The sequence below is a fragment of the Schaalia sp. JY-X159 genome, from assembly GCF_014525425.1.
Classification (GTDB): Bacteria; Actinomycetota; Actinomycetes; order Actinomycetales; family Actinomycetaceae; genus Scrofimicrobium.
In genome coordinates this window covers 346030-403700 of record NZ_JACEXI010000002.1, presented here as the reverse complement: position 1 = coordinate 403700, position 57671 = coordinate 346030, and the positions used below count along the sequence as shown (strand labels likewise).

At 59.5% G+C, this 57671-nt stretch carries 44 protein-coding genes and 1 riboswitch (2 of these 45 only partly in view); of the genes, 24 read left to right on the top strand and 20 right to left on the bottom strand.

Features of this window, described 5'->3' with window-relative positions; translation table 11 throughout:
- Positions 1-505 carry the 3' portion of an aldo/keto reductase gene (locus tag IDL90_RS04755; RefSeq protein WP_187994546.1) on the top strand. Its footprint begins 374 nt before the window's first position, so only the last 505 of its 879 coding nucleotides appear in the window; its start codon lies beyond the left edge, outside the window; the stop codon is at positions 503-505.
- 96 nt (positions 506-601) lie between these two features.
- Here the strand turns inward: IDL90_RS04755 and IDL90_RS04750 are convergent, their stop codons facing one another.
- From IDL90_RS04750 to IDL90_RS04730, 5 genes are all read right to left on the bottom strand, one after another.
- Entirely contained in the window at positions 602-976 is a 375-nt protein-coding gene (locus IDL90_RS04750) for a type II toxin-antitoxin system death-on-curing family toxin (RefSeq protein ID WP_187994545.1), read from the bottom strand.
- Entirely contained in the window at positions 973-1176 is a 204-nt protein-coding gene (locus IDL90_RS04745; protein WP_187994544.1) for a hypothetical protein, read from the bottom strand. Before IDL90_RS04745 ends, IDL90_RS04750 begins: the two co-directional genes overlap by 4 nt.
- Positions 1177-1241: 65 nt before the next feature.
- A complete protein-coding gene (locus IDL90_RS04740; RefSeq protein WP_187994543.1) occupies positions 1242-1445 on the bottom strand; it encodes a helix-turn-helix transcriptional regulator in 204 nt (67 codons plus the stop codon).
- Positions 1445-1939, bottom strand: a complete 495-nt coding sequence (locus IDL90_RS04735) for a DUF2975 domain-containing protein (RefSeq protein WP_187994542.1) — start codon at positions 1937-1939, stop codon at positions 1445-1447. Before IDL90_RS04735 ends, IDL90_RS04740 begins: the two co-directional genes overlap by 1 nt.
- A 278-nt stretch (positions 1940-2217) precedes the next feature.
- The gene (locus tag IDL90_RS04730) at positions 2218-3543 is read right to left on the bottom strand and encodes a Fic family protein (RefSeq protein ID WP_187994541.1); all 1326 of its coding nucleotides are present in this window, start codon (positions 3541-3543) and stop codon (positions 2218-2220) included.
- A gap of 321 nt (positions 3544-3864) precedes the next feature.
- Here IDL90_RS04730 and IDL90_RS04725 point away from each other — a divergent pair, with 321 nt between their 5' ends.
- Positions 3865-6240, top strand: a complete 2376-nt coding sequence (locus IDL90_RS04725) for a cell wall-binding repeat-containing protein (RefSeq protein ID WP_187994540.1) — start codon at positions 3865-3867, stop codon at positions 6238-6240.
- 49 nt (positions 6241-6289) lie between these two features.
- Here the strand turns inward: IDL90_RS04725 and IDL90_RS04720 are convergent, their stop codons facing one another.
- Complete coding sequence (locus IDL90_RS04720; RefSeq protein ID WP_223175180.1) at positions 6290-6664, bottom strand: DUF4357 domain-containing protein; 375 nt, start codon at positions 6662-6664, stop codon at positions 6290-6292.
- Between the two features lie 185 nt (positions 6665-6849).
- Between IDL90_RS04720 and IDL90_RS11685 the strand changes: the two genes are divergently transcribed.
- The 4 genes from IDL90_RS11685 to IDL90_RS04700 all read left to right on the top strand — a co-directional run bounded on the left by IDL90_RS11685 (position 6850) and on the right by IDL90_RS04700 (position 18209).
- Complete coding sequence (locus IDL90_RS11685; RefSeq protein WP_187994539.1) at positions 6850-9516, top strand: DNA methyltransferase; 2667 nt, start codon at positions 6850-6852, stop codon at positions 9514-9516.
- The gene (locus IDL90_RS04710) at positions 9513-11453 is read left to right on the top strand and encodes a DEAD/DEAH box helicase (RefSeq protein WP_187994538.1); all 1941 of its coding nucleotides are present in this window, start codon (positions 9513-9515) and stop codon (positions 11451-11453) included. Before IDL90_RS11685 ends, IDL90_RS04710 begins: the two co-directional genes overlap by 4 nt.
- Complete coding sequence (locus IDL90_RS04705; RefSeq protein WP_187994537.1) at positions 11450-12610, top strand: GIY-YIG nuclease family protein; 1161 nt, start codon at positions 11450-11452, stop codon at positions 12608-12610. The genes IDL90_RS04710 and IDL90_RS04705 overlap by 4 nt, the downstream gene beginning before the upstream one ends.
- 199 nt (positions 12611-12809) lie before the next feature.
- On the top strand, positions 12810-18209 hold the full coding sequence (locus tag IDL90_RS04700) for a DUF4011 domain-containing protein (RefSeq protein ID WP_187994536.1): 5400 nt from the start codon (positions 12810-12812) through the stop codon (positions 18207-18209).
- Positions 18210-18433: 224 nt separating this feature from the next.
- On the opposite strand, the gene mcrC is transcribed toward IDL90_RS04700, so the two are convergent.
- On the bottom strand, positions 18434-19504 hold the full coding sequence (mcrC, locus tag IDL90_RS04695) for a 5-methylcytosine-specific restriction endonuclease system specificity protein McrC (RefSeq protein ID WP_187994535.1): 1071 nt from the start codon (positions 19502-19504) through the stop codon (positions 18434-18436).
- Positions 19501-21498: an AAA family ATPase gene (locus IDL90_RS11460; RefSeq protein ID WP_187994534.1), complete on the bottom strand. Its 1998-nt coding sequence runs from the start codon at positions 21496-21498 to the stop codon at positions 19501-19503. Before IDL90_RS11460 ends, mcrC begins: the two co-directional genes overlap by 4 nt.
- Before the next feature lie 595 nt (positions 21499-22093).
- On the opposite strand from IDL90_RS11460, the gene IDL90_RS04685 reads away from it, so the two are divergent.
- Both IDL90_RS04685 and IDL90_RS04680 read left to right on the top strand, forming a co-directional pair.
- On the top strand, positions 22094-22702 hold the full coding sequence (locus IDL90_RS04685) for a type IV toxin-antitoxin system AbiEi family antitoxin domain-containing protein (RefSeq protein ID WP_223175179.1): 609 nt from the start codon (positions 22094-22096) through the stop codon (positions 22700-22702).
- Entirely contained in the window at positions 22699-23439 is a 741-nt protein-coding gene (locus IDL90_RS04680; RefSeq protein ID WP_187994533.1) for a nucleotidyl transferase AbiEii/AbiGii toxin family protein, read from the top strand. Before IDL90_RS04685 ends, IDL90_RS04680 begins: the two co-directional genes overlap by 4 nt.
- 103 nt (positions 23440-23542) lie before the next feature.
- Here the strand turns inward: IDL90_RS04680 and IDL90_RS04675 are convergent, their stop codons facing one another.
- Complete coding sequence (locus IDL90_RS04675) at positions 23543-25351, bottom strand: hypothetical protein (protein ID WP_187994532.1); 1809 nt, start codon at positions 25349-25351, stop codon at positions 23543-23545.
- A gap of 255 nt (positions 25352-25606) precedes the next feature.
- On the opposite strand from IDL90_RS04675, the gene IDL90_RS04670 reads away from it, so the two are divergent.
- Positions 25607-26872: an MFS transporter gene (locus IDL90_RS04670; protein WP_187994531.1), complete on the top strand. Its 1266-nt coding sequence runs from the start codon at positions 25607-25609 to the stop codon at positions 26870-26872.
- Here IDL90_RS04670 and IDL90_RS04665 read toward each other — a convergent pair.
- Positions 26869-27639 carry a MerR family transcriptional regulator gene (locus tag IDL90_RS04665; RefSeq protein ID WP_187994530.1) on the bottom strand — a complete coding sequence of 257 codons (771 nt, stop codon included), beginning with the start codon at positions 27637-27639 and terminating at the stop codon, positions 26869-26871. The genes IDL90_RS04670 and IDL90_RS04665 overlap by 4 nt on opposite strands.
- Positions 27640-27712: 73 nt before the next feature.
- Positions 27713-28141, bottom strand: coding sequence for a hypothetical protein (locus IDL90_RS04660; RefSeq protein ID WP_187994529.1), 429 nt, complete (start codon positions 28139-28141; stop codon positions 27713-27715).
- A 352-nt stretch (positions 28142-28493) separates the two neighbouring features.
- Here IDL90_RS04660 and IDL90_RS04655 point away from each other — a divergent pair, with 352 nt between their 5' ends.
- The 5 genes from IDL90_RS04655 to IDL90_RS04635 all read left to right on the top strand — a co-directional run bounded on the left by IDL90_RS04655 (position 28494) and on the right by IDL90_RS04635 (position 33182).
- Complete coding sequence (locus IDL90_RS04655) at positions 28494-29531, top strand: metal ABC transporter substrate-binding protein (RefSeq protein WP_187994528.1); 1038 nt, start codon at positions 28494-28496, stop codon at positions 29529-29531.
- A gap of 61 nt (positions 29532-29592) precedes the next feature.
- A complete protein-coding gene (locus tag IDL90_RS04650; protein WP_187994527.1) occupies positions 29593-30387 on the top strand; it encodes a DUF1684 domain-containing protein in 795 nt (264 codons plus the stop codon).
- The gene (locus tag IDL90_RS04645; RefSeq protein ID WP_262509029.1) at positions 30384-30875 is read left to right on the top strand and encodes a low molecular weight protein-tyrosine-phosphatase; all 492 of its coding nucleotides are present in this window, start codon (positions 30384-30386) and stop codon (positions 30873-30875) included. Before IDL90_RS04650 ends, IDL90_RS04645 begins: the two co-directional genes overlap by 4 nt.
- Entirely contained in the window at positions 30844-31800 is a 957-nt protein-coding gene (locus tag IDL90_RS04640) for a hemagglutinin (protein ID WP_187994525.1), read from the top strand. The genes IDL90_RS04645 and IDL90_RS04640 overlap by 32 nt, the downstream gene beginning before the upstream one ends.
- Before the next feature lie 26 nt (positions 31801-31826).
- A complete protein-coding gene (locus IDL90_RS04635) occupies positions 31827-33182 on the top strand; it encodes an amidohydrolase family protein (protein WP_187994524.1) in 1356 nt (451 codons plus the stop codon).
- A 557-nt stretch (positions 33183-33739) separates the two neighbouring features.
- Here the strand turns inward: IDL90_RS04635 and IDL90_RS04630 are convergent.
- From IDL90_RS04630 to IDL90_RS04605, 6 genes are all read right to left on the bottom strand, one after another.
- The gene (locus tag IDL90_RS04630; protein WP_187994523.1) at positions 33740-34864 is read right to left on the bottom strand and encodes an inositol-3-phosphate synthase; all 1125 of its coding nucleotides are present in this window, start codon (positions 34862-34864) and stop codon (positions 33740-33742) included.
- Positions 34865-34906: 42 nt separating this feature from the next.
- Positions 34907-35494: a PadR family transcriptional regulator gene (locus IDL90_RS04625; protein ID WP_187994522.1), complete on the bottom strand. Its 588-nt coding sequence runs from the start codon at positions 35492-35494 to the stop codon at positions 34907-34909.
- A 162-nt stretch (positions 35495-35656) separates the two neighbouring features.
- Positions 35657-38308: a phosphoenolpyruvate carboxylase gene (locus IDL90_RS04620; protein ID WP_187994521.1), complete on the bottom strand. Its 2652-nt coding sequence runs from the start codon at positions 38306-38308 to the stop codon at positions 35657-35659.
- A gap of 9 nt (positions 38309-38317) precedes the next feature.
- Positions 38318-38818, bottom strand: a complete 501-nt coding sequence (locus IDL90_RS04615) for a SprT-like domain-containing protein (protein ID WP_182141688.1) — start codon at positions 38816-38818, stop codon at positions 38318-38320.
- Positions 38819-38841: 23 nt separating this feature from the next.
- Positions 38842-43494: a DUF3418 domain-containing protein gene (locus IDL90_RS04610; RefSeq protein ID WP_187994520.1), complete on the bottom strand. Its 4653-nt coding sequence runs from the start codon at positions 43492-43494 to the stop codon at positions 38842-38844.
- Positions 43452-44231, bottom strand: a complete 780-nt coding sequence (locus IDL90_RS04605) for an alpha/beta hydrolase (protein ID WP_187994519.1) — start codon at positions 44229-44231, stop codon at positions 43452-43454. Before IDL90_RS04605 ends, IDL90_RS04610 begins: the two co-directional genes overlap by 43 nt.
- 100 nt (positions 44232-44331) lie before the next feature.
- On the opposite strand from IDL90_RS04605, the gene IDL90_RS04600 reads away from it, so the two are divergent.
- From IDL90_RS04600 to IDL90_RS04570, 7 genes are all read left to right on the top strand, one after another.
- Positions 44332-44763, top strand: a complete 432-nt coding sequence (locus IDL90_RS04600; RefSeq protein WP_187994518.1) for a hypothetical protein — start codon at positions 44332-44334, stop codon at positions 44761-44763.
- Between the two features lie 52 nt (positions 44764-44815).
- Entirely contained in the window at positions 44816-45118 is a 303-nt protein-coding gene (locus IDL90_RS04595; protein ID WP_187994517.1) for a YtxH domain-containing protein, read from the top strand.
- A 13-nt stretch (positions 45119-45131) separates the two neighbouring features.
- Positions 45132-46274 carry a VIT1/CCC1 family protein gene (locus tag IDL90_RS04590; protein WP_187994516.1) on the top strand — a complete coding sequence of 381 codons (1143 nt, stop codon included), beginning with the start codon at positions 45132-45134 and terminating at the stop codon, positions 46272-46274.
- 9 nt (positions 46275-46283) lie between these two features.
- A complete protein-coding gene (locus IDL90_RS04585; protein WP_187994515.1) occupies positions 46284-47012 on the top strand; it encodes a trimeric intracellular cation channel family protein in 729 nt (242 codons plus the stop codon).
- A 172-nt stretch (positions 47013-47184) separates the two neighbouring features.
- Positions 47185-47934 (top strand): SOS response-associated peptidase, encoded by a 750-nt coding sequence (locus IDL90_RS04580; RefSeq protein WP_187994514.1) that lies wholly within the window; start codon positions 47185-47187, stop codon positions 47932-47934.
- Positions 47935-48024: 90 nt separating this feature from the next.
- Positions 48025-48750, top strand: a complete 726-nt coding sequence (locus tag IDL90_RS04575; protein WP_316930282.1) for an HNH endonuclease family protein — start codon at positions 48025-48027, stop codon at positions 48748-48750.
- 68 nt (positions 48751-48818) lie between these two features.
- Complete coding sequence (locus IDL90_RS04570) at positions 48819-49649, top strand: sulfite exporter TauE/SafE family protein (RefSeq protein WP_262509028.1); 831 nt, start codon at positions 48819-48821, stop codon at positions 49647-49649.
- Positions 49650-50489: 840 nt separating this feature from the next.
- Here IDL90_RS04570 and IDL90_RS04565 read toward each other — a convergent pair.
- Positions 50490-50705, bottom strand: a complete 216-nt coding sequence (locus IDL90_RS04565) for a cold-shock protein (RefSeq protein ID WP_182141696.1) — start codon at positions 50703-50705, stop codon at positions 50490-50492.
- Positions 50706-51108: 403 nt separating this feature from the next.
- Between IDL90_RS04565 and IDL90_RS04560 the strand changes: the two genes are divergently transcribed.
- On the top strand, positions 51109-51570 hold the full coding sequence (locus tag IDL90_RS04560; protein WP_182141697.1) for a RidA family protein: 462 nt from the start codon (positions 51109-51111) through the stop codon (positions 51568-51570).
- 18 nt (positions 51571-51588) lie between these two features.
- On the opposite strand, the gene pntB is transcribed toward IDL90_RS04560, so the two are convergent.
- Positions 51589-53076: a Re/Si-specific NAD(P)(+) transhydrogenase subunit beta gene (gene pntB, locus IDL90_RS04555; protein WP_187994513.1), complete on the bottom strand. Its 1488-nt coding sequence runs from the start codon at positions 53074-53076 to the stop codon at positions 51589-51591.
- Between the two features lie 8 nt (positions 53077-53084).
- Entirely contained in the window at positions 53085-54629 is a 1545-nt protein-coding gene (locus IDL90_RS04550) for a Re/Si-specific NAD(P)(+) transhydrogenase subunit alpha (protein ID WP_187994512.1), read from the bottom strand.
- 155 nt (positions 54630-54784) lie between these two features.
- Positions 54785-54890, top strand: a riboswitch (TPP riboswitch).
- 34 nt (positions 54891-54924) lie between these two features.
- On the opposite strand from IDL90_RS04550, the gene IDL90_RS04545 reads away from it, so the two are divergent.
- Together IDL90_RS04545 and IDL90_RS04540 are read left to right on the top strand one after the other, a co-directional pair.
- On the top strand, positions 54925-55536 hold the full coding sequence (locus IDL90_RS04545; protein WP_316930281.1) for an ECF transporter S component: 612 nt from the start codon (positions 54925-54927) through the stop codon (positions 55534-55536).
- 2 nt (positions 55537-55538) lie between these two features.
- Positions 55539-57671, top strand: the 5' portion of a protein-coding gene (locus IDL90_RS04540; RefSeq protein WP_187994511.1) for an ATP-binding cassette domain-containing protein. Its footprint extends 177 nt past the window's final position; only the first 2133 of its 2310 coding nucleotides appear in the window; the start codon lies at positions 55539-55541; the stop codon falls past the right edge of the window.

Below are 57671 nucleotides of genomic sequence, written 5' to 3'. Positions count from 1 at the left end.
AGCACTGGAAACCCTGCTTGCCGACGGAAAGCTGCGCGCTATCGGCGTCAGCAACTTCCTGCCGGTCCGTCTGGAGAGACTGCTCAATGAGACCGAGGTCGTCCCCACGGTGAACCAGATCGAAGTGCACCCCTACACCCAGCAGCGGGAACTACAGGACTTCAACCGTGCTCACGGGATCCTCACCCAGGCATGGTCGCCAATCGGTGGGCTTCGCACCTACAGTAACGGCGACACTCCGCTGACAAACCCGACCATCGTGGCGATTGGTGAGGCTCACGGGAAGTCGCCAGCCCAGGTGATGCTGCGCTGGCATATCCAAGAGGGCCGTCAGGTTATCCCCAAGTCGGTGAAGCCGGCGCGTATCGCGGAGAACTTTGATGTCTTCGACTTTGAGCTTTCGGGCGACGAGCTGGCCGCCATTGACGCCCTCGAACAGGGTATGACGATGGTGCCCGACGACATGGACTTCAGCAGTTTCGTCTTCGACATTCCGGAGGCGTGAGGAAGTCTGGGCGTAATACGCGCCCGGGTGGCCGAAGGCGTGGGCGGTGTTCCGCATGGCACGCGAGGTGTACGGCGACTGAGCCACGCAGTTTGGCTAGTGGTCTTTCAGGAGGCTCTCTAGGCGGGAGGCGACCTCAGTGACCTCTAAGTGGTCCGATGCGCACGCGACAATCACCTCATACCACTGGTCGTCACTGACTGCTCGATCGCTAATGCCGTTGCCGTTTAAGACCAGGCTTGCGAGCAGAAAGCCCAAGCGCTTGTTGCCGTCGATGAGAGGGTGGTTGCGCTGTACGGAATCGAGCAGAGCCGCAACCTTGGCCCATATCGTTGGGTACATCTCTTGGCCGCCCAACGTGGTCAGCGGTCTGTCAATGCATGCAGCCAACAGACCCCAGTCGCGCGATTCATACCCGCGCTGGACGAGCCATGCTTGGATGTCAGAGAACTCGGGCCACCAAACGGTCATTGGGCGAGGCGGTCAAGGAGGTTGCTTCGCTCCTCGCTGATCTGGTCTAGAAGGGCGAAGGTGAAGTTTCGGGCACGCTTGCGTTCCCATGCCTCTTTGACCAGCGATGCGATGAGCTGGTTCTTGGAGGTCGCCCCCTCTTCAGCCAGTTCATTCAGCATTCTGTCTTCTTCTGGTGAGAGCCGTAGTTGCATAGCCATGTCGTGATGGTACCACTTCAGTACCAAGGGTGATAGTGGTCGATTGCCCGAAGGTTGCAGGCCCCTCAGTCCTCGTATCGCAGTATGTCCCCGGGCTGGCATTCCAAGACGCGGCAGATCGCGTCGAGGGTCGTGAACCGCACCGCCTTCGCGCGTCCATTCTTCAGCACCGCGACGTTCGCCGGGGTGATTCCAACTGCTTCCGCGAAGTCGCCGACGCTCATCCCGCGTTCGGCCAGCATGCGGTCGATCGTGATGCGGATGGCCATCAGACGACCTCCTCCAACTCTGTGGCCATGGCGATGGCGCTCTTCAGGAGCGACCGCAGAACCAGGGTGATGCAGGCGAGGGCGACCAGGCCGAGGCAAGCCATCACCTGGATGAGCGCCAAGAACGGACTACCCGCCTGGCCATTGCTGATCACCACAAATCCTGCGACGATGAGGGCGGCCGCGCAAACCAGAGTGCCCACAAGCACATCGACCCACATAACGGAACGTTGTTCGAGGACGGTCTCTCCATAGATGCGCTGCACCAGCAGGGCGACCATCGCCAGGGCTACGAGGCCGAGAAACGTGAAGGCAATCGCGAGCGCCAGCAGCGGACCGCGCAAGTTCGCATACTCGGGAAGGCTGTCAGCGACGCTTGCGGAGACGCCGGGAAGTAGAGCGATTGCGCCGAGGCCGACTAGGGATAGTACGCCAAGAAGCACCTCGGTGGTGACGACAAGTGCCAACGGTGGGCGAGAGGCATCGAGATTCATACATCGATTATCGATAGAAATCTATCGAAAGTCAATAGGTTGGCTAGTCCCGGATCGATGGGCGGCTTGATGCTGCGGCCCCACATGCCCAAGGTCGCCGATGTCAGCATAGGTCGCCGACAATTCGCCCAAACACCGGCGACCTACGTTGTCTTCGGCGACCTTGGCGTGGTTTGGTGTCGACTTCGGCGACGTTGGCCACCCGCGCCCTAGTCCAGCAGTGCCAGCGCGGACCGCAACTGCGAGTCGACTGGTTCAAGGTTCATTGCTGACAACATTCACTCTGTCTGCGCGGCGGCCTTCAGAGCCAGCGCGGTCTGGCTGACGATCTCTGGCCACAGTGGGTCCAGGCTTGTCCGGCTCTCAATTCGCCCTCCAAGATCTTCGAGTTCATCCACTATTGATGGCACACACCAAACCTGCTTGCGCTTGCGGTTGGTCAACGGTTGCAACACCCCAACCTCCGCCAACTTCTCAATAGCGCTGTAGACGGACGAGGACGCCTTGCCAATGAGCTCTGACATCTCTTCAGCGGTGAAGAACGGGGTGTGTGGGAGCTCCGTGAGAATGCTGGCTGCGGCGCTGTTGCCGCGCGGTTTCCTTCCGGTGCTCTCTGCGTACTGTTCTTCCCAGTCCGCCGGCATCAGCGTCAGGTTCTGGGCCGTCACTCTGGATTCGTTTGCCGCACTGCGAGCTGCGAGTGCAAACATACGGATCAGTGGGCCCGCATCGCCCTCCCTGTATGCGGCAAGTACCTCAAAGTAGGTGTCCCGTTTTGCGACCAGCGCCGAAGCAAGAGGGACGACGACCTGCGAGGTCGCCCCTCGACGTCTGAAAACCGTGTTGATCAACGCCCTCCCGATCCGTCCGTTCCCGTCGGTGAAGGGATGGATCGACTCAAACTGGGCGTGGACGATGGCTGCTTGAACGAGGACGGGAACATCGCTTCTGTTCGCAAAAGCCAGCAGGTCCCCCAGGTAGTCTTCGACGGTCTCGGGCGGAGGGGGAACGTACTGCGCCCCGCGTGGCGAGTAGTCAGATCCACCGATCCAGTTCTGCACGGTACGGATGCGCCCAGCATCCCGCGCCTCGTAGGGGTCATCGGCCATGAGGATCCGGTGAGCTGAGAGGACCTTCTCAAGTGTTATTGGCTGGCCGCCTTCAACGGAGAGGATCAGGTCATTTAGCGCGTCCGCCGAGGCCACCATTGAGGTAGCGGAGGGGTTGGACCTGATTCCGTGAGCTGCTCTCGCAAAGTCCTCCACAGAAGCCTCGATGCGTTCGATTTTGGATGAGGCAACAGACTCTGCGCGGAGCAAGAGTGTTGATATCGCCGCCAGGTCCGGGCCGTGTTCGGCATCAAGCTGCGCAATAGCCGCGAGCGCGCCCTCGGACTCCGCTGCAACCAGCGAGCCGAGTCGCGGTTGGTAGTCGGCAATCGTCGGAGGTAGGCGCACGGTTGTCTGCCGCATCATGCGGTCTTCGCGACTCCCACCCCTTTGGCTTTGCTGCCAATTGACGGCGCGGCGGCCGTGGACAATTAATGGCACGCTTGCATCTGCGCTGTCCCCAAGTCGACCGGGCCCTGCTTTGGAGTCGGCCATGCTACCTCCTAAGTCGGAATAAACGCCCTTATATTCCGACTTAGACAGTATAACCCGGAATAAAAACCCCGCTATTCCGACTTAGGTTGTGCCTCCCCGAATGGCTCGAGGCCGCCAAGCCGTCTGTCGCCTAGGTTGTCGTGGGGCTCACCTTCCAGGTGGACCTCGCGCTCCAGCGAACCGTGCTAGCTTGAAACGTGTTTGCGGGTTTGCGTTCTCAGCAGTGCCTCCCGACATTTGGCAGTTCTGTTTCACGGGGTGATTTCAATTTTCAAGCGATCTTCAAGACTGACCGTTCCTCTATTAATTACAGCAGCATTAATGTTTGGCGCTACTGTTCCTGCGAATGCTGCGACAGAGGTTGTGGACGGTTGGTCGGCTGAGCAGAGGATTGGCGGATCCACCCGCTATGAGACAGCTAGTTTGGTTTCGCAAGCGTCATTTCCCAAGGCTGGGGTGGATACTGTTGTTCTGGCTTCAGGCCAGAGCTTTGCCGATGCGACGACTGCAGCTCCGCTGGCGGTGAAGCTTGACGCCTCGCTTTTGTTCACCGCACCCAACGCTCTCTCCAAAGCAACTGCTGACGAGCTTCAGAGGCTGAAGCCAAGCGGCATTGTTGTCATTGGCGGTGACGGGGCCGTGTCACAGAAGGTTGCCGAGGAGGCCGCTGCGGCCGCGAACGCCAGCAAAGTCGTGAGGCTCGGCGGTGCCAACCGTTACGAAACATCACTGCGAACCGTGGAGTATGGCTGGGGCGCCGATGGTGCCGACACCCTCTACATCGCAACCGGTAATAACTACCCTGATGCACTTGCGTTGGGGGCGGCTGCTGGACAACACCAAGCCCCGCTCCTGCTGATTGGTGACGGGAAGCAGCACGCGGATTCTGCCAGCAAAGTCGCAAAGAAACTTGGCGCGTCAAGCAGTTTCATCGCAGGTGGCCCTGCAATTGTAAGCAACCAGATCTCTAGCGCCTTGGCGGCCTCGACCCACGTTGTGCGGTATGCGGGATCTAACCGCTACGAAACCTCTGCGGATATCGCGAGCGGCCAGTTCCTCCCAACCAGGGGTGCATTCATGGCGACTGGAGAGAACTACCCGGATGCGCTGGCAGCCGCAGCTGCGGCAGGCCGTGAAGGTCAACCCTTACTTCTGTCCCGCAAGACATGCCTTCCGTCCTCGGGTCACACTGCTTTGAAGGATTTGCTGGTCGAGGATGTGACCCTGGTCGGTGGGAAGAGCGTTCTGTCTCCGTCCACCACGCCGTGCGACCTCAACGCACTTCCGCCCCGCGTCCAAGCAGAGAGCTGCAGCGGCGGCAACCTCCAGCCAAGCTCCGGCACCGTGCATATTCAAGACGCCTCATCGATGATCAACATTGGAGTCGAGACGTTGGGTCAGGCGCTGCCGACCGCCAAGTCTCAGGGACCTCTGCCCGTGTGTCTTTCCATTGGGACGGGGGATGCCACCTTCAAGAGTTTTGGAACCATCCAGGTTCAGGGCACATCCACTGCGCGCTGGCCGAAGAAGAACTGGACCCTGAAGTGGTATTCGGACAAGCAGCGCACCCGCCCGATATTGGTTCAGGTTGGCTCTTCTGTGCCGACTGACTCCTGGATTGCGAAGGCAGAGTGGATTGATCCAACACAGTCCCGCAACCCATTGGCGTTTGGCCTGTGGGAAGAGATGATCGCTAGCCGGAACAGTGGTTCTGAAGTCAGCCACTCCACCACAGCCAACAACCCCGGTGCGTTGGGATTCCCCCAAACCAACATCTCACGGGTCACCATGGATGGGAAGCACTATGGGATCTCCACACTCACCCTTGGCCATGATCCTGACAACTTCAACATCGACCCCTACAACACGTCGAACATATATATGGAGTTTGACGCCCGTGGCGGATACACGCTTGAGAAGACATGGACGAAGCTTGGCTCCGATGGCATAGGCACTTGGATTGACAACTATCTGTCGTCAACAGACCTGTTCACCGACGATCAAAAGTCGGCTATTGATGAGCTGTCGAGTGTCATCAACGGCAGCCAGGAGAACTTCGAGGCCCAGTTCGATAAGCATTTCGACAAGGGCAACATGATCGACATGCTTCTGATGATTGAGCTTCTCTACGACTGGGATGGGCGCGCCCAAGACCTGCAGGTAGTCTCTTACGACCTCGACAAATGGTTCTTCCTACCCTGGGATAAAGACACCACGTTTGGAATGAACTCGACCGGCAGACTGCTGGACCCGGCGGTAGAGACCAAGCTGCTGATGGACTATGAGAACGAGGACACGGAAGAGAAGCCTTGGTTCAAGACCTACCAGGCCTTCAGGCCCGAGGTCGAAGCCCGCTACGCACAACTGCGTGACAGTGGGATCTTCTCTGTTGAGAACCTCCAGCAGAAGTCAGCGAACCTACACGCCACCGTGCCAAGCGATGTGTGGACGGCGGAGGCGAACCGGTGGAACTCCCTTGGCCGCCCGTCCTCGGACGTGGTGTCGACCGAGCAGATCCTCACCTGGTTCGAAGCAAGGCTTGGAATGCTGGACTTGCACTTCGGCTATGCGGATGCCCCTGTGGAGGAGCAATCGACCGATGAACCGCAGCCCGACCAACCGCAGTCAGGCGAGCAACCCCAATCCGCCGACAACCACGACGCACAGTCGCGGGCTGAGGGGGCGCAGAGCAGGTAGGGGCCGAGGGCGGATTCCGGGTCATGGGCAGTCAGAACCCTTCGCGTCCTTAGCCGACGCTCTGCTCCCATGCTGAGAGCGTTTGTCCGTCCTGAGTTTTCCACTCGATGCGACCATTTGAAGAGGCTCGGCCGAGGGCGGTGGCGCTTGCAGCAGACGGTGACGAGAAGACGATGTCACGTGTCGCGACAGCAACGGCACCTTCAGAGCGGAGCGCCCCGTCGGCAAAGAGCTTGCTGCGAAGCTCCTGCCGCGTCGCGTGTTGGACTTTGGTGGCTTCGGCCCAGCTGTTCAGTAGGACATCCATGTTGGAAGCGTCGGCCTCTGGCAGTGGCGCCCCTCCCGTGGGTGAGGCAACATTCTCTAGAGAGACACGACCAACCTTCTTGGCGAGGTTGATGAGTGCTGATTCTAGGTAGCGCACGTGTGCCGAAGTGGATGTAGACCCTGGTGCGTCTCGCCACGTCCCACCTCAAATTTCTTGTCTTCCCCAAGGTTAGACAGGCGAAGGTGAGAATGTGCGGCAAAGCCGCAGATTGCGTCCCTCGGGTGCTCCACTCGGTTAACCTGAGTGATACAAACTGAGATTTTTGTAGTCAAGGAGGACGTGTGGCACGGCTTAGTGTTGCGGACATTCAAGATCGAGTCGCTGATTTAGCGCGCCGTCCCACCTACTCACGGGAGTTCATCTTCGACCTGCTGGTAGCTCTCGGAAGGTCGCGGGCTTCTGTCACCCGGTTGCGCTCCGGAAACCTGAACATTGCCGATAATCCCGAGGTCGAGGTCGCCCAAAAGGGTGTCGTCTACTTCAAACCGACCGATGCGGACCTCCACTTGACTATCGCGGAGCTGGACTCGTCCCCAACGGTTGCCAAATACGACACGCGTTTCCTGATCGCCACCGACTACAAGAACCTTGTCGCCTTGGACCGTGCCAGCGGTGAGACCTTGGATATTGCGATTGACGAGGTCGATGAGCACTTCGAGTTCTTCCTGCCTTGGGCCGGAATGGAGAAAGCCCAGTATGTGGCTGAGGCGCACGCTGACATCAAAGCTGCAGAACGCCTGGGCAAACTGTTCGATGAACTAGCCAAAGAGAACTCACCTGAGGATATTTCCCGTCACAGCCTCAACCTCTTCTTCACCAGACTGTTGTTCTGCTTCTTTGCTGAGGACACAGGAATCTTCACGAAAGGTCTTTTCACTGAGAAGGTTGAGTCCCTGACGCAAGAGGACGGTTCTGACCTGCAGTCCTTCCTCACCCAGGTGTTCGACGCATTGGACACGGAGGACCCGGCAGCCAAGCCTGCGCTGGTTCGCGCTTTCCCTTATGTAAATGGCCAGCTGTTCGCTCGGGGTGCCGAGGTCGTTCCGCACTTCAGTCGCCAGGCACGCAACCTTCTTCTGCGCAGTGGTCACTTGCGGTGGGATGAGATCAACCCAGACATCTTCGGCTCCATGTTCCAAGCCGTTGTTGACCCAAAGCTGCGCGGTGACCTGGGCCAGCATTACACGTCTGTGCCCAACATCCTCAAGACGATTGACCCGCTCTTCATGGAGGGACTGTGGGAAGAGTTCGAGGCCGCTCAAGGCAAACCAGCCCGACTGAACCGCCTGCTCGACAGAATTGGGAGCATCAAGGTTTTTGATCCAGCCTGTGGGTCGGGGAATTTCCTTGTCATTGCTTACAAAGAGCTACGCAGGCTTGAAAATGAAATCCTCAAGAGTCTTGGTGGGCAGAACCTCCAGTCTGAGCTGTTTGGTTCCCGCATCAAGATCACCAACTTCTACGGCATTGAGATCGACCCGTTGGCCCGCGAGGTAGCGGTGCTTTCGTTGTGGATCGCCAAACACCAGATGAACCAAGAGTTCAACGAGATCTTCGGTATCGACATCCCGCTAATCCCCCTCAAAGACGCCGGCCAGATCGTTACGGGCAACGCTGCCCGTATTGACTGGAACCAGGTGTGTCCCAACGACGGGGAAACTGAGATCTACCTGGTGGGAAACCCACCGTATTCTGGAAGCGGCAAACAAACTGCGGAACAGAAGGCTGACTACACATTTGCATTCGAGGGCGTTGCCTATTCAAGAAACCTCGACTACATCGCTATCTGGTTCTACAAGGGCGCGAGGTATATTGCCGACACGTCCGCAGAGCTGGCTTTTGTTACCACGAACTCCGTCACGCAGGGCCAGCACGTTGCATTGATGTTCCCAATGATCTTTGCACTTGGGGTTGAGATCGGCTTTGCCTATACCTCTTTCAAATGGACGAATAATGCACGCGGTAACGCCGGAGTCACGGTGGCTGTCATTGGTTTGAGGTCGGAGAGCACCCGCCCAAAGCACCTGAACACGGACGGGGTGCGTCGGATCGTTCCGAACATCAACCCCTACTTGGCGAGCGGGCCGAACATTGTGGTTGGCCCGAAGCGGGGCGAGCCCCTGTCTCCGACGATTCCGCGAATGACCTACGGAAACAAGCCTGTGGACGGAGGGAACCTCTTGCTCAGTCTCAGGGACAAGGAGCAGCTGTTGCTTCAGTATCCCGAAGCGGTCGAGTTTGTCCGTAAGATCACCGGCAGCCAAGAATACATAAACGGCCAAGAGCGGTGGTGCCTGTGGATCACGCCAAACCAAGTTGAGAGTGCGCTGTTGATTCCCGGAATTGCAGAGCGGGTTGAGAAGACCCGATTGAAGCGGCTCGCCAGCCGAGATGCTGGGGCACGAAAACTTGCAGAGAGACCTTGGATGTTCAGGGAACAGCGTGAAGGGACGGCCATCATTGTTCCCAGCGTCTCATCCGAGCGTCGCGAGTATGTTCCGATTGGATACCTGGGTCCGGACACAGTCATATCAAACCTGGCGTTCGCCATCTACGACGCCGAGCCATGGGTGTTTGCGCTGGTGACCTCACGCATGCACATGGCTTGGCTGCGTGCGGTGGGTGGGAAGCTGAAGACGGATTTCCGCTACTCGAACACCCTGGTTTACAACACCTTCCCAGTGCCCAATCTGACGGCGGCGCAGAAGGAAACGTTGACCCAGAGGGCCCTGCGGGTGCTGGATGTGCGCGAGTACCACAGTGAGAAGACGTTGGCGGAGCTCTATGACCCGGACTTGATGCCCGGCAACCTGCGGCTGGCCCATAAAGAGCTCGATGATGCAGTGGACACCCTGTACCGCAAGAGCGGGTTCGCTTCGGATGAGGACCGTCTTGCGTTGCTGTTTGACTTGTATGTGCAAAAGACCAGTGCGAAGGAATCAGCATGAGGCAGCCAGAGAATCTAATAGAGATCAACTATGCGGCCAACCAGAGCTCCGTCGATGTCGACGAACTTGGGATGCGAGACATGCAACGCCGCGTATTTGCTGAGAAGGATGCGCAATACCTGCTGGTAAAAGCACCTCCGGCATCGGGGAAGTCCCGGGCACTCATGTTCGTCGCCCTCGACAAACTCTTCCATCAGGGAATCAACAAGATCATCATCGCTGTTCCCGAACGTTCCATTGGCGCCTCGTTTGCCAGCACCGCCCTCGTACAACACGGGTTCTTTGCGGACTGGGAGATAGAAGATCGCAACAACCTGTGCACTCCCGGAGGGGACAGCGGCAAGGTTGACGCGTTCCTGCGTTTCCTTGAAGGTGACGACACAGTGCTGGTTTGCACCCACGCGACGTTGCGTTTTGCGATGGCGAAGCTTCCGGCCTCGGCTTTTGATGACACTCTTGTGGCAATCGACGAGTTTCACCACGTATCGGCCGACAAGGATTCCAGTCGGCTTGGACAAGTGGTGCACGAAATCATGTCGGGTTCCAGCGCGCATGTTGTGGCGATGACGGGCTCCTACTTCCGGGGGGATTCGGTACCCGTCCTCATGCCGGAAGATGAAGAGAAGTTCACTCCCGTCACGTTCAACTACTACGACCAACTCAACGGCTACAAGCACCTCAAGAGCCTGGGGATCGGTCACCACTTCTACCAGGGGCGTTACACGGATGCGATCCACGAGGTGTTCGACCCGGATCTGAAGACACTGATTCACATTCCTTCTGTGAACTCTTCCGAATCAACCAAGGACAAAATCGAGGAAGTCAACAGGATCCTCGACCTCATTGGGACTTTTGAGGGGAAGGATGAATCCGGGATCATGCGGCTGCGCACACCGGATGGAAGGGTACTGCGGGTTGCCGACCTAGTGGACGATTCAGACTTGATGGCACGGTCAAACCTTCTCGGATACCTAGGGCAAGTTGCAGCCAAAGACAAGGATGCGGTGGACGTCATCATCGCCCTCGGAATGGCGAAGGAGGGCTTCGACTGGCCGTTTGCCGAACATGCTCTGACAGTTGGGCACAGGTCCTCCTTGACGGAGGTCATCCAGATCATCGGTCGAGTGACGCGGGACGCACAGGGGAAGCCGCGGGCTCAGTTCACCAACCTCATCGCGGAGCCAGCGGCCGATGCCGACGAAGTGACGACCGCGGTGAACACAATGCTCAAAGCAATCACGGCTTCGCTGCTGATGGAGCAGGTCTTGGCGCCAAACTTCAACTTCAAGCCCAAGGAACCGGGGGAGGCGCCAGAGCCAGGGACGCTGGCGGTCAAGGGTTTGAAGGCTCCGCCAACCGATCGGGTGCGGCAGATTATTGAGACAGACCTAAATGATTTGAAGGCCACTATCCTGCAAGACCCGGGCTTCCGGCGCGCTGCGGCGGGCCAACTCGATGCCGAGGTTGCCAACAAGGTCTTGATCCCCAAGATCCTGCGGGAACGCTACCCTGATCTGAACAGTGCGGAAGCCGAGTCTTTGCGCCAGCATGTCGTGGTCGACTCGGTTGTAAAAGCCGGGGAGGTCAAGGAAGTCGGGGACAAGAAATTCGTGATGCTGGCCAAGAAGTATGTCGACCTCGACAAGCTGGACATCAACCTGATCGACAAGGTGAACCCGTTCCAGCGCGCGTTCGAAGTTCTCTCAAAGTCTGTCGATCCTAAAACTCTGCGGGTTGTTATGGATGCCATCGCGGAGACGCGGATCGAAGTTACCGCGGAAGAAGCGGTGCTCATGTATCCGAAGCTCCGGGAGTTCCAGCGGATGGAGGGCCGGGTGCCGTCCATTCGCTCTAAAGACCCGCATGAGAAGCGCTTGGCTGAGATCCTCTTGTTCCTGCGTCGCGCCAAAGCAAGTCAAGCGAAGGTGAACGCATGAGCGCGGAAATGCCGACCAGTCTGGAAGAGATCTTCGCGTCAGATGATGATGGGCTGCTTGATGAGCCAGAGAAGGCGCCGGTACTGACCGGTCATGATCGTCTGAGAAGGTCATTTGTAGAGATCAACGACTTTGTGGTGGAGCATGGTCGCGAACCCGATCCGACGGTGCGAACGATCCAGGAGCGGCGGCTGGGGGCGCGCCTTGATGGCATCCGCGCCAACCCAGAGAAAGTCGAGGCCCTCGCAAATCTGGATGAGCACAGGCTCCTTGCCGAGGGAGCGGAAGAAGAGCTGTCCCTAGAAGACATCTTGGCCCTTGATGACGACCTGCTTGAGGACGAAACGGGCATCCTGGACACTTCGATGCTGCCGAAGAAGATCACCAGAGGTGAGCCTGAGTGGGTGGCGAAACGTGAACGTGCGAAGGGTTTCGAGGCGTTTGAACCCCTGTTCAAGCAGAAGCACGCGGAGCTGCGTTCCGGCGTTGCGGGTCTGGCCGCAGATCCAGTGGAAGCACACATTCAGAAGGGGACGTTCTTCGTCCTCGGCGGAGTCATGCTGTTTGTGGCGGAAGTTGGGGAGACCGAAGTGGTCGCGGGAAGGCGCAAAGAGCGCTTGCGGGTCATTTTTGAGAACGGGACCGAGTCGAGCATGTATCGACAGTCCCTCACCTCGCGTTTGCATGAAGAGGACAGCTTCCTCGTCACCCAGAGGGAGGTGACCATCACGGAGCTGGAAGCAGGGGATGAACTGACCGGCCACATATATGTGTTGAGATCTCTGAGCGACCACCCGGAGGTAGTGGGGAGACCGAATCTGCACAAGATCGGGTTCACCCGCGGAAGTGTGAAGCGGCGTCTTGTTGGGGCGGAAAAGCAGGTCACGTATCTGATGGCACCCGTGGAGGTGGTTGCGGACTACAAGACGTACAACCTGCGAGCGGCCTCTCTAGAGCACCTGTTGCACACGGTGTTTGCAACGTCGCGCGTGCCGTTCGAGCAGGTTGGTCTGGACGGGAGAGCTGCCGAGGCGTCCGAGTGGTTTGATGTGCCTCTGGAGGCGATCGACCGAGCCCTCACATTCGTCCAAGATGGCAGCATCGTGAACTGGGTGTACGACAGGGAGGCAGGCACGTTGAAGCCGAGGGTCCGCTGATGCGAGAGTGGTACTGCGCTGGAGACCCTACCTTCTCGTGGTGTGCGGTGTCCAGGCTCAGAACGCTAGAGACACTGGAAGGTTTGCGAGCTCAATAGGCTGAGGAGCCACTGGACTAAATGTAAAGTGGAGTGTTTGTAGACGCGTCATTTCGCTCTTGGGAACAGAAGTGTTCGGACGCGGGAATTGAGGTAAGTAGGTGTCTGACAAAGGAGCAACTCTTGATGCGCTCAAAATCTGGCGTGAGAGCCTCGTTGGGCTGAATCGACGCAGTCGACTTATCCGTTTCAAGCCGCCGAAGACTTCTTCACTAACATTCGACCTACCAGCCCCTGATGAGATCCTAGCTCTTCTGAGGTCCGGGCAAATGCTGGACTTCTACGGTGATCTATCTGACGAAGGTGACGGACTAACATCCGTACCCGCACCGCGCCGCAATGCTTTCCACGTGCCTAGGCCCCACAAGGAGATCGGACCCGTGGTACGTACCCTTATGAGGAGGGCGAATGAAGAGTTCCTCGACCGTGGGCTTTCGGTACTGTACGTCTCGTTTGGAATGTTGCGGTGGAAGGATACGGATGGCTCCGATATGGCAAGCCCGCTTTACCTTGTTCCCGTAGAACTAGTTCCGGAAGGACCGAGAGCGACACCAAGATTGAAGGCTACCGAGGTTGACCATGTACTCAATCCTGCACTGCCACTACGCCTCTCTGAATTCGGCGTTCAGTGGCCGACACTAGACGACATGGAGGATCTCGGTGTCACCGGAATTCTTGATGTGTTTCGGGACGCCATTGCAAAGGCCGATGATTTCTCAGGCTGGGAAATCCTGTCTGAGACACACCTTGCAACCTTCTCATTTTCGAAGGAGGCAATGTACAAAGACCTGATTGACAATGAAGAGATGATTGCCGAGCACGCAGTAGTGCAGGCACTCGCGAACACCGACCCGACCAGCCAGACCGATGTGTTCCAGTTTGATCCAATCAACCCTGGTGATATTGACGAAGTTGCTCCGCCTGAGAAGACGCCGTTGATCCTAGATGCAGACTCATCTCAGCGTGCTGCAGTGGCCGCAGCTTTGGCAGGACGCAGCTTCGTAATGGACGGACCTCCTGGGACGGGCAAATCCCAAACGATCGCCAACATGATCGGTGCATTTATGCATGCTGGTAAGTCTGTGCTCTTCGTGTCGGAGAAGATCGCCGCTCTCGACGTGGTGCGTAATCGCCTCCAAGACGCTGGCCTCGGAAGCTACTTGCTTGAGCTTCACTCACATAAGACAAACCGCCGCGAAGTTGCCACTGAGCTTATGAAGACACTCGACAACGTGGCACAGCCACCCGTTGGGATGAGCGCACCTTCGCGTGCAATGCTTGAAGATCGACGCAGAAAGCTCACCGCGTACGCCATGGCGATGAACGAGACCCGATCTCCTCTTCAACTCTCGTTGCACGATGTTCTCGGAATCCTCGCCGGTCTCGTCAACGTAGCGGCCGCTCCCGTTCCGGATCGCCCACCCCTTGCTCTCGACCAAGCGGGGTTGGCAAGTCTCCATGATACTTTGAGTCGACTCGAACGAACATGGCGCCCAGCAGCTCAGGGCGCGTCGTTTCTTTGGCGCGACGTTGTGGACGAGAGCTCCTTGGAGACACGGATCTGGACCGCGAACAGTGCGCTGCAAGAACTCAAGGGGACGCTTGACCTGAATGCCGGCCTTGCTTCAGCTTTCGAGCTTGATAGTCTCGATCGAGCGCAGGATCTGGCTCTAGTTCTCAACCTACAACATTCCGACAGGCCACGATTTGTCAACGAAGAATGGCTGTCATCGCATGATTGGGTGACCATTGAGAGCGACCGACTCCAGCTAGTTGCACTTGTCGAAAACTTGCAGGATCGAGCAGCCGAGGTGGTGCGGCTCAGTGGTATGTCATATGCAGAATTCTCGAAGGATGCGCCTGAGATTCCGGTGACCCCGCGGGTCCTCAGCCCAATCGACATGAGAGCCCTCACCTCACCACACCTGCATGAAACCATTGAATTCCTGCAACACCACGCCGACGGCGTCTCTAGAGCGTTGCACTCGCTTACCGGTTTGGCGCGAGAATCGGGTCTACCTGCTCCCGCAACATGGGCAGAGGCAGACCGCGTCATTCGCCTGGTTGAGCTCCGAAACTTAGGATCAATAGTCGAACCGTCGTGGCTTACTGCGGGCGGATTGCAGTCCGCCAAAGACGCAGCTGCCACAATGAGGTTAAAAGCTATCGCGCTGGACTCGGCCGAAGAGCGCGTGCAAAGCATATTCCGACCGGAGGCCTTGACGGCTCCGCTGCGCGATCTCCGAGACAGATTCGACAACCTCCACAAAGGGATTCGGAAGCTCTCAGGGGACTATCGGCGGGACAAACAGTCGGTCGCACTATTGTTGTCAGACGCCAACCAGGTGAAGTTGGGAATCTCCCGCCTTTCTGATGCCGTTTCATGGTCCGAAGCTAGCCAAGAATTCGAGGCCGCAAGTCTGGTCCAGTCACGTGCGCTTGGTAGGCAATGGAAGGGCCGCAAAACCGACTGGGACGCGTTTGAACGCTCCTTCGCGACTGCGGAGGAGGTCATAGCGTTAGCTCCAAGCGATGTGACGGATAGGACTGTCGCATTCTTCACTACCGAGATCCCAGAACCTGCGCATTACGAGGTAGCTGTCGGGGCGAGAGAAGCGCTTCATGCATGGAGGCAGTATCTAGCGCAGCCGCCGAATGGTGGTGGACATCCTGAGCTAGTGGTGGAGCCAATTGAGACCTCATTGATGTGGATTTCGGCTCACCTCGCACCGATGGAGCAGGCGCTAAGTCTTGTAACTGAGGTCAACGCAGTCAACGGACGGAATCATCTACTCAGTGAGGCTGAGGCGATCCTACTTGCGAGCGAAGCTGCTCACAGGGCGGCGGGAGAGCTCGAGGCCGCGGGGCTGCGACTCACGAGACAGTTCCAAGGTCTGTTCCGAGGCGTAGACACGGATCTCGCCGAGGTGGACACTGCGCTTTCATGGGTGCTCAAGGTTCGAGAACTCGCCCCAGGCGGTACCCTCTCAGAGCGGCAGGTAGATGAACTCAAGAAGTCCACACCTATCGAGGCTCTCCCACGTGCAATCTCGCGGTGGGAAGAAGCTCGAGACTCTATCCTCGGAGCCTTTGCTGAAAGCCGGCGAAGCGAACTCCTAGCCGACTGTGCCACCTTCGAGGGTGCGTCCGAGCTCCTAGCGGAACTGGGTGACGATACTGTCGGCCAACAGGAGTGGTTTGATTACAAGCTTCTGCGCGATGAACTTCGAAAGCTAGACCTAGACTCAACTGTCGAATTCTGCATACGGCACCGACTTCAGGCATCTGAGGTTCCGAAGGTGGTGGAGCGCGCATTGTTGAGGGCATGGTCCGATGCCCAGATCCAAGAAGACCAGAGGCTCCATCCTCTGAAGTTTGCGGATAGGGAAGCGTTGGTCAAAGAGTTCAAGACACTCGATCTTGAGCTGACCGCCGCTGCAACTGGTGACATCATTCGGGCTGCAAACACTCGTCGCCCACTGAATACCTCTTTTGGTGGGCCTGCGCTGATTCGCCGCGAAGGCATGAAGCAACGTCGGCACATGCCTGTGCGCAGCCTGATCTCAAGCTCCCGTTCAGCCATCCAGGCGATCAAGCCGGTGTTCATGATGTCCCCCCTAGCTGTGTCCCAGTATCTCCCTCCGGACATCAAATTTGACGTAGTGATCTTCGATGAGGCGTCGCAGGTAACCCCTGGTGATTCGATCAATTGCATTTACCGCGGACACTCATTTATCCTCGCTGGCGATGATAAGCAGCTTCCTCCCACGCAGTTCTTCGAACGGGCCATAGAGTCTGATGACGAGACTGAGACTGATGCCGACGTACAAGACTTCCAGTCGATTCTGGAGCTTGCAAAATCCGCAGGCGCTTTCCAGAATCTTGGTCTCCGCTGGCACTATCGTTCACGCCATGAAGCGTTAATTGCATTCTCAAACTACCGCTTCTATGAAGGGAAACTTGTTACGTACCCTTCCGCGCAGGAGGACGGGGCCGATGTTGGCATTGAGCTGTTCTCAACCGAGGGTCTGTATCGCCGCGGGGGCGGGGCCGACAACCCAAGAGAAGCGCGCGTTGTAGCTGAGAGGGTGATCCACCACTATCGCACACGGCCGAACTCATCACTGGGAGTCGTTACATTCTCAGTGGCGCAGGCCTCTGCAGTCATCGCGGCCGTGGATGAGCTCCGTGGACTCCACCGAGACCTGGACGGATACTTCGACAGAAGCGATCGACTCGACGGTTTCTTCGTCAGATCACTGGAGTCAGTGCAGGGCGACGAGCGTGACGTCATAATTTTCTCAATTGGCTACGGTCCTGACGAGGCAGGCAAGATTTCAACAAACTTCGGAGTTCTGAACAAGGAGAAGGGGTGGAGGCGGCTGAATGTCGGAGTCACCCGCGCCCGACAGCGTGTTGAGGTCGTCTCGTCGATGGATGCCCACGATATTCCTCCTTCGCGAAATGAAAACGTGGAAGCGTTACGCGCCTACCTCGACTTCGCAAAGCGTGGCATCTCAGTTCTTGGTACGCAGTCGTCAGTCACGGGGTTGATGCCAGAGTCACCATTCGAAGAGGCCGTAATCCACACAATTAGGTCGTGGGGCTATAGTGTGGAACCTCAAGTTGGGGCAGCGGGATTCCGCATCGACCTAGCAGTTCGTCATCCCGCGAAGCCGGGCATGTTCGCGCTCGGAGTGGAGTGTGATGGTTACCAGTATCATTCATCTCCGGCAGCCCGTGATCGGGACCGACTACGCGACCAGGTGCTTGAGGGTCTTGGGTGGACCCTACACAGGATTTGGGGCACTGCCTGGTATCGAGATAGAGCCAATGAGGAACAACGTCTTCGTGTCGCGATCGAGAGAGCTGTTTCAGGGAGGCACAATACGAGCAGGCCGACTCCCACTGCTCTGACACGACCTGAGATCGAGACTACTCCAGCACAGACTCTAGAAGCATACGCATGGACGGCCGAGTATGAACAGGCGTCGCCAGTACGCCTTGCGTCCTACGTCGAGCCTGGAGAGAGAGGAAGTCATCTCTATATGGTTGATGCGATGGTAACGCTGGCGCAGGTCGAAGGACCAGTTCACATGGATGTGATTAGCGAGCGCATCCGCGAGTGGTGGCAAGTAGGGCGAGTCTCACAAAGGGTGAAGAAGAACCTCAAGCTGGCTATAGAGATTGCGGGACTTCAGAGGAATGGAGATTTCGTTGACGTGCCAAATCGTCCTGTGTCGAAGGTCAGGTGTCACGGTGACTCTCGGAAGCCCGAGCAGGTTGATCTCCGAGAGTTCGCACTTGCGGCGGAATACCTAGTTGATGACGTTGGAAGTGCCCCTCGTCAGGAGGTTGTAACACAAATTGCGAGGCTCTTTGGCTGGGCCCGAAATGGCGCGATTCTCGATGAGCGGCTCAATCGAGCAATCGACATGGCAGTCGCGACAGGAAAGATTGCGGAAGAGGGCGCAGTCTTAAGAACCCGTTCATTCGCCTGAGTTTGATGTGACGCACCTAGACAAGAGGCGGAGATCGGATAGCTAGGCTATTAAGGGGACGATGCTCACATTCTCGTTCGCCTGAGCGGAGAGAACTATAGTTCAACGCTGGGTATTGAGTGCGGAGGCTTGAATTTTGAAGCCCTTGAGGATCATGCGAGCGAGTCAGCACTACTTGAAGACCTTTAGGATTGCCACTCCTATCCCCGGCGGAGTGCTCACACCTACGCCACTCGCTTGCCCTCGTTCAAGTTGAAGTGGCTGCAGACGATCTTGTCGAATTGGTTTGAGATGGCTGGGAAGTCCTGTTCGAGGTCGAGGGTCTGAACCAAGATCTGGTTGCCGTGAATACGCCAGTTGGCGTCCGGTTGGACGGCGTGGTCAGTCTGTGCATAGAGCAGCATTCCGGCGATCTGCCGATGCGGGTCGGACACCTCTCTGTTCTTCACGTAGGTGAAGATTTGGTAGAGATTCGCTGAATGCACCGTGTGATGGTCGTAGTTTCGTTGCGTGTTTTTCGAATAGTATTTCGCGTCGATGATGAGCGTCCTCGAAATATCTGACAGCGTGATGTCACTCTGCATCACGGGTAGCATGGTTCGCTCGCCCTCATCCAACGCCCAGCTAATCTGGGCTGCCTCGGGGTGAAGGCGGGACCAGTGTCGTTTGTAGTATTCGAGGATGAACTTCTCGTAGAGGCGACTCATCGCCTGGTCATCGATATAGGACATGAGCTTGTGGTCGCCGCTTTGCGTAGTTTGGAGCATCCCCTCGGTTACCAGTTGACAGACGCTGATCAGCATCCGATAGCTGCGGGTCGCGCGAGAAAAGCGAATCGCCGACCATCGGACGGCTGCCAGGTCAATAGCGCCCACTTCAGTAAAGAAGAGAAGGAGCTTCTTCAGCGCGGCCTTGTTGTGAGGCTTGACCTTACCGTGGCGGACCAGCATTAGTGAGACGGTCTTGAGGACTTGGTTCAGGAGGTTGTTCTCTGACATTTCGTCATACTCGCATCCAAGTTCACGCCTCTCACCTGTGTGGAGCTGCATGGTTCGCGGTAGGTCGATCTTGCCGCGGAGCACAGCCAGATCATCAAAATGAGGAATGTACTCGCGGTACAGTCCTTGCTTCAGCTGGCGCGCAATCCCTTTGGTTAGGATCGCAGCAAACAAGTCGTGGAGGTGGTCAAACTCTTCCGTTTCCACTTGCTCGTACTGCTCCGGGTTCAGGTTTTGGAAAGCGTAAGCGAGCATGTAGTAGACGTTCTTGATGAACACCTTGTCTTTGGTCGTCACGCCTCGACAACCCCGCGGAGGAGGTCCCGCCAACGTTCTACCTTGACGTCGTCGTCGAACCAGTACTCTTCCAGCATCGGCATAAGGTCGTAGTCAACAACCGCCCTCATCCACTCCGGTGTTGCCGCGTCTTGACCACAGAAGTAGCTGTGACCGATGCAGAAGCCACTGCCAAGTGAGGGGTCCTTGCTGATCTCCGCGTTTAACGTCTGCACGCTTACGACTAGCTGGTCGAGCATTTGGTCATCTAGGCCTGTCTGGTACCTCCGAAACCCTTCTGTATCAAAGCCGGGCGTCATAGGGACGAAACTGAACCTGCGCCTCAGTGCATAGTCGATCATGGCCAAGGACCTGTCGGCCGTGTTCATCATGCCGATGATGTGAACGTTTGCGGGGACCGAGAATGCTTCTCCGCTGTATGCCAGCGTTGCCGACTTGCCGCGATAGTCGCTCTCAATAAGCATGAGTAACTCACCAAAGATCTTCGACAAGTTACCTCGGTTGATTTCGTCAATGATGAAGAAGAAGTCCAGGCTCGGGTTGTTCTCAGCCTTCTTGCAGAACTCGTAGAAGATCCCTCGCCTCAGTTCAAACCCTTGATCAGTGGGTTTGTACCCCATCATGAAATCTTCGTAGGAGTAGTTTTGGTGGAACTGAATGAACGCGACACGGTCGGCGTCCCGTTGACCCATGATGGACCATGCTAGGCGTTGTGCTGCGAAAGTCTTACCTACCCCCGGCGCCCCTTGGAGTATCAGATTCTTCTTGCGGCGCAGTACGTTCACAAGGCGGTCATAGTCGGGTTCGGACATGTAGACCTCAGACAAGAACTCCTCTTTGGTGTACGGGTCATTCTGTTTTGGTGAGACTAGGGGGTTAGATTCACGAACGAGGTCGAGGATGGTTTCATACTCAGCTTTGGTGAGTTTGAAGAGACTTCCGCGCATGTTGGTAGCCAAGGATTGCATTCCTGCAAGTTCCGGCGTGCCACTGATAGTTGAGTAGTCGATGGGGGTGACAAGGCCCTCTGTCTTCTCAAACCACAGGTGCTCCCCGTCTTGCTTGGCGCCTATGCGGCCAAGAGCCACAACCTGCTTGACGGGGTGGGACTCGTATCCGACCACCAGGTCGCCCTCGTTCGCATCCAAGAAGTTCTGGTAAATGTTGCGTTTTCGTCCGTTCTCGTTGACTAACGACCATCCTTCGAGTCCCCCAACGTCAAGGTTCGAGAATCTGAACTTCTGATGTGGTGAGGCAACTAGCCACCAGTAGTTCGGTTCCTCTACTTCTGTGTCAGCCTCAGTGTTGGTGTCAGTGGTCTCGCCAGAGCTACGGCTGATGTAGAAGGCAATGTCTATCGTTAACGTCTTCAGGGCTGGGTCCGGGTAGCAGTCGCCGGCTAGTTGAGAATCCAGCAGATTCCGCAGTTCTGGGTCTGCTTGGGCAGCGGCGCAGATGACTTCATACATTGTGAAGTGGTCGCGCACGTTGTTGGCGTAGTCGCCCTTCTTGAAGCGATAGCCAAGCGCCAGTTTGTTCGAGACTGCGCGGCATTCGCTCCACTTGTAGATGTAGTACTTGTCCGGATACCTCAACCAGAGGTACGTGCTGATGGTGTTCTCATCTTGGAAGTGCGTGCGGGAGTCATCAGGCTCCAAGAACGAAGTCGACTCATCCTTGAACGCTTCCATACGTTCATGCAGATCTACTGATTCGTCGAACAGGGCGGCAAACATTGCTCGAACGCGTTCAGGATCGGAGCGTGAGAATCGTTCAATCATTGATCGGGGGAAACTACCCGCAGAGGCAAGCAAATTGCCGGTTTTCTCCAGTGATCTCTTGAGCATCGCAGGGAAGTCTTCAGCGTTTAGCTGCCAATTGTCCTGGAAATGTTTGACGGCCTGCCATTTGTACTTCTCTTCAGGCCAAGTCTTGTCGACGAAGTCCCGTTTGTAGTCATCCAGTGCTGTTTGAAGCGCTAAACGGTCGGCCACGCCATTTCCCTTTCGATCTGCTTGGGGCCGTGCGCTCCCATCTTTGAAGGCTAGCGATCCCACGGTATCGATTGTCCCGCATTCGCGTGAGCTGTGCCGAAGGAATGTGGGTTGCTGCCTACCCAAATATCAGACCGTCCCTGTCGGCTCGCACCGCACACGATGCAGTGTGCCCACATGCACCTGCGGCGGATTGAACTGGCCAAGCCCAAGGACATCAAGGACATATTCTCGATGCAGAACCGCCCCTCTTCCGGCAATTGCGTACCAATATCGGTACTCTTTTGACGAAGTTCTTGGGCGATCGGCAACGTCACCGCATCACGGAGCACACCATCCGTCCTCGAAAGCGACCTGCGACTGTTCTCTGATGCCCAACTAGCACCGATTCGTGAGGTCCATGGCGATCTGAGAAATGCTGATTCGTTGGCGGAACAGATCAAAGGCCTAAACCTAGTTGCCATTGCAATAGCAACGCAGGGGACGATGCGGGCGTAACCCATATAAGTCGTACGTCCAACATGGTTGAGCTCACGACGGCAGGACACGCCGGTGCCTATTCGGCGAAAAGCAGTACAGGTACACTGTATGTGTAATGGAATACGTTGAGAGGGGGTTAAAGATGGGCGTCTTGCCACTACCAGACATCTTAGGTTACGAGGATTTGTCGGCCCAGGGACTCACCCGGCATGGGCTTGACCGTCTGATCGAGTCAGGCGAGTTCGAACGCGTTGCTCCCGGAGTATTTCTGCGGCATGGACTCGCGGACGACACGACGGCGGCGTGGATAGCAATCGCCACTAGAAGGCCCGAGGCTACACTGTGTTTGCTGACGGCGCTTTCGCTACACGATCTGACAGATGAGATCCCTGCTCGCAGCGATGTTGCTATCCCTCGAGGCGCACAGCCCGTGACCGTGTATCATGCGCCGATTGCTTGGCATCGCTTTGACGTGGACACGTTCAGTATCGGCCGCGGTCAGTACGCTCTGCCGGGCGGAATGTCGATCGGCCTCTATTCGGCGGAGCGGACACTCATTGACTTGTTCAGGTTACGTCACACGTGGGGTAGTGACCTCGCCCTCGACGCGCTTAAGCAGTGGCTGCGCGGCAGTGGAAACAGCCCCGGCTCCCTCCTCACGATGGCCGAGTCGTTTCCGAAGGCCCGCCCAGCGATCCATCATGCGTTGGAGGTTCTCCTATGACGCCAAGCCCACAACATGGCACGCCGGCGGGCGACGCGACTATAGCAATACGAAAACTAGCCCGGCAGGGCGGCGGCGACGTGCAGGAGCTAATGGTCCTCTACGCGCTCGAAGGGTTACTAGCACGCGTTGCGCTATCTGAGTATCGCGATGATTTCGTTCTTAAAGGGGGTGTGTTGCTCGCTGCCTTTGCCGCTCGGCGACCAACGAGGGACATCGATTTTCAGGCTATGCGGTTAGATGGTGACCCGATTTGGCCAGAGCCTCAACTAATCGAGCTTCCACGCGTGCTGGATCTCGGGTTCATGCCCGTGGTGCTGCTCGGATATCCACTAACGATGGTGCTTGCTGAGAAAATAGTTACTGCAGTCGATCGTGGTGTGGCCAACACGCGCTGGCGAGATTTTGCAGATGTCTATACGATCACCCGTCTTCACGCAGTTGGGGCCGATGAGCTCCGCGCATCTTTGGTGACCGTTGCTGAGTACCGCCGAGTGACGCTCAGACCGATGCTACCTGCGCTATCCATGATGGGTGAAATGGCGCAGGAGAAGTACCGCGCCTGGCGCACCCGATCCAACCGTGAGGATGAACTTCCTGCGGAGTTCGAGAGCCTTCTCGCAACGGTTGCGAGTTTCTCCGATCCGGTTGGACGGCGTGGTCGGCCTGTGCATGGAGCAGCATTCCGGCGATCTGGCGGCTGGGATCCGATACCTCTCTGTTCTTCACGTAGGTGAAGATTTGGTAGCGATTCCCTTAATGCACTGTGTGATGGTCGTAGTTTTCTTGCGTGTTCTTCGAATAGTGCTTCGCGTCGATGCGGTTGGAAAAGAAGCCGCGTTAGCCTTCCTCCGCGTCTGCGTCCTCGATCTGCAGCGGCGCGGGTCCCAAACCGTGTTTGGCAAGGTACTCAACGGCCTTCTCGACGGAGGCCAGCTTCTTCTTGGCATCCTTCACGACGGCCGCATTACGGTCTGAGAAGGTGGAGAGACGCTGGAGCGAACGGCGGATCTCACGCTCGGAGTCAACCAGGATCAGCCAGGTGTCGGGGTCCTGCTCCAACTTCTGTTTCTGCCGCAAAATGGCTGCGGTTAGCCTAGATACCAGCAGGGTCTCCACATCGTGAACGCTCGCTCTGGTGCTGGCCAGCGATGACGCGATTCCGCCGCTACTCACACCAACCAGGGCGCCGGCCGTCAGCAGGCCCCCAACCATTCCGCCTGGACCAAACGCTGCAAGGCCCGCGGTGATGGCTGCGGCTCCAGCAAGTCCGGCCGGAGCAGCTGCTATAGCCATGCCGCCAGTGGTCAGAATCGCCAGCACACCGACTCCAAGTGCGGCCCACTTGAACACGATGCGTGCACCGTCCTCCAACGCCTTCTCCGCTTCCAAGCGTGAGTCCACCAGGTCCAGACCAAGCTGTCGACCCAAACCCATCTCTATCGTCAACTCTTCGAAAGCGTCACGCTGAACGCTCTTCGGAACAGAGATCTGGAAGGGAGCAATAACATTCGCTAAAGCCACCGACACCAGCGGATTAGCGGCGTTCATCTTGGATAGATGCCGGATGTGGGGCGGGGAGCTTGCCCAGCCGTCCTCGTCCTTCGGGTGGTTCACCAGTTCGGTGATGGCGGACGTCTGGGGGCGACCTTCCAACCGTGCCTGCTCGGTTAGTTGCGCAATGACAGTCGTCTGCGTTTCGGCGAGCGCCGAGCGATAGCGAGTCTGCAACTTCGGGTCCAGGTTGGATGCAACCAAATGACCGTAGCGAAGCGCCAGCAACGTCAACGTTTCCACGTACGTCGGGGCGATCTCGAGATCGCGAGACGCGAGAACCAGATCCTTGGAAAGGGAGCCGAAGAGGGCGTGACCAATCGGTAGGGCGACCTCGTCAGTCTCTAGGAACCGCGGGAGGTAGTGGGGCAACTTCAAGGGGTCTGTGTTGACCCGCCGGTCGAGCATCCACGGGAAAAGGGAAGAGACGCCACGGAATGCCGACACGGGGTCCCGAGCATCCCAAATGTTCACCCACCACCGCAGGTTCGAGGGCGGAGCCTCGAGGTAGCGACGAAGGTTATCCACATCGAACTCGCCGTTAGCCAGAGGGCTGCCGATCGTGACCAGGCCCGTGACGGTAACTTCGGGGGGAAGCCGCCGCACCAGGTCAGCAGCAATAACGGAGCCCAGGCTGTGACCGACAAGCAGGATCTCACCCTGCTTGGGCATAGCCTTGAGGATCCTCTGCAGGACCCCCGCGCGGATCTTAGGTTCCTTAAGGTAGTTGCGGGCCTGGCTGAATATCGGAGCATACAGGGCGGCCTCAACAACCTGGTTGCCGCCTGGGACCCCCTGTCCAAGGTTGTTGCCTGCGTTCAGAATTCGCTCGAGGGCGGACGTCCTAGTCTCAACAGCCCAGCGGTGTTGGTCACCCTTGTCGCGGGGAAGATCGGGGATGGTCAGAGGGGGAACCGGCCCCTCGTCATCAGTGCCCTTGAGTGCGTGAGCGTAGATCGGGGCGATGACTTCGACCTGATCAAGAGTGGGGTAGCCGAGACGTGTCAGCGACTCGCTGAGTATCCGTTTCCAGTTGCCTTGCGGGTTCCCGTCCCCCACACCGTGAAGGAAAACTAACGTTGGGTGATCGGACATGGACTATCTTCGCCTCCCGTAGAAATACGCCGTTTCAAATCTACATTGGCTCGGTGCTGTCGTGGGAGAAATGCCTCGGAGCATCCTAGAAGTCGGGAACTGATGTTAGCCTTCCTTCCATGCATTTGTATTTCCTTTAACGGTGGCGTGGGCCCCATTGCTCGTTGAGTTACTCCGAGCGTGCGTGGGCCTGCCGTTTTGACTCTTTCGGGTCGCCATCGTTTTGCATGCCGTTTTTAGACGAGAGAAATACACATGACCAAGAAGAAACTCAACCTCGCACGTTCGCTCCAACCCCTGGCAACGCGCGACTATCGCCTGCTGTTCGCAGCAGTTGGTATCGAAGTATTCGGTACAGGGGTGTGGACGATCGTGATGGTGTTCCAAGTGCTCGCCCTCGATGACAGTCCGCTCGCGCTCTCAGCCGTTGCGACAGGCATGAGCCTGGGCCTGTTCGTATTCTCCATCTTTGGTGGAGTTGTCGCAGATCGCTATTCCAAACGGACGATTATCATCACCGTGCAGGGATGCACTGCTGCGGTAATGACCGTGATTGCAGTTCTCTCACTAACAGGGACGATCCAACTATGGCAGGTTGCTGTCGCCTCGTTTGCAATGGGTGCCGGGAGTGCGTTCTTCTTCCCGGCATACAGCGCCTACCTTCCACATATCCTCCCCGCCGAGCAGTTGCTGGCAGCAAATGGGTTGGAGGGCGCATTGCGTCCTTCACTCGGTCAGGGTCTGGGGCCCGCGGTTGGCGGCCTCGTCGTCGGAGCCTTCTTCCCGGGGGTCGGTGCGGTCATTGTGGCGGCCTCGTACACCATCACATTTGTGATCACATTGTTCCTTAGTCGCCTCCCTGAAATGAGCGTCCCGTCCGCTCCCGAGGGCGCAACCAGTGCGTGGGGTGACTTGCGCGAGGGCGTGAAGTACGTGTTGAACACCCGGTGGTTGTTGTGGACGCTGGTGTTTGGGGCCTCGCTGGCCCTCATCATCCAGGGACCAATCGAAGTTCTGCTACCGTTCCTGACACGCGAACGGTTTACGGATCCCGAGGCGACATTCGGGTTCCTGCTTGCCTCCTACGGCATAGGTGGGGCGATTGGTTCCCTGGTTGTTTCATCGCTTCGGCTGCCGCGCCGATACCTAACGTTCATGCTGGCCTGTTGGGGTGGGGGGACGCTGCCGCTGATTGCGATCGGCGTCGGTAACAGTTTCGTGGTGATGCTGGTGGCGCTTTTCGTTGTCGGAGCCACCACCGGTGCGGGCGTTGTCATTTGGGGAACGCTGCTGCAACGGCTGGTACCGATGGAAATGATTGGGAGGGTGGCAAGCCTGGACTTCTTTGTCTCCATCGCCTTCATGCCGGTGTCGATTGCGATTGCCGGTCCGCTGTCGTTGTTGATGCCGATACCGGTGATCTTCGTGATTGCGGGCGTGGTCCCGCCGCTGCTCGCGGTGATAGCGATTGCGGCGGGACGGATGCCGAAGACCGAGTTGGCGCGCCCCCTAGATGCCTAGAGGCCAGCCTCGACATAGATGCGTAGTGCGTTGCGGACGAACTCGGCACCTACGCTTCCGCCCTCGCTGGTTGCGTAGTTGGCGGCAAACCTGGGGTCGGCCACGTACATGTCGGCAAGGCCGAGGACGTAGGCGCCCAAGTCGCCACCGGGTGTTGAGGCCGGGGTGCCGGGCACGCTGCGCAACCAGTCGACATGGCGGGCGGCCAGGTCCTGGGCTTCCATGCTGGCCGGGTCAATGCCGCGTTCGGCGGCCTCGGACCAGTCCTTTGAGAGCTCGGTGACGCGACGCTGCCACGCGCCCCGTTCGCCCTCGTCCAACCCCCGCCACCAGCTGTCACTGTCCGCGTATGCGGATTTGCCCCAGCGTTCCTCAACTTCCTCGCGGTACTTCGTGTGATCAAAACCGTCAAACATTGTGTCGGCCATCAGAGTGCTCCTTGTTTGTAGTGCGTTGACTGTTGCTTCCACCGACGCGATTTGGCGGGCGATGCGGTCCTGTTCCTGGCGGAGCCAGCTCAGGTGAGCGGTCAGCGCTGTGGTTTCGCTGGTCTCTTGATCAAGGACGAGGGCGATCTGCGGCAACCCCAACCCCAACTCTCGCAACAGCAGAATGCGCTGCAGTCGGACCAGGCACGCGTCGTCGTAGTAGCGGTAGCCGTTGTGACCAACGCGTGAAGGCGCGAACAAGCCGATGTCATCGTAGTGGCGCAAGGTGCGACTGGTGGTGCCGGTAGCCTTTGCAACCTCTTGGATCGAGAGTTCCACTTCTTGCCCTTCGCGTCGATACGGCAACGATAGAAGTTGACGTTACGGCAAGGTCAAGCGCTGTGGAAGTGGGCTAGCTGGCAGCCACTGAGGAGCGGCGCACCTCATCTACAAGATTGTCGATTCTGAAGTTGGTGGCGTCGAGTCGCTCGCTGAGGGCTTCTGACCGGCGTGCCGCAGCGTTAGCCGCACCCGTGGTGTACTCACGGAGCTCGCGTATTTCTGCGGTGAGGCGGGTGTCCATGTTTTGCATGTCGGCGCGGATGTTGGTTTCCATGGCCTTCATGTCGGCGCGTATACCGGATTCCATGTTTTGCATGTCGGTGCGGATGGCTTGTATGTCTGTCCGGGTAGCGGTCTCCAGGGTTCTCAGGTCTTCCCGGACTGCTCGGATTTCTGTCCTTAAACCGCGAGCGGTTGCAGCGTTGACTCCCCAGATCGCGACAAAAAGCGCGAAGAGTGGGATCCACTCCAGAATCGTGTCGACGGGCACCGTTAGCATCCCTCCATTATTGACGGTTACAGGTCAGATGTCACTGGAGATAAGGCTGCCCGTTTGACCGGCGCTACGCCAGCGCGTCGAAGCCAATCCGTGGAAACACGCCGTCGAGATGATCTGTGGACATGAGAAGGGTCAATGGTGTTTTGCAGGGCAGACAACCTGCGATGGACCCTTGTCACGGGGATCCCTTCCCCGCAGATGGGGAGAATGTTGAGGCGCGGTTCGTGCCGGTGTCTGGGCTGCCATCCATGAGTCCCAGATTCCACAGGCTCCCTTTTTGATAATGATTATCATTAGCGGTAGTGTTCACTTCAGCCTATTCAGAGATTCGACCGATCCCGGAGGAACCATTGTGAGACGACTACTTGCGAGCGCTGCGTTGATCGCGGCATCGGCCCTAGCCCTGGCTGGATGCTCGGGTGGAGGCTCAGCGGGTGCAGATGACACCACTGACGCGTGCGGCGACGACTGTTCCGTTGTCAAGGGATCGGTGCAGAGCGGAGCATCCGCAATGCCGGTCGTGGCGGTCAGCAGCTACCCGCTAGCCTTCATCGCTGAAACCGTCGGCGGCGACAAGGTTGAAATCGTTGACCTGTCCAGCAGTGGCGGACACGCCCACGACATGGAACTCTCACCCGCGCAGGTCAACCAACTGTCCTCCGCATCCGTTGCACTCTACCTCTCCCAAGGCTTCCAACCGGCGGTTGAGACAGCGATCCAACGCACCGGGGTAACAAGCCTTGACGGCTTCTCTGCCATTCCCGAGGGCGACATCATCAGCGGCGACCCACACGTCTGGCTCGACCCGCTAGCAGTAGCCGAGATTGGTGATGAACTAGCCGCAACGCTTGCGGACCTCGACCCGGCGAATGCCGAATACTTCGAAGCCAACGCCAGTGATCTGGACGCAACGATGAGCGAGATCGATGGGGAATACTCCACCGCCCTCGCGGCTTGCGGGGGGCAAACCCTGCTCACCACCCACGAGGCCTTCGGGTATTTGGCCAAGCGCTACGACCTCGAACAAGTTGGCATCCTTGGCGTCGATCCCGATGCGGAACCGTCGCCCGCCCGGCTGGTGGAGATTTCCAAACTGATCGAGGACCGTGGCGTGACAGCCCTGTTTGTGGAGCCAGCGGGTGCGGCGCACGACCACGACCACGAGGCCGAAGGCGAAGATCACGATCATGAGAACGAGGCCGATCACGACCACGATCACGAGTCCGACGCCACCACGGCACCCGGCTCCGACAAGTTGGCATCCGCCCTCGGCATCCCCCAGGAAACACTAGACACCTTGGAAACCCAGGTGGACCCAACGAAGGATTTGGTCGATGTCTTCCGCTCCAACCTGGTGTCACTGCAACACGGATTAAGCTGCGCGGTGTAGTAGGATCATCTGCCCAGTCGACCCGGTAAAGTGGGGGAGGTCGACAACTTGAGGAGCGAAGATGGCATCGTTTGGAACTGAAGAAAGCTGGAGCGAATGGCGCGATGAGCGCGACGAGTCCTTCAAGGATCCCTACGGCTGGTTCTCACTTGTCGAACTGACTTGGCTGGGTACAACGCCCCAGGAGTTAGAGAACTTCCCGGGTCTGTGGAGCGCCAGCGAGGATGGGCAAACGTTCACCGTCGAAGTGCCCGACGACCAGCCCATCTACCGCGATGGTGAAGAGGTGCACGGCACCGTCACCATCGATGTTGCACCCGGGGTGACGGACCGCTCCCTCAAGGATTCCCGCGGCCGCGAAGTTGAAGCCATGTACCGCTTCGGCAAACCGGGGGTGAGGATCCGCGACCCGCACGCCCCCGCCCTCGCCAGTGACTACCGCGTCGCACGCTACAAGTTCAACCCCAAGTGGGTTGTCCGAGGGCGGATGCTGCGCTACCCCGAAATCAAAGACCTCACGGTCGATGCAGCGGTACCCGGGGGCAGCCACACCCTGCATGCCTGGGGGGATGCCGAGGTCGCGCTGCCCAAGGACCGCACCGCGACGCTTATCGTGACGGGGGAGGGGCCGGATTACTCCTCGGTGATCTTCTACGACGAAACCAATGGTGACACGACTGCCGGATGGCGTCGCGCACCACTGGTCGTGGATGGTGAAACCGTGGTCATCGACTTCAACAGGGCAACGATCTTCCCAGCACACATGAGTCCCTACGGGACCTGCCCGAAACCCCCGGCCGACAACCGCATCAAAGCCAGGGTGAAGGCAGGCGAGAAGATGGTCGTTCGACCTTGACCTACCGGATCCTCACCGTCTGCACCGGCAACATTTGCCGGTCACCGATGGCGGAAGTTGTGCTTCAAGCTGCGGCTCGGAATGCGGGTATGGATGTCGAGGTCGAATCGGCTGCCGTCACCGCATATGAGGTCGGCAACCCCATCGACTACCGCGCGCAAAAGATTCTCCGCGAGGCAGGATATGAGGTGCCAAGGCGCGGTGCCTACCAGATCACGCGGACGGACCTTGCGGCTTACGACCTCGTCCTCCCCATGACGCGGGAGCACCTGCGTTCCCTGCAGCGGTTGGCGCAGGCCGTCCCCGAGGGCAAGCGGGCCGAAATCCGCCTGTGGAGCGACTTCGCCAGCGACGCGGCGCCGCTAGCCGACGTTGACGTGCCCGACCCGTGGTACGGCGGCATCGATGACTTTGTGGAGACGCTGGAAATCCTCGAGGACGCCACCGACAACATTCTTGACCACGCGCGTCTGGGCCTTGGCGCGTAAGACAGCCCGACGACGGAACCCCGTGGGGCGCCTACTGGGGACCATGGGGATCCTGGTGGTTCTGGCCCTGCTCACCGCAGGGCTGTTCAACATCTTCACGGCGTGGTCCGGTAGCGGCGATCCGGGTGAAGGCGATGAGGGAGCAGGCCCCGGGATGCTTGAAGTTCTGCCCCCTGAGCCTGTGACACCACCACTTTCCTTTGAAGGTTTCAACCCCGCCAACATCATTTCTGACGAGCAGTTCTTCAATGTTGCCGCCTACGACCTCGCCCAAATTGAAGGGTTCCTGCAAAGGTGGAATGAGGGGTGCCGGACAGGCCGTGACGGAACGGCTTGTATTACGGAGTACCGGACTGACTCGCCCTCGTTCGAAGCCGACCAGTTCTGTTCCGGCGGGTTCGAGGGCGCCACGGGGGACAGTGTCGCGGCAATAATCTGGAAGGCGGCCAACGCCTGCGGGATCAACCCGCAGGTCCTGCTCACCACGCTGCAGAAGGAACAGGGGCTCATCACGGCCTCTGGAGCTCGTCTCAACGAAACCCGCTACACAATCGCGATGGGTTACGCGTGCCCGGACTCCGCGAACTGCGACCCCACATACTTCGGGTTCGCAACCCAGGTCTACTATGCAGCGCGGCAGTTCCGGGTCTACGAGGCGCAGCCCGAAAGGTTCATGACCGCGCCGCAACGTGAGGACTTTGTCCCCTACGCCCCCGGGGAAGCCTGCGGCGGAACGCCGGTGTTTGTGGAGAACCTGGCGACCTCGAACCTCTACAACTACACGCCATACCAGCCGAATGAGAGCGTCTTCAACGGGAGCTACGACGCGTGCGCATCGGTTGGAAACGTCAACTTCTACGCCTACTTCAACGCTTGGTTTGGGACGCCGGAACTTGCGGCAGCATCGGCAGCGCCAGCCGCGTAGATTGGAACCAGGGAGGTGGCGTAGTAATGGCTGTGAAAAGTGCGAGCAACGACTACAACCTGGATAGGCCCAAGGCGCCCCAAGTAAGCCGGGTGCTAACGGCGAGCAAGGTGTTCACGGGTCGGCGGGGCGGCATTGTGGATGACGGCGCCGTGGTTATTGTCGACGGCAAGGTTGCCTGGGCAGGCCCTAGAGGGCAGGTGCCCGACGAGTATGCGGCGCTGCCTGTTGAACATCATCCGGGTGCGACCATCATGCCGGGCATGGTGGAAACCCACGCTCACCTGGGAGGATTTGCGTACAACGCCGAACCTGGGGTGCCGGATCCGGAAGTGCATGACAGTGCATGGCATGCCCTCAGTGCGATCAAGGTTGCTCGCCAGTTGGCGTCTATGGGGGTGACGACCGTTCAGTCCCTTGGGGCGCGCAACTTCACGGATGTGGCGGCGCGTGAGGCCATCTTCCAAGGCCTTGCGGAAGGGCCGCGGATTGTTGCTTCTGGACCGCAAATCACCGCCACGGGGGGACACTCTTGGCCGACCGGTGGGGAAGTTGATTCGATAACCCAGATCCGGCATATGGTGCGCTCGCACCACAAGGCGGGTGTTGACGTCATCAAGGTGATGGCTACGGGCGGGTTTGGGACCTCTGGTTCTGCGCCGTGGAATGCACAGTTCACAACGGAGGAGCTGGAGGTGATTGTGGAGGAGGCACACCGCCTCGGCAAACACGCGGCAGCTCACGCTCACGGCACGCAGGGGATTCGCAGGGCAGTTGACGCCGGGTTTGACTACATCGCGCACGCTTCCTTCGTCGGGGAAAACGGGGTGACAGCCTTCGACGCGGATGTTGCAGACCAGATGGCACGGCAGGGGACGTATGTGGACTTGTGTAGTCCGCCCTCATACCCGGCGGTTGAAGGTGAAACTTTCACGCCGCACGCCAAAGCACTCTATGACCACGGGGTGAAGGTAGTGGTGGGACACGATATTGGAGCGGTGTACCCACCGAGTGCGTACCGGTTCGGGCTCATGCAGATGGTGGCTTCGGGGCTGCCCGTCGAAGAAGTGCTGTTGGCGGCAACATCGCGCGGCGCTGCCGCCGTTGGGTTGGCGGGTGTGACGGGGATCTTGGAGCCTGATTACGCTGCAGACATCCTGGTTGTGCGCGGCGACCCGACGCAGTGGATTGAGGATCTGGCCAACCTGGAAGAGATCATTATTGGCGGACGCACCTTCAACCCGGACTTCATGCCCGAGTTTGATATCGCCCAGTTCGGGTCGGGGGATTCGGGGTATCCGCTGGTTCAGCCCGGGGGCTTGAACGCCCGGGTCCGGTGGATCCAGCGGCGTCAGCGGGCGGAGCTCCACCCGGCTGACTAGGTGGAGGGGAGGGGTCCCAGCCCCTCCGGCGCTCGGTCTGCTTCACGGAGCCTGTTACGCCTTACGGAGCCTGTTACGCCTTACGGGGCGAGGTTAGCCTCTTTTACCCTTGAATCACATCGTTATGCAAGCCGAACGGGCCCCGTAAGGCTCAAGTAGCTCCCTTACGACACGGGGCGGTGCCGGTACCGACCTCAACAACAAGCAAACAACAGCCCACCGCCCCCAAACAGTCGGGCAGCCCGGGGCTTTCGTGAAATGTATATGTGGGGGCGAAATATGCGTCTGGGGTACCTACCCGACGCGATCATTTCGCCCCCACATATACATTTCAGAAACGGGATGGTCGAGCATGCAGAAAAGCTACTCGTCGAGCCTCTGAGCGGCTGATTTCGTGCCAATTGAGGCTTCAGAAGTAGCAATTCTGCAGGGTAGGCGCGTAGGGACCCCGGAAATGGGCGCGACACAAGAATGGCCAGCGGCCACCCGTGTGGGCGCCGCTGGCCAGGTGACCGAGGGTGGCGTTGGGCGCCCGCAGCGGCCTTTGAGTTGGCTGCCTAGTCCTCGATGTCAGCTGTCTTTGCAGGTCCACCGGTCTTCGGCTTGACGTTGTCGGCGCCGTTGATGAAGGCATCAACCTTCTCGCGCGCTACCTTGTCAACCATCTGCACCGGAGGCGACTTCATGAAGTACGCGGCCGGAGCCCACAGCGGGCCACTGATCCCGCGGTCCAGGGCGATCTTCGCCGCGCGGATCGCGTCAATGACGATGCCGGCTGAGTTGGGGGAATCCCAAACCTCAAGCTTGTACTCCATCTGGATCGGAACATCACCGAAAGTGGTGCCCTCTATACGAACGAAGGCGAACTTGCGGTCATCCAGCCACGGCACGTAATCCGAGGGGCCGACGTGAACGTCGCGCTCCGACACCTTCGACTTCATGTTTGAGGTGACGGCCTGGGTCTTGGAGATCTTCTTCGACTCAAGGCGTGAACGCTGCAGCATGTTCTTGAAGTCCATGTTGCCGCCAACGTTGAGCTGGTAGGTGCGGTCGATCTTTACGCCGCGCTCTTCCATGAGGCGCACGATGTCGCGGTGAGAGATGGTGGCGCCAAACTGGCTCTTGATGTCGTCGCCAACGATGGGCAAGCCCGCGTCCTCGAACTTCTTGGCCCACTCCGGGTCGGAAGCAATGAAGACCGGCAGGCAGTTCACGAAGCCACAACCGGCATCAATCGCGCACTGCGCGTAGAAACGATCAGCCTCTTCCGAACCAACGGGAAGGTAGGAAACCAGTACGTCAGCCTTGGCAGCCTTGAGCGCTGCAACAACGTCGACGGGGTCTGCGGAAGACTCAACAATTGTGTCCTCGTAGTATTCGCCAATGCCGTCCAGTGTCGGGGCGCGCTGCACGGTGACATCCAGGAAGGGGACTTCCGAGAACTCAACCGTGCAGTTCTGACCGGAGAAAATTGCCTCTGACAGGTCGGTGCCAACCTTGGTTTCATCAACATCGAACGCTGCAACGAACTCGACATCATCGATGTCGTAGTCGCCGAACTGGACGTGCATGATGCCGGGAATGGTGTCCTCAGGCTTTGCGTCTTTGTAGTACGTAACGCCCTGGACTAGTGATGACGCGCAGTTCCCTACGCCCACAATCGCGACGCGAATCTTACTCATTCGAGTTCCTTCACTTGATGGCTTTTACACCGTTTACTTTGCTTACTTACTTGGTTCCACTGCTGGCCCACCCTGAACTGCGGGTCCGCCGTCAGATTGGATTAGCTGATCTAACCAGTCGAGCTCACTTTGAGCTTGCTGGCTATCTAGTTCCGCTTTTGAACGGATCCAGAAGTCTTTTGACTGCTTGGCTTCCCGGCCTGCTTCCTGCCGCGCGAGGACTTGCTCGCGGCGCTCCTTCAGAAGCTTGAGCCGAGTTGCCGGTGTTGCCTTTGACATGAGCCCGATGGTGAGAGGCAACGCCTCATCATCCACATCCGCACCCGCCAACGATGCCGTCAGGTACTCCGTTCCTACCGGAGTGACCTGGTACAACACCAGTTTTCGAGTTGAACTTGTTGACTCCGTTGGAGTTTTCGCGGGCATGCGCGGACCCGGTGATGTTGGGGATGTGACGCGGATCAGACCGCGTTCCTCCAAACGATGCAGAGCCGGGTAGAGGGAGCCGAACGAAAGGCGCCGCAGCGGACCGATTGCGCGGGAGAGACGTTTGCGCAGCTCATAGCCATGGAGGGGGTACTGGAGTTCGCCAAGAATAGCCAACTCAAGCATGCTCCCGCGAACGCCCACAAACCCTCAGTTCTCTGCCTCTGTATGTCGCCACGATGTATCGCGGTGCTATGTCGTGTCAACAGTACCAGAATGTATCGAACCGATAGGTCGTCTCGATATATAACTCGTCACAGTGGGGCGAGGGTGGGATGCATGCTGCATTTCACGGCCCGCCGCAGATCAGCCCGTATTTTGCAGTCCTGCCGAAACCCCGGAGACGGACAGCAGCAACAGGTGCTCCCAATCCGAAGTGTCGACCGTGGGCGTTTCCTGGGTTCGCAGAACCCGTAGCGCCCGCAACTGCAGCAAAGAGAGCGCATCCACATAGGGGCTGCGCAGCTCAACCGCGGTTTGCAGGGCTGGACGGTTCGACAGCAGCACCTCTCCGCCAACAATCCGCGCCAGCCAAGAGCGGGTTAGTTCCATTTCCTCCAGGATCATCGCGGTGAAGTCATCCCGATCCCCAAGCCGCAGGTATTCTGCCGCGATGCGCGCATCAGCTTTCGCCAGGCTCATCGCCACGTTGTCGACAACTGTGCGCAGCAGCGGCCACTCTTCGTAGGCGCGCTGCAGCACTTCCACGTCACCGACTGCTTCGAGGGCGCTCCCCAACCCAAACCATCCAGCCAGGTTGATGCGGGCCTGCGACCATGCGAACACCCAGGGGATGGCCCGCAGGTCCTCTAGCGACTCCACGGACAGCCCACGCCGCGCGGGGCGCGATCCCAACTGCAGGCGCCCAATCTCCTCCATCGGCGTGACAGTTGCGAACCACGGCGCAAAACCCGGGGCTTGCACCAGGGAATCGAAGCGGTCCCGCGAGGTCACGCTGAGTAGCTCCGCCATCTGCGCATACTTCTGCGCAGCCTCAACATTGCGGGCCTCGATCGAGGGCGCAGCAGCCGCCAGGGTCGCCGCTGCAACCTGGTCGATGTGGCGCATCGCAATTGTCGGATCTCCGTAGCGCGCAAACACCACCTCGCCCTGCTCTGTCAACTTGAAACGTCCGTCGACAGAGTGTGGCGGCTGGGCAAGGATCGCGGTGTTGGTGGGCCCGCCGCCACGCCCAAGCGCCCCACCCCTGCCGTGAAAGAGCGTTAGTTCGAGGTCGTGGCCCTGCGCCCACTGCGCAATTGCCTGCTGCGCCTCGTAAAGCGCAAGGTTCGCTGCCAGGGGCCCGACGTCCTTGGACGAATCGGAGTACCCCAGCATCACTTCGATCTTCCCGCCGGTCTGTTCCAGGCGCGCTGCAAACCGGGGGTCCGCCAGGGCGTCCTCAAGAATCTGTGGCGCATTGTTCAGGTCATTGAAGGTCTCGAAAAGCGGGATGACATCAAGGACCGGGTTGGCCCCGGAATATTCGGCGAGGGCGTACACGGCCGCCAGATCATCCGCCGACTGCGTGAACGAAACGATGTAGCGCCCAGCGCTGCGCAGCCCATAGCGGCGCTGCAACTGTGCGACAGCGCGGAAAACCTCAAGAACCTCTTCGGTTTCGGCGCTGAGGTCTTCGCCTGCTTCAAGTGCCGCCAGAGTGCGGGCATGGACCGCAGAGTGCTGGCGCACCTCAAGCTCCGCCAAATGGAAACCAAAGGTTTCAATCTGCCAGATCAACCCCTGCAAGCTGCCGTAAGCCTGCCGGTTCGCACCCGCCAGCAGCAACGAATCTTGAACCACTGCCAGCTCACCCAGCAACTCCTCCGGGTCCGCATATCCCAGGTCAGCGTGGCGCGCACGTGTCGCAGAAAGCCGCCGGGCTACCAGCGTCAACACCTGCTTGTGCGGCTCACCAGGGGCGCGAACAGAGGCGTCGGCCGCTCCGTCCTCGTCCGCTGCCGCCATCTGTTGCCAAAGGTGAACGAGGGCGTCCGACGCAGGAGTTTCCTCAGAATCCAGAGTGATGGTGCGTGCGATGCGCTCGGCCGAAGCCTCAAGGCCGCGCAGGACGTGGTCCGATGCGATGGCCATCGCCTTCTTGGTTACCGAGGCCGTCACGAAGGGATTGCCGTCGCGATCACCCCCAACCCAGGTTCCCAAACGCATGAAGGGCGGCACGACCGGCTGCTTCCACCCCGCGGCCTCACCCTGCAGGGCGTCATCAACATAGCGGTAGATGCGGGGAATGGTGGTGTAAAGGGTTTCGTCAAAGATCGACATGATCGAGCGAACCTCATCTACGGGTCCCGGCTTAGTGGTGCGGACGGGGGAGGTGCGCCACAGGGTGTCAATCTCTTCCATGAGGCGGCGGGTAATGCGCCGCTGGGCGGCCACATCGGCCTCAACTACCGTGCGTTCAGCCAGCAGTTCAGAGAGGCGGCGAATACTCGAAGAGACCGCGCGACGCCGTGCCTCTGTTGGGTGGGCTGTGAAAACAGGGTGGAAACGCAGGTTCTGGAAGCGGGCATGGGCCTCATCCTCACCGATCTCTTCAGACAGTTTAGCGAAAGCCTTAGGGAGGGTGTCCGTATCGCCCTCAATCTCCGGGCGCCCCTCTTGAACCAGGCGCACGCGCTGTAGCTCTTCCGCAAGGTTGACCAGGTGGAAGTAGACAGTGAAGGCCCGGGCGACCTCGTCCGCTCGCTGCACCGTGAAGGACTCGGCTATGCGCGCGGCGTCCTCGAACGACTCACGCGTCGGGTCCCTGTAAGCGCGGATGGTGGCGTGACGCAGGGCCTCAACGTCCTCGAACAACCGAGGTGAGCCGCTTTCCCGCAGGACTTTGCCAAGGAGGGTGCTGAGCAGGCGGACATCTGCGCGCAGTTGTCCAGACAGCTCATGTTCGACGTCGGCGGTGGATTCCGTGGGCATCGGTGTGGTTGCGATATCCGGCATGCCGCAACCCTAGCTGAACCGCCGTTGACGTCGAATCTGTGTCAGTTCTTTGGCATACCGACCCGGGGGAATCTCCGGGTGACCATGGTGGTACCAGGCAAAAATCAAGTCCAAGTCGAACTCTTTACAACACCTGGCGCATGAGGTGACCCGGCGCGGGGCGGAATGCAGTCTGCGTTCTGCACCGCACCGCTGGCAGCGCCCCACCCAGGAACACTGGGGCTCCGGAAGCGAGGAGGGCAGCAGTGCGCGCGGCTGTGCTCCAAGCATGATTGCGGCTTGCTTCCAGCGTCTATCGTGCTTGTGCTGTGGGCCGACGAGGGCGTGCGCGACCTCATGCAGGATGACGTTGCGTTGGGCGTCCTCGGGAAACACGTCAAAAAGTGGCTTGGAGAGTCTGATTTGATTGCGCGCATGGTCGCAGGCCCCGGCGCGGCGCTTGGCGCGGTCCCAGCGCAGGGTCCATGTGGTCAGACCCCAGACATCCAGTGTTTCCTGGGCAAATGTCATGGGGTCAAAGTGTTCCGCGGGTGTCACTGTTGTTCCAGAGTCTCCAGTCGGCGAAGTAGGCGTTGGGAAGAAACCCTAGCCGAAGTGCCCAGGTTTTGAGCGAACAGAGAGACACGAAGTTCCTCGGCGAGCAGCCCAATTTCAGCCAGTTCGCGATCGTGCTTCAGCGAGTAGGGGCGGGCTTCCATGCGCTGCTGGGCGGCGGCGATAGCCGCTTCAACTCCGGCAAGTTCGGCGGCATTCGTCCTGTCGCGTTGCAGTTCGCCAGGGCCGCGGGAAGCGCGATTGACACGTTCCGCATCGGCCAGTAAGTACCGGGCCACGTGCGGTGCAACGGCAAGGTCCTGGTTCCCTAAGTACCCGGCGTTGAAGAGGGACTTGGCGTGGCGCGTCGCCTCGCGGCGGACGTACTTGTACGTGTCTTGGCTGTGGTTTTGGCAGGCTTCCTGGAAGGTAGCGTAGGCTTCAACCTCTTTTGTCACGCGCAGAAGGATGGCGTGAACCTCATCTTCAAACCGGTCCCGCATCCACGCCTGCAGCGCCTCTTGGGCCGCTTCGTCCCGCACGTCCTCGGGACGTGTTGGGGCGCGGCTGAGCAGTGAACGAACCGCCGCCCTTTGCGCGTCCTCTACCAACGAGGGCGTATCCGGGTAGGGCGATCCGGCTAGCAACAGCGCCTGCCTGCCAGTCCACCGACTAGTGATGCGCCCGGTATCGAGGCGCAGTTTCGCCAGCATCAGGGCGGTCAGGCCCGCATTGTGTTCATGAATGGCCTCATCCTTGGTGGGAAGAATCCGAATGGCCAGTGGAGTCGCAGTGGTGCCGGTTCCGGGGGCGCGGCCGGACGGCACGACCGGAGCCGACTTCACGACCAGGGCAGGGTAGCCGCGTACCAGTAGTCCGTCAGCATCTTCGGCCTCAAGGACTCGGGGGAGGGCGTCGGTTGGAAGACCGGCGACGTCCTCGGATGTGAGCTCACTCCCGAGTTGCAGTCCCCTTGCGCCGAGTCCAGCTTGCGTGATCGCCCGCGTCGTTTGGGTGGGCTGGGATCGCTTTTGTGCTCGTTGCTTGGACGAGGTCCTCTCACGAGCGGTCTGCAGCGCCTCTTGCACGGCTGTCGCAAGGGCGGCCCCCGCTTTCTTAGAGAAGCGCTGCTGCAGGGAGGGCAGCGAATCGGACGCGCCAATCACCGCTCCACGATCGTCGAGGACGTTGAAGCCAATCCGCAGGTGAGCGGGCAGTTTGTCGGCGGCCTCTTTGACGTCGTCACGGCTCAGGTCGATGCCGCTGCGATCCCGCACGGCGCGGATGAAAGAGGCCTGGAAGTCGGGCACGGTACGCACCCGGCGCGGCGTGGGTTCAGCGGATGGGGCCGACTCGCGTGATGCGGACTTAGCGGGCTGGTCCGCCCGCCGCTGGGCAGGCGCCGCTCCCTGCGAGACGTTCCCACTCCTTGCCCCCCAAGACCGCAGGCGGTCCAGGGACGCCTCCAAAGAGTACGGGTTGGCCTCTTCGGGTAGGTCAGCGGCCTCGGAGGTATCGCTCGCGGGGGCCGCATCGGTCGCGCCGCTCAGCGAAGTGTCCTGCCCATCCCGCATCTTCTGCAGGGCAGTAGCAATCTCTTTCCCGGTCTGTGTTGCCGGCGCCAGAAAGCGCCGCTTCTGCTTGGGGAGCCCGCGAATCATCGCCACACAGAGGTCCTCAAGGAGGCCGGGAACCAGCCAGTCAAACCCCTCATCCTTGACGCGCGGAAGCACGGAGAGGGGAATGACAATGGTTACTCCGTCCTCGTTCGAACCCGGGGTGAAGGCATAGCGAATATCCAACTCCAGGTCGCCAGAGCGCCACACGGTCGGGAACGCGTTCGGGTCTAGGAGCGCGCCGGAGGGTAGCAGGTCTTCAAGACGGTAGTTGAGAAGGGTTGGCTCCTCGGTGCGGCGGTTCTTCCACCACTTTGAAAAGCCCGCTGCCGACGTGATTGTCTGTGGGATCCGTGCGGCAAAAAACTTGTAACGCACCGATTCATCCGGCACCAGCGAGGGGTCACGCATGCGCTGTGCCAGGCGCTCGGCCTCTTCCATGACCCCCTGGTTATGTTTCACAAACGCCAGGTGCTGCTCACGCCAATCCCCATCCACCAGGGCATTGGCGATGAACATTTCGCGGGCAAGATCGTGGGCAGTCAGGGACGAGGACGCCTCGGTGAGCCGCTCTAGGGATTCCGCGGCAGTTCCACCCCGTTCGCGGCCGAGGACGGTGTTGCCAAGCCGAGTCAGTGGGACCATGCGTCCGGCCACCAGCGTCAGACCGTAGAGGGTGACTTTTTCGGAAATCTGCGCACTGCCGCGCGCCCTCGACCACACCGGCTCTGAGTAGATGTGTTTGGCGAGGTCGCCCGCGTACTTCTCAATCCACTCCGGCTTCACGCCGGCGACGGTGCGGGCAAACAGGCGTGACGTTTCCACCAGTTCGGCGGCCATAATCCACTCTGGACGGCGCTTTTTCAGGGCAGATCCCGGCCAAATGGTGAAGCGCGAACCGCGTGTCCCCGCGTATTCCCGTTTCGGTTCGTCCCACATGCCAATGTTGGAAAGCAGTCCGGAGAGGATTGAGCGGTGAATCTCATCCGCATCAGCGGTCTTACTGCCGCGCCCGAACTCAAGGACGGCGCTGACAACGGGGTTCGCCTCGTCGCGCAGTGAGTTGATGAAGGTCGTTGACGGCAAGCCCAGAGGTTCAACGTGAATCCCCACCTGGCGGCACATTTGCCGCAGTTGTTGGGCGATGTCGCGCCATTCGCGGTAACGCAGGTAGTGGAAGAACTCCCGTTTGCACATTCTGCGGAAGGCGCTACCCGACAAGTCACGTGACTGAACGCCCAGGTAACGCCACATGTTGAGGTATGTGATGAAGTCTGAGGTGGGGTCGACGTAGCGGCGGTGTGACTGGTCGGCGGCCTCCTGAAATTCGGGTGGCCGTTCCCGGGGGTCCTGAATCGACAGCGCAGCAACAATGACGAGGACGTCTGACGCACAGCCATTCCTGTCGGCCTCGACCAACATGCGGCCCAGGCGTGGATCGATGGGAAGCGTGGCCAGGCGACGGCCCATCGCGGTGATTTTGCCGTCGTTGTCGAGGGCGCCAATCTCGGTGAGGAGCTGGATTCCATCGCGAACGGCCCGCGGATTAGGTGCGTCGAGGAACGGGAAGTCTTTGACCTCACCAAGGCCCAGGGCACTCATCTGCAAGATGACTGAAGCCAGGGAAGTACGCAGGATCTCCGGCTCCGTGTAGTGGGGGCGGGATGCGAAGTCACGTTCGGAATAGAGGCGAATCGCAATGCCATCACTGGTGCGGCCGGCACGTCCCGCCCGTTGGGCCGCGGAGGCCTGCGAGACAGGTTCAATGGGAAGGCGCTGCACCTTCGTCTTGTTTGAGAAGCGACTAATGCGGGCAAGGCCCGCGTCAATGACGTAACGGATCCCCGGGACCGTCAGTGACGTTTCCGCAATGTTGGTTGCAAGGATGACCCGCTGCAGAGAATGAGGGGCGTAGATGCGGTGCTGGTCAGCAGTGCTGAGGCGCGCAAACAGCGGGAGGACTTCGACGCCGTCGGGACGGTGCGGGTCGCGCTCGTTGGCGACAAAGCGGTTGCCCAAGTGTTCCTTGAGGGCCGAGGTGGCTTCAATGATGTCGCGCTCGCCGGGAAGGAACACCAGGATGTCGCCGCGGCTCTCCCCAAGCAGTTCGTCAACGGCGTGGGTGAGGGCGGTTTCTATGTCAATGTCGTCGCCGAGGCCGTAGCCGTAGGTAGCGAACTCCCCGGGGTCTGGTTCGGGATGCAGGGCGGTGCCCAAGGTAAGGGTGGACTCATCTGGTGCCTGGGCGTCCTCGTCCCCTGGCGCGGCAGTGTCGGGCGCGGCAAGGTCAGCGGACAGTGGACGGTAGCGGACCTCGACGGGGTAAGCACGACCGGAAACCTCAATAACAGGGACAGGCTTCCCACTCTGCTTCTCAAAGTGGTCGGCAAAGCGCTGGGAATCAATGGTGGCCGAAGTGATGATGACCTTGAGGTCGCGGCGCTGGGGGAGCAGTCGGCCCAGGTAGCCCAGGATGAAGTCAATGTTGAGGCTTCTCTCGTGAGCCTCATCCACAATGATCGTGTCATAGCGGCGAAGAAGGGGATCGGCGGCCATTTCAGCCAGCAGGATGCCGTCGGTCATTAGTTTTATCAGGGTGGTTGGTCCGACCTCGTCGGTGAACCGCACCTGGTAGCCAACTACATCGCCAACCTCTTTGCTGACCTTCTGGCCCAACTCATCGGCGATGCGTTCCGCCACCGCGCGGGCAGCGAGGCGACGCGGTTGGGTGTGACCAATCATGGCGGCGATGCCGCGGCCCAACTCCAAGCAGATCTTGGGAATCTGGGTGGTCTTACCCGACCCGGTTTCACCGGCAACAATAACAACCTGGTTGTCACGAATCGCGTCTGCAATGTCTTTGCGGCGCGCGCTGACCGGCAGGTCAGGATAGGTGACAACCGGCAGGGCAGCGGCGCGTGCTGCTAACTGGGCCGGACCAAACGTGTAGTCGCGAGGCTTCTTCGGGCGGCCTCGTCTGTTCCTTGGCCCACTCACCGCCTGGGCCTGACGATGGGCACCTGCGCCTTCACCCATTTTTTGGCTAGGTCCCACATGACGAGCAAGTCGTCCTCGTCACTGAAGTCCCTGTCCGACCCGATCTCCAGTCGTGACCCGTCAGGAAGGAAACGGAAGAAATCCGCGACCTCTGAATCGAAGCCACGTTCAATATCGACGCGGTCAAAAACGATTAGGGCGGGCTGCTCCAGGTTCTCCAGGAGCGCTTCGGGAGTATTGAGCGACAGGTCGATCAGGGTCTTCTGCGTGACATGGAAGTGGGTGCGACTTCCCGCCGTGTCCTCAAAAATGAAGGTCTCATGTTTCTTCTCAAGTTCCTCAAGCTGGCTGGGAGAGAAGATCTTTTCCCAATCAAAATCCAGCGGACCCAGGACGGGGCTGGACAGGAACAGTGCCTTGACAGCCTTCGGTCGGGCGCGCAGAGCAGAGATGGAGCCCGAGGAGTGTGCGTGAAGAAGCTGCCTTGTGAAACCCTGGTCAGCAAGCCATCCGGAAGCGGCCCGCAGGTCCTCAATACGGCGGTCAGAGGTGATCGCATCGTCATCAGATTCGCCATGACCTGAGTAGTCAAAGATCAGCGTCGCATAGCCGAGGGAGCGGTACTTTGCGGCCAACGTTGGGAAGTGGGGGCTGGAGGCACGGTCACAAAGGAAGGAATGAGAGAAGATGACAGCCGCATCGGTGGAATCAACAGGGTTCACGAAAGTACCCCGTAGGGTAATACCTCGGGGCGTTACGATTTCGACCTCACTCACCCTTCCAAACTAGCCGGATTTGGGAATAATGGCATCCTCTCGCGAGGTGAGTCATAGACATTCACTCGTCAGCGAAACAACAATCGCCTAGTCTGGTCGGATGGAGAACGATACCAACGCCGCTGCATCGAGCGTGCCAGTGCCACCCTCGGACGAGGTCGTCGCGGACTTCTGGGCCTTTGCTCGGGACCACGTCGGCTGGGCAACCCTTGAGGGGATCTTTGGCCAACAGCAGGCATCAACATTGATTCCCCCGTGGATGCACCTCAGCGGTGACGCTACGGAGGCAACCGCGTTGGTGAAGCAACTGGTTGCCGATGCAACACTGGTGGTGACTGAACCTCTCTCTTCCTACCCCGAGGACGGGGACCTCCCCAAACGTGGGGACCTAGCAATCATTGCGGACGGCGATGGTCGGCCGATCGCCCTCGCCGCAACACTCGATGTCACAGTTCAGCCCGTCGACGACACTGAGGGTACCGGTAGGATTGTCGCGGAAACACTGCGGTGCCTTTACCCGGGCGGGCAGTGATGAAATGTGCCGACTGGGTTGGCGCCACGACTAATCAAGGATGGGTTGCGTAATGGGCACGAAGTTCACGCTTGCGGCGGGACTGACAGTGGGAGTTCTACTCGGTTCCAGACTGGGCCCGAAACCGTATGAGACATTTGCTTCGGGGATACGCTGGCTGCGCAACACGCGGGTGGTGTCCCGTCCCATTGAGGCGGCTGCGGATCATGCGTCCGGACTTGTGCGCTCCAAGGGTGAAGAACTTACGGACCGCGCGGCCTCATCCGTGTACCGCACCATTGTGGGGGCGGGGCAGGAACCGCTCATAGTCGAAGCGCGTGTCACCACCGCTGAGATTCCGTCGACAACCGACTAGCAGGGCAACAGTCATGGCTGATGTTGTGGATGCCATAACCACACCGCTGGAGCCACGCCCTCGGCCAACACGCCAACAGATAAAGAGGTGGCGGCGTCACCTGGCTGAAGAGCGCATTGAAGCGCAAACCTACCGCAACTTGGCGGCCCGTGAAGAGGGCGAAATTCGTGAGTTCATGCTGGAGCTGGCGGACGCGGAGAAGCGTCACGAGAAGCACTGGTTGACGCTCCTCGGTGAGCACGCAGAGCCGGCGCCTCGACCGCGACTGTACTCGCGGATGCTCGCAAGGTTGGCGGGCCGGTTTGGGTCGGTCTTCACCCTCGCCCTCGTCCAAAGGTCGGAACAGAGGTCGGACTATGAGACGGATGCGGATGCGACCGAGCAGATGGTTGCTGATGAACGCATCCACGGGGAAGTCGTTCGCACAATCGCCACCGCGTCCCGCAACAAGATTGCGGGCAACTTCAGGGCTGCGATATTTGGGGCAAACGACGGGTTGGTTTCCAACCTGGCGCTGATCCTTGGCGTTGCCGGTGCGGGTATGGGCAACGGTTGGGTGCTCACCACGGGTATTGCGGGTCTCTTGGCCGGGTCTTTGTCGATGGCGGCTGGGGAGTGGATCAGTGTTTCCAGTGCGCGGGAACTTATTCAGGCCTCAACGCCCGAACCGCTCAACCCGCGGTCGGTAAAGCAGTTGGACGTGCAAGAAAATGAGCTGGTGCTACTGTTCCGGGCCCGAGGGGAAACCTCCGAAGAGGCACACGCACATGCGCGAGCGATCTTCGAGTCCGTGGGACCTCCCGGGGAGGACACGGGGACGGTCGCCCTCGAACTAATTGCGCCGCAGGGCGGGATGGTCAAAGACGATTCTGCTGAGAACCTGGGCCGTCCATTCCAAGTGGCTTTGGCGTCATTCTTCTTCTTTGCGATCGGTGCGGTGATCCCTTTGGTGCCGTATGTCTTTGGAATGTCGGGGTATGCGGCGATTCTTGTTTCTCTGGCGATTGTGGGAGTTGCGCTACTCATGACAGGTGGCCTGGTGGGAATCATGTCCGGACGGGCGCCGTGGCTTGGTGCACTGCGGCAGTTGGCAATCGGGTTGACCGCTGCGGGTATCACGTTCGCGCTGGGTAACCTGTTCGGAACGGTTGCGTAGGGCGCGGCTATGGACCTGGCTGAAATCTACGGCATTGAGGTCAATGACATCTTCCGTGTCATCGACCTAACCGGTGTGCTGCTGAACGGGATCCTCGGCGGGAAACTAGCGCGAACCAAGCACTTTGATGCGGTTGGGTTCGTTATCTTGGCCAGCATGTCCGCTATGGGAGGCGGCATTGTGCGGGACGTGATGCTGCAGCACGGGCCACCCGTGGCTCTGACAGACCCGCTGTATATTTCCACGGCACTGGTGGGTGCGGGGATCGCCTTCTTCTGGAAGTTGAGTTCCAGGTTCTGGAGGATCGCACTCATCATCGCGGACGGCACCGTCCTCGGATGCTGGGCGGCGACGGGTGCGATGAAGACGCTTGCGCTTGGGTTTGGGATCATGCCAGCGTTGCTCCTTGGGATCACGACCGCTGTCGGCGGGGGAATGATTCGTGACGTGACAGCGGGGAACGTGCCCATGGTTTTCGGGGGGAACAACCTCTACGCGACCCCGGCGCTGGTGTCAGCGGCAATCATGGTGCTGCTGTACAGCCTGGGGAGCCCCACTTGGGGGATGATTCTGGCGACCGTTGTCGGGTCGTCGTTCACGGTTGTGGCGCACTGGCGCAAGTGGCAGTTGCCGGTGCATTCTGATTGGTCGCTTGCTGAGACCCCCGCGCAGCTCAAAGCGCGTTTGGCGCTGCGGGCTCGGGAGAACCCGCAGTCGGGGACGCCCAGGGAGGACTAGGCCTGCCCACCGGCCCAGTCGCTACGCCCTCCTCCCACCACCGCCCTCGCCCTACGCGGCCCGCCCTCCCAAATGTATATGCGGGGGCGAAATGTGCCTCTGGGGTATGTACCCCACGGTCGCTCTTGTTCCCCACGTATACATTTCGCGGGCTGGCGGGAGACAATGGGGTATGTGCGGAAGATTCACGATGTACGCCGACGACGCGGAACTGACAACCCTGTTTGATATCGATTTGGTTGAGGGGGAGCACGCGCCCTCGTACAACCAGGCACCATCCGAGCTGATTCGCGCGGTGCGTTCGGACGCGGAAGCGGAACGTCTCCTCACCAACCAGAAGTGGGGATTCGTGCCCTTCTGGGCGAAGGAAGGGTTCAAGCCGCTGATAAATGCTCGGGCGGAGACGGTGACTGAGAAGCCAGTCTTCTCAGCAGCCGCGAAGAAGCGGCGCTGCCTGGTGCCATCCAATGGCTACTTTGAGTGGCAGAAGAAGCGTGATGGGAAGAAGCAACCGTACTTCCTCAGTCTCGCGGATTCTGATGGAAACCCGGCTCCACCTGGCAGTGAGCCGGTGATGGCGATGGCCGGCATTTACGAGTGGCCTGGTGCTAGTGACCAAGGTGGAGAGAACGGGAAACTGGAACTTCCCGCACCGGCGACAGTCGCACTCTTAACACGGTCTTCTAGCGACACGCTCGGTCACATCCACGACCGGATGCCTGTATTTGTGCCACGTTCGCTGTGGGGGATGTGGCTGGATCAGGAGCTGACCGATAAGGACAAGGTTGCGGAGCTGATCGCTGCCATTCCACCGGCCCCCCTCGCACCTCGGATGGTGGCGCCCGCGGTGGGAAACGTGCGCAACAACTTCCCCGGACTAATCGACCCATATGACCCGGACGGTGGAAAACTCTTCAGTTGATCGTGTTGGATGTCCTGTGGATAGTGAAGTTATCCCCATGTTGAGGTCCGAAGTTACCTCAGGCCTCGCGAACTTCTGCACAATGGGGTGGTGAGAAAAAGCAAGCAGGATTCGCGTCGTCCATCCGCCATGAGGGTTTTTGTGGCGGTGGCCGTCCTCGCGCTCGCAGCCTGGATGCTCCTTCCGCAGATCCTCAATGGGTTCACTTCTGATCGTCCGATAGAAATTGATGCATCGGCCTCGGAACCTCTTCGTCAGTTGGCTTCCCTTGAGGTGGCAGAGGGTGGGGACTTAGGCGATGCACCACCATACTCCCGAGCGCAGTTTGGGGACGGTTGGGCAGATCTGGATGCTGATGGTTGCAACACGCGCAATGAGATTCTGGCAAGGGACCTAACCGACCTCGACTTCGGATCTGATGCGCGCGCCTGTGTTGTGCAGGGTGGGATTCTTGAAGATCCTTACACGGACACAACCATCGTTTTTCAACGGGGTGAGCAGACAAGCGCTGCCGTTCAAATTGACCATGTGGTTGCTTTGGCGAACGGCTGGCAGTCCGGAGCATGGCAGTGGAATGCTGAGGATCGTCTTAGGTTCGCCAACGACCCACTGAACCTTCTTGCGGTCGAGGGCGCGGCGAACCAAATCAAAGGTGCATCCACTGCAGACCAGTGGTTGCCAGACAACAAGGGGTACCGGTGTGATTACGCTGCCCGTCAGGTGGCAGTGAAATACAAGTGGAATCTCACGGTGACGCGGGATGAGCAGCAGGCGTTGAATCGTGTGCTCAAGGACTGCCCCAGCATTACTTTCTGAAGACGGGCCCTCCAGCGTGAAGTTGGGGCAGTGGCGGCCGCGGCTAGAGTGGTGTCGAAAGGCCGGTGATGACAGGTATGAGCGAAGTGGGAACCGACGCGCGTAAGTCAGCGCAGTGGGTGGAGCTGGTGGCGTTGGGCTTAGCGGCCGGGTTCCTGTCGGGAATGTTTGGTGTTGGTGGGGGGATCCTGATTGTTCCTGGCCTGCTGCTGATCTTGAAGTTCAACCAGAAGCTGGCTGCGGGTACTTCGTTGGCTGCAATCCTTCCCCTGGCTTTGGTCGGGGTTGTTTCGTACGCACTCAACGGGAACGTGTCGTTGACCGCTGCGATTCTGGTGGCGGTTGGCTCTGTCTTTGGGGCCAGGATCGGGACGCGGCTACTACGCAAGCTTCCCGCGAAGCCACTTCAGATTGGGTTTGCTGTCTTCATCGTCGTGGTGATCGTCAGCTTGTTCTTGGTGATACCGGATCGGGATGCTGCCCTGGACATCACTTGGCTGACGGCGACAGCGATGATCCTGCTTGGGATCGTGACGGGTATCTTGGCGGGCCTGTTGGGAGTTGGGGGCGGAGTGATTATTGTTCCCGCATTGATGCTCTTATTCGGGGCCAGCGATCTGGTTGCAAAGGGAACCTCGCTGTTAGTGATGATCCCGACGTCCCTGACGGGGACTTTGTCGAACTATCGGGCGAAGAATGTGGATCTTTCTGCTGCTCTTGCGGTTGGTTTACCGGCCTGCGTGACAACATTCGTGGGCTCAATGGTTGCGACGGCAGTGTCTCCAATGGCTGCGAACATTGCTTTTGCTGTGTTCTTGACGTTTGTGGCGGTGCAGATGTTTTGGAAGGCACTCCGGCGCGGGGGTGCGGGCGCGAGTGGGGGTGCGGGCCGCGGCTGACGCCGCTGACGCCGCTGACGCGGCTCAACGTAACGGTGCGAGTTTTATGCCACCCAGCCAAGGCTGACCGTAACGGTGCGAGTTTGGCTGGAATAACGTTGTTATATGAGAGTAAACCGGGCCGAGCGCGCACCGTTTGACCGAGCGCGCACCGTTTGACCGAACGCGCACCGTATGGCGGCCCTTCATGGAAGGGGCTGTAGGTGGAGTTGGAATCCTCCGGTGTCGAGGAGGCTGTGGTGGACGTAGTCTTGGAGGTTTCGAGATCCTAGGGCGATGCGGCGGAGATGGTTGAGGAGCCGGTTGGGCTTAGCGAGCCAGTTAGGGCATGCCGAGCCGGTTACGCCATAGGGAGCCGGGTAGGCTTGCATAACGGTGTGATATGAGGGTGGGCTGGCCAGACTGGCTCGCTAAGCCTAACCGGCGCTTGACACTCCGCAATGCTGGGGAACTCCGCGGATGCCTGGCACTCGGGCCAACCCGCCCCCTTCGGGCCAACCGGCCCCGTTGGGCCACCCCACCTACACCGGCCGCACCCACACCCGCGGCACCCACACCCGCGGCACCCACACCCGCCCCGCCTCCGCGAGATCGAATAGTATCGACAGTTTCGGGACCAATAACAGTGTAATGTGTCGATACTATTCGATCTCGCGGTTTGGGGTGTGTAGTGGCGGCAATGGTCTACTAACGCAGAAACACTCCCCAAGATCTCCGATTAGATCGGAATATCCGGGGGAGTGCTTCGAGGGCCTGAATGGTTCAGACCTCAGTTGCTAGAGGTCGATGACCTAGCGTTGCGATCGATACCTTCGCGCTATGGTCGAAGACCAAGCTCTACTAGTCGAGGACCTTGATGTTGGTGGCCATGAGACCCTTGTCGCCCTGTTCAATGCTGAACTCGACGCGCTGGTTCTCTTCGAGGTTACGGTGACCGGAACCAACGATGTTGCGGTAGTGCGCAAATACGTCTTCCGAGCCGTCCTCGGGGCTAATGAAGCCGTAGCCCTTCTGGGAGTTAAACCATTTTACGATTCCAGTTGTTACGTCAGCCATGTGGATTCTCTTTTCTTGTGCTGCCGGTGTGGAACCAAGCCCGTCGGACCTGGTTGCAGTAAAACTTCTTCGTTGCACACCGCGGCGAATCCGCTGGGTACTTCTATTCAAGTTGAAACTACGCATATAAGGGTATCCGAGTTTGTCGCCAAGTGTTAGCCGAATGTGGACATGCGCCAAGAGTCACGAATTTCTGGTGCGGGGAGGGCGGTGTGCGCGGAAGACTAGGAGGCGAACGAGGACGCGAGCGAGACACCCCAGATACTGTTCCGGGTGGCACGAATCCATCTAGTGTTGTGGGTGGCACGAATCCAGATACTGTTCCGAGTGGCACGAACCCGTCTAATGTTGTGGGTGACACCAACCCGCCCACCGCGGGCCCGAACCATGAGGGAGTAAACCAATGGCAATATCGCAACGTTTGGAAGAACTCGGCATCGAGCTACCCCCGGTTGCCGCGCCGGTTGCCGCGTATGCCCCGGCCGTTGTCTTCGGGTCGCTGGTGAGGACGTCCGGCCAGCTCCCCATGAAGGATGGCGACCTGCTTCTAACAGGTAAGTGCGGCACAGTTGCCGTGACGGATGATCTTGCCTACGCCGCTGCCAGGCAGTGCGCACTCAATGCTCTAGCCGCAGCTGCCGCCGCAGTTGGGGGAGTGGACCGTCTAGTCCGGGCTGTCAAAGTCGTTGGTTTTGTGGCTTCGACGGAGGACTACTTCGCTCAGCCGTCAGTCATCAACGGCGCATCCGACCTACTTCAAGGCATCTTTGGTTCCCGCCATGCGCGTTCCGCTGTTGGTGTTGCAGCCCTACCCCTCAACGCAACGGTCGAGGTCGAGGTCGAGTTCGAGTTCCTGCCTGCCTAGGCCATACTCGCGGCCCGGTCAGACGCCCTGCTTCACCGCCGCCACAATCTTGTCGACAGAGTCCTTAGCATCCCCGAACAGCATGTGCGAGTTCTCCTTGAAGAACAACGGGTTCTGCACCCCCGCATAACCGGTGGCCATCGAACGTTTGAAGACGACCACATTCTGCGCCTCCCACACCTTCAAGACCGGCATTCCCGCAATCGGCGACCCGGGCTCTTCAGCCGCAGGGTTGACCGTGTCGTTCGCTCCAATGACGAGGACGGTGTCGACGTCACCAAAGTCGTCGTTGACCTCATCCATTTCCATGACGATGTCGTAGGGAACCTTGGCCTCCGCAAGGAGGACATTCATGTGGCCGGGGAGGCGCCCGGCAACCGGGTGAACGCCGAATTCGACCTCGACCCCCATGTCACGCAGTGCTGACGTGAGTTCTGCAACCGGGTACTGTGCCTGCGCGACTGCCATCCCGTAGCCGGGGGTAATCATCACTTTGCGGGAGCCTGCCAGCATTGCAGCAACCTGCTCGGCATTGATTTCTTGGTATTCCCCATCGATCTCGCCCGAAGCAGCGGTCGACTCACCGGTTCCGAACCCACCCAGGATGACGGAGATAAACGAACGGTTCATGGCCCGGCACATGATGAATGACAGGAACGCACCCGATGCGCCAACCAGGGCACCCGTGATGATCAGGAGGTCGTTGTTGAGCATGAACCCCGCCGCTGCGGCAGCCCACCCCGAGTATGAGTTGAGCATGGAAACCACGACCGGCATATCCCCGCCACCAATGGCCGCAACCAGGTGAACGCCGAGGGCGAGGGCGATCACGGTCATTGCGACAAACGGGAACCAGGCCCAGTTGCTGTGACCTGCTGCAATGAACCACACCATGAGCAGCAAGGAGATAACAATGGCACCCAGGTTCAACATGTTGCGCGCCGGCAACATTAGGGGCGCTCCCGAGATTTTCCCGGACAGTTTCAGGTAGGCAACGATCGAGCCGGTGAAGGTCACCGCCCCGATAAAGACACCCAGGAACACCTCACCCATGTGGAACCCACCCAGGAGGATGGCTTCTGGATCCGGAGCCAGGAACGAGTTGAAACCAACCAGCACAGCCGCCAACCCGACGAAGGAGTGCAGCAGGGCGATCAGTTCGGGCATGCCCGTCATTTCAACCTTGGCAGCGCGCCACAGCCCAATCGTGGCGCCAATCAGCATGGCAACACCAATGAGAAGGGCGGTGACGAGCACTCCACGTCCCGGTTCTCCGGTTAGCGCGGCCAAAATGGTCGCGGCCAGTGCAATAGCCATACCGGTGATGCCCAGGTTGTTCCCCTGGCGTGAGGTTTCGTGGGATGACAGGCCCCGCAGAGACAAGATGAAGAGGATGGCGGCAACAATGTAGGCCAGCGTGACGATGTGGCCGGTCCAGTAGGACGGTTCACTCCACCCCTGGTCAACAACGGCAGGAACTACGAATGTGGGAAGCAGTGCAATCATTGTTTCGCTCAGCCCTTCTGGAACATGGTCAGCATGCGGCCGGTGACGCGGAACCCACCAAAGATGTTGATGGACGCAACGACGATCGCGAGGAAGCTAATGATCGTCACAGCCAGGTTCGAAGAACCTACCTGGCTGATTGCCCCGACCAAGATGATGCCGGAGATGGCATTCGTTACTGACATCAGCGGCGTGTGCAGCGAGTGCGCAACACCTGTGATGACGTAGAAACCAACGACAATCGCCAGAACGAACACCATGTAGTGTCCCAGCGCCATTGTGGGGGTGACGAGGACGAGGGCGGCTGCCACGACCACGGCAAGGCCGATCCAAGCGAAGCGCTTCTGCTTCGCTGCCGCTGCCTCTCGCGCGGCATCCGCTGCGGCTTTGGCGTGGTCAACCGGGTCCTCAGTTGCCGCCGCGGGGGCGGCAGAGACTTGAATGGGTGGGGGAGGCCAGAGGATCTGCCCATCATCCGTCAGGGTGATGGTCCGAACGATCTCATCGTTGAGGTCGATGACCAACTGCCCGTCTTTCTCAGGTGTCATGAGCTTGAGTAGGTTGACGACGTTCTGCGCGTACAGCTGCGAGGACTGCGCCGGAAGTCGTCCCGCCAGATCTGTCCATCCGATGATGGTGACACCGTTGGCGGTAACTACTTTCTGCCCGGCAACGGTCTGCGTGGTGTTCCCGCCGTTCGCGGCCGCCATGTCGACGATGACGCTTCCGGGCTTCATGGCCGCGATTGCTTCGTCATCGAGGAGGATGGGGGAGGTGCGGCCGGGAATGTTCGCTGTCGTGATGACAATGTCGCAGGTGGCGGACTGCTTAGCGTAAACCTCGTTAGCGAGTTTTGCCTGCTCCGCGGTCATTGCTTTCGCGTAACCGTCCTCGGACTTCTCTTGGGCTGCGAGGAGGGGGACGAACCGAGCCCCCATCGAGTTGACCTGCTCTGCCACTTCCGGGCGCACATCTGAAGCAAAGACTTCTGCACCCATCGAGTTTGCGGTGCCAATTGCCGCTAGTCCGGCAACACCTGCGCCAATGACGTAAACGTGGGCGGGCGGCATCTTCCCGGCGGCCGTGACCTGACCCGTGAAGAGCCTGACAAACTCATTCGCAGCTTCGATGATGGCGCGGTATCCGGCAACGTTCGCCTGCGAGGACAGCACATCCATTGCTTGCGCGCGAGAAATGCGGGGCACGACATCCATGGCCAACGCCGTGATGTTCCGTGCGGCAAGTTTTTCCATGAGCGCTTCATTGCGGGCTGGTGCCAGGCGAGAAACGAGGACGGAATCGGCGTGCATCTTGTCGAGGTCGTACGGTTCCGGCGCGTCAAGAGTGAGCACAATGTCAGCGTGGTAGACGGCATCCCGGTCGACGATTTGCGCGCCCGCGTCCTCGTACTGGTAGTCCGGGTAGGAAGCAAGTGCGCCAGCTCCTGCTTGAACGAGGACGGAGTACCCCAGCTTGATTAGTTTTGTGACCGTATCTGGGGTGGCAGCGACCAGAGGTTGATCTGGTTTCTCAGCTGGTACTCCAATTCGCATGAATGCTCCCTTGAATTTGATGCAATGCTCGCCCCTACCACTATAAACAAGCGCGGCGACTTCCGAGCCCTTCCACGCGAGCGCACGACGGGGGGTATGTCACCGTCAAGCGGGTTGGACGGACTTTCGTCCTCGGTGACAAAGGGTCTAAGGTGGAAGAAGCCACGGGGCCCCTGAAGCGGGGTGAGAGGGGAACAGCAGTTCCCGACCGTCGAACCTGATCCGGTTAGTACCGGCGTAGGAAGTGCGACCTCGCGGCTACGACTGGGTTTTGTCTAGTGCGGGAGGTTCTCTGGTGAATGCGGGCTCTGAGGTTGGGTTGCATGCCAACAGGTGGCGCGTTGTCGACATTGTTACGGCAGCGGTGCTAGGTGCCGTAATGGGTGTGATTTTTCTTCTGTGGAATCAGGTGGGCTACGCCGGGTTTACGGCTTTGGATGCGCTCACCCCCGGTGTTGGCGGGATTGTCTCCGGCGTGTGGCTCATGGGTGGCCCGCTCGGCGCCCTGGTGATCCGCAAGCCGGGTGCCGCCATTTTTGTGGAGACCCTGGCCGCGGTGGTGTCCATGGCGCTGGGTTCGCAGTGGGGCGCAGAGGCCCTCATCGCTGGGCTCATCCAAGGCGCTGGAGCCGAGCTGGCTTTCGCCCTATTTCGCTACCGCCGCTTCGGCCCGGGTGTCGCCGCGCTGTCGGGATCCTTTGCCGCAGTTGGCGCGATGCTTCTCGAGGGCGTGACCTCCGGCAACTTTGCCAAGTCCTTCCTCTTCAACCTCATCTACTGGTCAGCCACCATCACGTCCGGCATCATCATTGCTGGCCTGGGGTCCTACTTCCTGGTGCGCGCCCTCGCCAAGACGGGTGCGCTTAACAGATTCGCGTCGGGACGCGACCTTCAAAAGCGGGTCTAGAGATGACTTCCCCACTCCCACAGAATCCGGTCGCGGACCTCGTCGCACCCCCAGTTCGTCTGCAGGGGTGGGCTTGGCGTCACCCGGGGCGTGAGGCGTGGGCGGTGCGGGACGTGACGCTGGAAATCGCGCCGCAAGAATGTGTCCTCATTGTTGGTAACTCGGGGGCGGGTAAGTCCACTTTGCTGCACGGGATCGCCGGGGTTTTGGGGGTGGACGAGGGCGAAAGCGAAGGTACCCTCACCATCGCGGGCATGCCTGCATCTTCCCCGATGGTGCGCGGGCATGTCGGCCTCGTTCAACAGGACCCGGAAACACAGAGGGTGATGGGACGGCTGGGGGACGAGGTCGCGTTTGGCCTTGAGAACATTGGTCTCCCGGCAGAGCAAATCTGGCCGCGGGTCAAGGATGCGTTGGCCGTGGTCGGCCTCCGCTACCCTCTGGACCACCCGACCTCGCACCTTTCCGGTGGTGAGAAGCAGCGTTTGGCCCTGGCATGCGCCCTCGCCATGCGGCCGCGGGTCATGCTGCTGGATGAGCCCACAGCCAACCTGGACACCTACGGCGCGGAAGAGGTGCGCCGGGCAACTGAGGATCTGGCGAACCAGTCGGGCGCGACCCTGATCATTGTTGAACATAACCTGGCCCCGTGGATTGACCGTGCGGACCGCCTGATTGTGCTCACTGAGGGTGGGGTGGTGGCCGACGGCCCACCACGACGGGTGATTGCCGATCATGGCGCTACGTTGCGTGAGGCGGGGGTATGGATTCCGGGGGTTGACCCCCTCCAGTTCCTCCCGCCGCGCAGCGGACCCGGTCGGTCGCAAGTCCCCGGTTCGGCGCTGACAACCACGGATCTTGCGGTTGGTTACAAAGATGGCCCGGCGGTCCTCACCGGCCTCGACCTGACTTTTGAACGAGGGCGTTCCACGTGCGTTGTCGGTCCCAATGGGGCGGGGAAAACGACTACGGCCCTGACGCTTGCGGGCCTGCTGCAGCCACGGTCGGGCGCCGTTCACGCGGGGCCGCAGGTGTGCAACGCGGCCAATGTCAACACTTCTGTGCATAGCGATAAGCCGACCGACTGGTCGCCGGTGGAGCTGCTCGGCCGCATTTCGATGGTGTTTCAGGAACCCCAATACCAGTTCCTCACCTCCACCGTTGAGGACGAACTGGCGCTCGGTCCGAAGCTGTCCGGACTGGGCGGTGACCAGATCGCCGCGCGCGTCGACAAGTACTTGGACCTGCTGCACCTGCGTCACTTACGGGCGGCTCACCCACTGTCACTTTCCGGTGGGGAGCGGCGCCGCCTCGGCGTTGGAACCGCACTGATCGCGGCGCCCGAGGTTGTGGTGCTTGACGAGCCGACCTTCGGGCAAGATTTCAACACCTGGGTGGACCTGGTTTCCCTCCTTGTTGAGGCGCGAGGACGCGGGACCACGCTGATCATCATCACGCACGACAAGAACTTGGTGCGGGCCCTTGGTGAGGATTTCATTGAGATCGAGGACGCCGCTGGCGCAACGCCCATTGCCCAGGCGCCAACCCGGGTCGTAAGCCAACCCCGAACGCCCCTGTCCCGTGTCAATCCCGCGGCGCAACTACTCGGCCTGCTCCTCATGACCATCCCCCTCATGCTCAGTATCGACCCGGTGTCAGCTGGCATTGCCCTGCTGCTTGAGATGATGTTGCTGCCGCTGGCGCGATTGCGCCCTCGAACACTTCTTATTCGACTGTCCCCACTGCTAGTAGCGGCGCCGCTAGCCGCGGTTTCCATGCTGCTCTACGCGGCACCCGGCGGGGAGATCTACGCGGCTTGGGGACCCGTGGTGATCAGCCAAAACTCGGTGACCCTGGCGCTATCGATGTCTTTGCGTGTGCTCGCCGTTGGCCTCCCCGCGGTTGTTGTCCTGCCCAGTTTGGGCTCCACCGAGGTCGCAGATTCCCTCACCCAGGTGGTTCACCTGCCGTCCCGATTCGTTCTCTCTTCGCTTGCGGCAGTGCGTATGGTGGGCCTGATGCTCAGCGACTGGGCAGCATTGAAGAGGGCGCGCCGATCCAGGGGAATGGACGGCGCACACTTCGCGAAGGCCGCCTTCTCACTGACCACCTTTGCTTTGCGTCGGGCCGACTCC

What these genes read in the sequence shown, in the direction of transcription:
- pntB (WP_187994513.1), bottom strand. Translation starts at nt 53,076, where the DNA reads ATGATTGCACTGCTTCCCACATTCGTAGTTCCTGCCGTTGTTGACCAG.
- IDL90_RS04740 (WP_187994543.1), bottom strand. Translation starts at nt 1,445, where the DNA reads ATGGCCATCCGCATCACGATCGACCGCATGCTGGCCGAACGCGGGATG.
- IDL90_RS04725 (WP_187994540.1), top strand. Translation starts at nt 3,865, where the DNA reads ATGTTTGGCGCTACTGTTCCTGCGAATGCTGCGACAGAGGTTGTGGAC.
- IDL90_RS04730 (WP_187994541.1), bottom strand. Translation starts at nt 3,543, where the DNA reads ATGGCCGACTCCAAAGCAGGGCCCGGTCGACTTGGGGACAGCGCAGAT.
- IDL90_RS04685 (WP_223175179.1), top strand. Translation starts at nt 22,094, where the DNA reads ATGGAATACGTTGAGAGGGGGTTAAAGATGGGCGTCTTGCCACTACCA.
- IDL90_RS04550 (WP_187994512.1), bottom strand. Translation starts at nt 54,629, where the DNA reads ATGCGAATTGGAGTACCAGCTGAGAAACCAGATCAACCTCTGGTCGCT.
- IDL90_RS04650 (WP_187994527.1), top strand. Translation starts at nt 29,593, where the DNA reads ATGGCATCGTTTGGAACTGAAGAAAGCTGGAGCGAATGGCGCGATGAG.
- IDL90_RS04660 (WP_187994529.1), bottom strand. Translation starts at nt 28,141, where the DNA reads ATGCTAACGGTGCCCGTCGACACGATTCTGGAGTGGATCCCACTCTTC.
- IDL90_RS04750 (WP_187994545.1), bottom strand. Translation starts at nt 976, where the DNA reads ATGACCGTTTGGTGGCCCGAGTTCTCTGACATCCAAGCATGGCTCGTC.
- IDL90_RS04710 (WP_187994538.1), top strand. Translation starts at nt 9,513, where the DNA reads ATGAGGCAGCCAGAGAATCTAATAGAGATCAACTATGCGGCCAACCAG.
- IDL90_RS04590 (WP_187994516.1), top strand. Translation starts at nt 45,132, where the DNA reads ATGGCTGATGTTGTGGATGCCATAACCACACCGCTGGAGCCACGCCCT.
- IDL90_RS04745 (WP_187994544.1), bottom strand. Translation starts at nt 1,176, where the DNA reads ATGGCTATGCAACTACGGCTCTCACCAGAAGAAGACAGAATGCTGAAT.
- IDL90_RS04630 (WP_187994523.1), bottom strand. Translation starts at nt 34,864, where the DNA reads ATGAGTAAGATTCGCGTCGCGATTGTGGGCGTAGGGAACTGCGCGTCA.
- IDL90_RS04705 (WP_187994537.1), top strand. Translation starts at nt 11,450, where the DNA reads ATGAGCGCGGAAATGCCGACCAGTCTGGAAGAGATCTTCGCGTCAGAT.
- IDL90_RS04735 (WP_187994542.1), bottom strand. Translation starts at nt 1,939, where the DNA reads ATGAATCTCGATGCCTCTCGCCCACCGTTGGCACTTGTCGTCACCACC.
- IDL90_RS04585 (WP_187994515.1), top strand. Translation starts at nt 46,284, where the DNA reads ATGGACCTGGCTGAAATCTACGGCATTGAGGTCAATGACATCTTCCGT.
- IDL90_RS04580 (WP_187994514.1), top strand. Translation starts at nt 47,185, where the DNA reads ATGTGCGGAAGATTCACGATGTACGCCGACGACGCGGAACTGACAACC.
- IDL90_RS04620 (WP_187994521.1), bottom strand. Translation starts at nt 38,308, where the DNA reads ATGCCGGATATCGCAACCACACCGATGCCCACGGAATCCACCGCCGAC.
- IDL90_RS04680 (WP_187994533.1), top strand. Translation starts at nt 22,699, where the DNA reads ATGACGCCAAGCCCACAACATGGCACGCCGGCGGGCGACGCGACTATA.
- IDL90_RS04675 (WP_187994532.1), bottom strand. Translation starts at nt 25,351, where the DNA reads ATGTCCGATCACCCAACGTTAGTTTTCCTTCACGGTGTGGGGGACGGG.
- IDL90_RS04560 (WP_182141697.1), top strand. Translation starts at nt 51,109, where the DNA reads ATGGCAATATCGCAACGTTTGGAAGAACTCGGCATCGAGCTACCCCCG.
- IDL90_RS04595 (WP_187994517.1), top strand. Translation starts at nt 44,816, where the DNA reads ATGGGCACGAAGTTCACGCTTGCGGCGGGACTGACAGTGGGAGTTCTA.
- IDL90_RS04615 (WP_182141688.1), bottom strand. Translation starts at nt 38,818, where the DNA reads ATGACATTTGCCCAGGAAACACTGGATGTCTGGGGTCTGACCACATGG.
- IDL90_RS04635 (WP_187994524.1), top strand. Translation starts at nt 31,827, where the DNA reads ATGGCTGTGAAAAGTGCGAGCAACGACTACAACCTGGATAGGCCCAAG.
- IDL90_RS04570 (WP_262509028.1), top strand. Translation starts at nt 48,819, where the DNA reads ATGACAGGTATGAGCGAAGTGGGAACCGACGCGCGTAAGTCAGCGCAG.
- IDL90_RS04670 (WP_187994531.1), top strand. Translation starts at nt 25,607, where the DNA reads ATGACCAAGAAGAAACTCAACCTCGCACGTTCGCTCCAACCCCTGGCA.
- IDL90_RS04600 (WP_187994518.1), top strand. Translation starts at nt 44,332, where the DNA reads ATGGAGAACGATACCAACGCCGCTGCATCGAGCGTGCCAGTGCCACCC.
- IDL90_RS04565 (WP_182141696.1), bottom strand. Translation starts at nt 50,705, where the DNA reads ATGGCTGACGTAACAACTGGAATCGTAAAATGGTTTAACTCCCAGAAG.
- IDL90_RS04610 (WP_187994520.1), bottom strand. Translation starts at nt 43,494, where the DNA reads ATGGGTGAAGGCGCAGGTGCCCATCGTCAGGCCCAGGCGGTGAGTGGG.